Origin of the sequence: Trichocoleus sp. ST-U1, assembly GCF_039961835.1 — a bacterium.
GTDB lineage: Bacteria > Cyanobacteriota > Cyanobacteriia > Cyanobacteriales > FACHB-T130 > FACHB-T130.
This window is the reverse complement of record NZ_JAMPJZ010000002.1, coordinates 1-57,671: the sequence shown is the minus strand read 5'-3', so window position 1 is coordinate 57,671 and position 57,671 is coordinate 1. Positions and strand designations below refer to the sequence as shown.

Annotated in this window: 45 protein-coding genes and 1 tRNA gene (1 of these 46 running past the window's edge); 24 read left to right on the top strand and 22 right to left on the bottom strand. The window is 45.8% G+C overall.

The features are described from left to right. From NDA06_RS01440 to NDA06_RS01420, 5 genes are all read left to right on the top strand, one after another. Positions 1-925, top strand: partial view of a PAS domain S-box protein gene (locus NDA06_RS01440; protein WP_190984613.1) — the end only. 2,819 nt of this gene lie to the left of the window's left edge; the window shows 925 of its 3,744 coding nt (coding positions 2,820-3,744); its start codon lies beyond the left edge, outside the window; the stop codon is at positions 923-925. Between the two features lie 105 nt (positions 926-1,030). After that, positions 1,031-1,633: a DUF1517 domain-containing protein gene (locus NDA06_RS01435; RefSeq protein WP_190525704.1), complete on the top strand. Its 603-nt coding sequence runs from the start codon at positions 1,031-1,033 to the stop codon at positions 1,631-1,633. 50 nt (positions 1,634-1,683) lie between these two features. Continuing rightward, on the top strand, positions 1,684-2,565 hold the full coding sequence (locus NDA06_RS01430) for a hypothetical protein (RefSeq protein WP_190415465.1): 882 nt from the start codon (positions 1,684-1,686) through the stop codon (positions 2,563-2,565). A gap of 1,405 nt (positions 2,566-3,970) precedes the next feature. After that, the gene (locus NDA06_RS01425; protein ID WP_190984612.1) at positions 3,971-4,195 is read left to right on the top strand and encodes a hypothetical protein; all 225 of its coding nucleotides are present in this window, start codon (positions 3,971-3,973) and stop codon (positions 4,193-4,195) included. A gap of 923 nt (positions 4,196-5,118) precedes the next feature. After that, positions 5,119-5,460, top strand: coding sequence for a hypothetical protein (locus NDA06_RS01420; protein WP_190440968.1), 342 nt, complete (start codon positions 5,119-5,121; stop codon positions 5,458-5,460). 72 nt (positions 5,461-5,532) lie between these two features. Here NDA06_RS01420 and nadB read toward each other — a convergent pair whose 3' ends face one another. Continuing rightward, on the bottom strand, positions 5,533-7,305 hold the full coding sequence (gene nadB / locus NDA06_RS01415) for an L-aspartate oxidase (protein ID WP_190984611.1): 1,773 nt from the start codon (positions 7,303-7,305) through the stop codon (positions 5,533-5,535). Positions 7,306-7,505: 200 nt separating this feature from the next. Further along, on the bottom strand, positions 7,506-7,940 hold the full coding sequence (gene psbU, locus NDA06_RS01410; RefSeq protein ID WP_190415476.1) for a photosystem II complex extrinsic protein PsbU: 435 nt from the start codon (positions 7,938-7,940) through the stop codon (positions 7,506-7,508). A gap of 242 nt (positions 7,941-8,182) precedes the next feature. Here psbU and NDA06_RS01405 point away from each other — a divergent pair, with 242 nt between their 5' ends. The 3 genes from NDA06_RS01405 to NDA06_RS01395 all read left to right on the top strand — a co-directional run bounded on the left by NDA06_RS01405 (position 8,183) and on the right by NDA06_RS01395 (position 10,619). Next, complete coding sequence (locus NDA06_RS01405; protein ID WP_190415478.1) at positions 8,183-8,821, top strand: peroxiredoxin; 639 nt, start codon at positions 8,183-8,185, stop codon at positions 8,819-8,821. Positions 8,822-8,995: 174 nt separating this feature from the next. Then, complete coding sequence (locus NDA06_RS01400) at positions 8,996-9,580, top strand: Uma2 family endonuclease (RefSeq protein ID WP_190984610.1); 585 nt, start codon at positions 8,996-8,998, stop codon at positions 9,578-9,580. Positions 9,581-9,644: 64 nt separating this feature from the next. After that, positions 9,645-10,619 carry a cysteine synthase A gene (locus tag NDA06_RS01395; protein ID WP_190984609.1) on the top strand — a complete coding sequence of 325 codons (975 nt, stop codon included), beginning with the start codon at positions 9,645-9,647 and terminating at the stop codon, positions 10,617-10,619. Positions 10,620-10,688: 69 nt separating this feature from the next. Here the strand turns inward: NDA06_RS01395 and NDA06_RS01390 are convergent, their stop codons facing one another. Then, positions 10,689-11,447 carry a 4'-phosphopantetheinyl transferase superfamily protein gene (locus NDA06_RS01390; protein WP_190984608.1) on the bottom strand — a complete coding sequence of 253 codons (759 nt, stop codon included), beginning with the start codon at positions 11,445-11,447 and terminating at the stop codon, positions 10,689-10,691. A 1,174-nt stretch (positions 11,448-12,621) separates the two neighbouring features. On the opposite strand from NDA06_RS01390, the gene NDA06_RS01385 reads away from it, so the two are divergent. The 11 genes from NDA06_RS01385 to NDA06_RS01335 all read left to right on the top strand — a co-directional run bounded on the left by NDA06_RS01385 (position 12,622) and on the right by NDA06_RS01335 (position 28,233). Further along, entirely contained in the window at positions 12,622-14,466 is a 1,845-nt protein-coding gene (locus NDA06_RS01385; protein WP_190984607.1) for a fatty acyl-AMP ligase, read from the top strand. 77 nt (positions 14,467-14,543) lie between these two features. Next, the gene (locus NDA06_RS01380; protein ID WP_190984606.1) at positions 14,544-16,352 is read left to right on the top strand and encodes an acyl-CoA dehydrogenase family protein; all 1,809 of its coding nucleotides are present in this window, start codon (positions 14,544-14,546) and stop codon (positions 16,350-16,352) included. Next, positions 16,321-16,773: an acyl carrier protein gene (locus NDA06_RS01375; RefSeq protein ID WP_190984605.1), complete on the top strand. Its 453-nt coding sequence runs from the start codon at positions 16,321-16,323 to the stop codon at positions 16,771-16,773. The genes NDA06_RS01380 and NDA06_RS01375 overlap by 32 nt, the downstream gene beginning before the upstream one ends. A 187-nt stretch (positions 16,774-16,960) precedes the next feature. After that, positions 16,961-18,424 carry an MBOAT family protein gene (locus tag NDA06_RS01370; protein ID WP_190984604.1) on the top strand — a complete coding sequence of 488 codons (1,464 nt, stop codon included), beginning with the start codon at positions 16,961-16,963 and terminating at the stop codon, positions 18,422-18,424. Further along, the gene (locus tag NDA06_RS01365) at positions 18,424-19,389 is read left to right on the top strand and encodes a hypothetical protein (RefSeq protein WP_190984603.1); all 966 of its coding nucleotides are present in this window, start codon (positions 18,424-18,426) and stop codon (positions 19,387-19,389) included. Before NDA06_RS01370 ends, NDA06_RS01365 begins: the two co-directional genes overlap by 1 nt. Before the next feature lie 61 nt (positions 19,390-19,450). Beyond that, positions 19,451-20,800, top strand: coding sequence for an NAD(P)/FAD-dependent oxidoreductase (locus NDA06_RS01360; RefSeq protein ID WP_190984602.1), 1,350 nt, complete (start codon positions 19,451-19,453; stop codon positions 20,798-20,800). A gap of 68 nt (positions 20,801-20,868) precedes the next feature. Beyond that, positions 20,869-22,704, top strand: a complete 1,836-nt coding sequence (locus NDA06_RS01355) for a DCC1-like thiol-disulfide oxidoreductase family protein (protein ID WP_190984601.1) — start codon at positions 20,869-20,871, stop codon at positions 22,702-22,704. Between the two features lie 174 nt (positions 22,705-22,878). Continuing rightward, positions 22,879-24,438, top strand: coding sequence for a glycosyltransferase family 39 protein (locus NDA06_RS01350; RefSeq protein ID WP_190984600.1), 1,560 nt, complete (start codon positions 22,879-22,881; stop codon positions 24,436-24,438). 56 nt (positions 24,439-24,494) lie between these two features. Beyond that, positions 24,495-26,048, top strand: a complete 1,554-nt coding sequence (locus NDA06_RS01345; RefSeq protein ID WP_190984599.1) for a hypothetical protein — start codon at positions 24,495-24,497, stop codon at positions 26,046-26,048. Positions 26,049-26,108: 60 nt separating this feature from the next. After that, positions 26,109-27,746: a glycosyltransferase family 39 protein gene (locus NDA06_RS01340; protein WP_190532356.1), complete on the top strand. Its 1,638-nt coding sequence runs from the start codon at positions 26,109-26,111 to the stop codon at positions 27,744-27,746. A 199-nt stretch (positions 27,747-27,945) separates the two neighbouring features. Next, positions 27,946-28,233 carry a (2Fe-2S) ferredoxin domain-containing protein gene (locus NDA06_RS01335; RefSeq protein WP_190674673.1) on the top strand — a complete coding sequence of 96 codons (288 nt, stop codon included), beginning with the start codon at positions 27,946-27,948 and terminating at the stop codon, positions 28,231-28,233. A gap of 10 nt (positions 28,234-28,243) precedes the next feature. On the opposite strand, the gene NDA06_RS01330 is transcribed toward NDA06_RS01335, so the two are convergent. The 3 genes from NDA06_RS01330 to NDA06_RS01320 form a co-directional block, all read right to left on the bottom strand. After that, complete coding sequence (locus NDA06_RS01330; RefSeq protein WP_190525726.1) at positions 28,244-29,248, bottom strand: folate-binding protein YgfZ; 1,005 nt, start codon at positions 29,246-29,248, stop codon at positions 28,244-28,246. 158 nt (positions 29,249-29,406) lie between these two features. Beyond that, the gene (locus NDA06_RS01325) at positions 29,407-30,051 is read right to left on the bottom strand and encodes a Uma2 family endonuclease (RefSeq protein ID WP_190674271.1); all 645 of its coding nucleotides are present in this window, start codon (positions 30,049-30,051) and stop codon (positions 29,407-29,409) included. Positions 30,052-30,094: 43 nt separating this feature from the next. Beyond that, the gene (locus tag NDA06_RS01320; RefSeq protein ID WP_190984598.1) at positions 30,095-31,033 is read right to left on the bottom strand and encodes a hypothetical protein; all 939 of its coding nucleotides are present in this window, start codon (positions 31,031-31,033) and stop codon (positions 30,095-30,097) included. Positions 31,034-31,302: 269 nt separating this feature from the next. Between NDA06_RS01320 and NDA06_RS01315 the strand changes: the two genes are divergently transcribed. Further along, positions 31,303-32,106, top strand: a complete 804-nt coding sequence (locus tag NDA06_RS01315) for a phospholipase D-like domain-containing protein (RefSeq protein ID WP_190984597.1) — start codon at positions 31,303-31,305, stop codon at positions 32,104-32,106. A 58-nt stretch (positions 32,107-32,164) separates the two neighbouring features. Here NDA06_RS01315 and NDA06_RS01310 read toward each other — a convergent pair whose 3' ends face one another. Both NDA06_RS01310 and NDA06_RS01305 read right to left on the bottom strand, forming a co-directional pair. Continuing rightward, a complete protein-coding gene (locus tag NDA06_RS01310) occupies positions 32,165-32,671 on the bottom strand; it encodes a hypothetical protein (RefSeq protein WP_190984596.1) in 507 nt (168 codons plus the stop codon). Positions 32,672-32,711: 40 nt separating this feature from the next. Further along, on the bottom strand, positions 32,712-33,737 hold the full coding sequence (locus NDA06_RS01305) for a DUF389 domain-containing protein (RefSeq protein ID WP_347276995.1): 1,026 nt from the start codon (positions 33,735-33,737) through the stop codon (positions 32,712-32,714). Between the two features lie 273 nt (positions 33,738-34,010). Between NDA06_RS01305 and NDA06_RS01300 the strand changes: the two genes are divergently transcribed. Next, entirely contained in the window at positions 34,011-35,864 is a 1,854-nt protein-coding gene (locus NDA06_RS01300) for a serine/threonine protein kinase (protein ID WP_190984595.1), read from the top strand. A 55-nt stretch (positions 35,865-35,919) separates the two neighbouring features. Here NDA06_RS01300 and NDA06_RS01295 read toward each other — a convergent pair whose 3' ends face one another. From NDA06_RS01295 to lpdA, 6 genes are all read right to left on the bottom strand, one after another. Beyond that, complete coding sequence (locus NDA06_RS01295) at positions 35,920-36,456, bottom strand: hypothetical protein (RefSeq protein ID WP_190525738.1); 537 nt, start codon at positions 36,454-36,456, stop codon at positions 35,920-35,922. A 273-nt stretch (positions 36,457-36,729) separates the two neighbouring features. Beyond that, on the bottom strand, positions 36,730-37,884 hold the full coding sequence (locus NDA06_RS01290) for an alanine--glyoxylate aminotransferase family protein (protein WP_190984594.1): 1,155 nt from the start codon (positions 37,882-37,884) through the stop codon (positions 36,730-36,732). 209 nt (positions 37,885-38,093) lie between these two features. Further along, positions 38,094-39,398 carry a hypothetical protein gene (locus tag NDA06_RS01285; RefSeq protein ID WP_190984593.1) on the bottom strand — a complete coding sequence of 435 codons (1,305 nt, stop codon included), beginning with the start codon at positions 39,396-39,398 and terminating at the stop codon, positions 38,094-38,096. A gap of 265 nt (positions 39,399-39,663) precedes the next feature. Next, on the bottom strand, positions 39,664-39,945 hold the full coding sequence (locus tag NDA06_RS01280; RefSeq protein WP_190415523.1) for a DUF5340 domain-containing protein: 282 nt from the start codon (positions 39,943-39,945) through the stop codon (positions 39,664-39,666). A 129-nt stretch (positions 39,946-40,074) separates the two neighbouring features. Continuing rightward, a complete protein-coding gene (gene trpC / locus NDA06_RS01275; protein WP_190984667.1) occupies positions 40,075-40,956 on the bottom strand; it encodes an indole-3-glycerol phosphate synthase TrpC in 882 nt (293 codons plus the stop codon). Positions 40,957-41,078: 122 nt separating this feature from the next. Beyond that, positions 41,079-42,509 carry a dihydrolipoyl dehydrogenase gene (lpdA, locus tag NDA06_RS01270; RefSeq protein ID WP_190415525.1) on the bottom strand — a complete coding sequence of 477 codons (1,431 nt, stop codon included), beginning with the start codon at positions 42,507-42,509 and terminating at the stop codon, positions 41,079-41,081. Between the two features lie 262 nt (positions 42,510-42,771). On the opposite strand from lpdA, the gene NDA06_RS01265 reads away from it, so the two are divergent. Continuing rightward, complete coding sequence (locus tag NDA06_RS01265) at positions 42,772-43,005, top strand: hypothetical protein (RefSeq protein ID WP_190415527.1); 234 nt, start codon at positions 42,772-42,774, stop codon at positions 43,003-43,005. A 74-nt stretch (positions 43,006-43,079) separates the two neighbouring features. Here the strand turns inward: NDA06_RS01265 and NDA06_RS01260 are convergent, their stop codons facing one another. Together NDA06_RS01260 and NDA06_RS01255 are read right to left on the bottom strand one after the other, a co-directional pair. Continuing rightward, entirely contained in the window at positions 43,080-43,865 is a 786-nt protein-coding gene (locus NDA06_RS01260) for an RNA methyltransferase (RefSeq protein WP_190984592.1), read from the bottom strand. A 218-nt stretch (positions 43,866-44,083) separates the two neighbouring features. Beyond that, positions 44,084-44,167: transfer RNA gene (locus tag NDA06_RS01255), tRNA-Leu, on the bottom strand. Positions 44,168-44,370: 203 nt separating this feature from the next. Here NDA06_RS01255 and murA point away from each other — a divergent pair. Continuing rightward, positions 44,371-45,780 carry a UDP-N-acetylglucosamine 1-carboxyvinyltransferase gene (gene murA / locus NDA06_RS01250; protein ID WP_190984591.1) on the top strand — a complete coding sequence of 470 codons (1,410 nt, stop codon included), beginning with the start codon at positions 44,371-44,373 and terminating at the stop codon, positions 45,778-45,780. Between the two features lie 98 nt (positions 45,781-45,878). Here the strand turns inward: murA and NDA06_RS01245 are convergent, their stop codons facing one another. The 5 genes from NDA06_RS01245 to NDA06_RS01225 all read right to left on the bottom strand — a co-directional run bounded on the left by NDA06_RS01245 (position 45,879) and on the right by NDA06_RS01225 (position 50,912). Continuing rightward, entirely contained in the window at positions 45,879-46,802 is a 924-nt protein-coding gene (locus NDA06_RS01245) for a TIGR01777 family oxidoreductase (RefSeq protein ID WP_190532392.1), read from the bottom strand. Then, a complete protein-coding gene (gene psb28, locus NDA06_RS01240) occupies positions 46,799-47,203 on the bottom strand; it encodes a photosystem II reaction center protein Psb28 (RefSeq protein WP_190415533.1) in 405 nt (134 codons plus the stop codon). Before psb28 ends, NDA06_RS01245 begins: the two co-directional genes overlap by 4 nt. 364 nt (positions 47,204-47,567) lie before the next feature. Beyond that, a complete protein-coding gene (locus NDA06_RS01235; RefSeq protein WP_190688807.1) occupies positions 47,568-48,137 on the bottom strand; it encodes a Uma2 family endonuclease in 570 nt (189 codons plus the stop codon). 31 nt (positions 48,138-48,168) lie between these two features. Continuing rightward, positions 48,169-49,530, bottom strand: coding sequence for a (Fe-S)-binding protein (locus NDA06_RS01230; protein ID WP_348251670.1), 1,362 nt, complete (start codon positions 49,528-49,530; stop codon positions 48,169-48,171). Positions 49,531-49,589: 59 nt separating this feature from the next. Then, a complete protein-coding gene (locus tag NDA06_RS01225) occupies positions 49,590-50,912 on the bottom strand; it encodes an FAD-binding oxidoreductase (RefSeq protein WP_190987163.1) in 1,323 nt (440 codons plus the stop codon). Between the two features lie 207 nt (positions 50,913-51,119). On the opposite strand from NDA06_RS01225, the gene NDA06_RS01220 reads away from it, so the two are divergent. Then, positions 51,120-53,891 (top strand): EAL domain-containing protein, encoded by a 2,772-nt coding sequence (locus NDA06_RS01220; RefSeq protein WP_190415541.1) that lies wholly within the window; start codon positions 51,120-51,122, stop codon positions 53,889-53,891. A 70-nt stretch (positions 53,892-53,961) separates the two neighbouring features. Here the strand turns inward: NDA06_RS01220 and NDA06_RS01215 are convergent, their stop codons facing one another. Further along, complete coding sequence (locus NDA06_RS01215; protein WP_190987164.1) at positions 53,962-56,808, bottom strand: diguanylate cyclase; 2,847 nt, start codon at positions 56,806-56,808, stop codon at positions 53,962-53,964. Positions 56,809-57,671: the final 863 nt, after the last annotated feature.

Below are 57,671 nucleotides of genomic sequence, written 5' to 3'. Positions count from 1 at the left end.
AGAGTTTGCCACTACTACAGAAGATCAAGTAATCGAAAAAGAATACCGGATGAAAAACGCCACGGGTGAATGGCGTTGGTTTCATGTCTGTGAGGTTGTCTTTACGAGAACCACTGACGGTAGACCCGAACAGATTCTGGGTACAGGGGTAGACATCACCGAGCTTAAGAAGGCTGAAGAAATTCGGCTGGCGCTAGAAAGGGAAAAAGAACTCAGTCAGCTTCAGATGCGCTTTTTTTCAATGGTTTCCCATGAATTTCGCACTCCAATCAGCACGATTTTACTCTCTTCGCAATCCTTAGAACATTCCTTCGAGCGATGGTCAAAAGAGAAATTATTGAAAAATATTGCTCGGATTCAAGCCAGTGCCAAACACATGGTTCAGCTATTAGAAGATATTCTAATAATCAATAGAGCAGAAGCTGGGAAACTAGAATTTAATCCTGCGTCTATTGATATCAAAAAGCTTTGCTACTACTTAACTGAAGAAATGCGGTTAATTGCAGGTAGTAAGAATTCAATAATATTTGTCAGCCAGGGAGATAGCCCAAACTCAGCAATCGATGAAAAACTTCTGCGCTCGATTGTTACCAATTTACTCTCCAATGCGATTAGATACTCCCCCCAAGGCAGTCATATTCATTTTTCCCTCGTTTGCGATCGCCAAGAGGCAACTCTGCAAATTAGGGATAAAGGCATTGGTATTCCGCCAGAAGACCAACTTCATTTATTTGAGCCGTTCTATCGAGGGGAAAATGTTGGAAATGTTGCTGGTTCGGGATTAGGACTAACCGTGACTAAGAAGTGTGTGGACTTACACGGCGGCACAATTACAGTAAAGAGTGAAGTCGGGGTGGGAACCACTTGCACTGTGACATTGCCTTTATACAACCCTGTAAGGCCAGGAAGTCTCCAGCCCAGCTAGAGCAGTCAAACCATTCTGAGGGTAGACGGCTGCGATCGCACCCACCGAGTAAAGTAAAAAAGTAGCTCAATTGACTAAGATTGGCATTTGGTAGCAAGATAAGTCATGACTTCTTGGCGCGATCGCTTCAATCAAATCAGTGGCAAAAGCCGCTTCGTAGTCTGTCGTTTGTTTGTCCATCTAGCAGGTGCAGAGGTTGCGCCTCTGTTGGGAGTTCTAAATCGTGCTGCTAGAGAAGCCGTCGAAGCTGACGGGGATCTGCAAATTTTGGGCGAAGGACTGGTTGAAATTTGTCAGAACCTCTTACAGTACGATACTTACTGGCAATCCGCGGCGAATGAAGGCGACGTTTTCTGGAATGAAGGTGAAGCTGGGGACTATGTGAATGAATTGTTCACAGACTCTGCTGAGCGCTATTTGAGCGAACCAGACTTCAGCCAACCCTCTCACGGAAATGAACCCTTGTCATTGCCAGTCACTCGCAACTTGATTGTGATGATTACGGTGGCTTATGAGGGGGAACTTCCGGTACTCGAAGGCGATCTCGCCAATCTTAGTGCGCTTAAAGAAGGTCTAAAAGCCTTGGTTAATCTGCACTATCAGGAAAGGCTGCGAGCAATACAAGTTCACTTTTCTCCAGCGCAGTTGGGTGATGAACTCACAAACGATCAATTGTTGCTGAATTTTCCAGAACTGATTCCTCTTTAGATTCCCCTTTAATGGCTAATAGCTTCCTCATCAAAATTATTCATCCGTTTATGTTACGTAGATTGACCATTCTTTTCATGTCCCTGACGTTGTGCTTCACAACGGTAGCTTGTGGTAGTCCCTCAACCACAACCCAAGCCCCATCTCAGAATCGGGACTTTAAGACAACGACCACTCAAAGTCGTTTGCCTGATGGACAATATCCAGTCCAGCAGGCAACCTACAATGATGCCGATGGGGAATACACCCTCATGTTGCTCAATACCCCTCCGGGCACGCCCGCTGTTTATCGCTCTACAGATTTGCAAATGGCACGTCTGACAGATGAAGAAATTAAGTCTGGTCAGAAGGGTTATGTGAAAGCAGCTAACGGTCAGGCATCTCTGCACATTCCAGAAGACTTCAAAATTGAATACGTTCACAACGTCACTGAAACGCGACCCGACCCTCAAACAGGTCAACCCCAGACCGTGGTCGTGCGTCAGCAGTCAAGCTTCTGGGCACCTTTTGCAGGAGCATTGGCAGGTCAAGCCGTAGGCAGTTTGTTGTTTACGCCGCGTTACTATATGCCGCCAGTGTATCAACCGGGCGGAATTATGAGAGGTTACGGCGGATACGGCAACACTTATAGTCAAGCGGTTCAGCAATACCAAACCCGCTACCAAGCACCGCCACCAGCTGTTAGAAATCGTCAAACCTTGCGGACAACTGGGCGCTTAAGATCGCCTTCATCCAGTCAACCGACCAGCATTCGTCGAGTCCCGCAAAGCGGAAACCGTTCTACTGGATCGGGTTATGGTTCCAGCACGCTGCGTCGCTCTAACGGATCAACTCCCAGCCGCGCGAATAGAAGTCCCAGTTTTGGCAGCGGATCGCGATCGCGTCCCAGTCGTAGTCGGGGATCGTTTGGTTCTGGTGGCAGACGCCGCTAATTATCGAGAGCGTGGGTAACGCCTATTCTCCTAGCTAGCTCTGTAAGCGCACATTGCCTTGCGCTTACAGAGTCAAAAGAAATTTTTACAAGCTGTATCTTATTGCTTTTCGCCGTTTGAGAAGACTCTGGGGCTGAACTTCCTGGAACCCCTCCCCGCAAGCGCGGAGGGAAATTAACTTGCGGTTACGAGTATTAAGTCAAACAAAAAACGCCCAACAAAAACTTGAGGGCGTCGATCATCAGGGTGCATCTACTAAATTCAATATACCTCACTGAGGGGTCACACCCCCCACCCCTAATAAAAGATTGTTATAAAACTTCTCAATCGCTCCTCAAAAAGCCAAACGTTCTGGCTGTCGCGCGTTATCCCCCTTCACTTTATTAGCGGCTACATCAGGGCTTCCTCTTTACCCACCTTGGTAGGTAGCGTAGCGGCGCGCCCGTTGCAGGGGTTAAGGAACTGTTGCAGACGATTTGCACAACAAAATGACATTACTACCAGAAGCTGCTTCTACCAGCTTCAAAGAACCGAGTAGCCGCCCATAGCCTGCGCGATCGCTACTCCCCTAAAAACAAAAAACGCCCAACAAAAACTTGAGGGCGTCGATCATCAGGGTGCATCTACTAAATTCAATATACCCCACTGAGGGGTCACACCCCTCACCGCCAAAAAAGTTGTTACAAAACTTTACATTTTGGGGAGCGATTAGCCGAGAGTCCTTATCAAAGGGGTTGAAGGATGCTTGCAGTCAATCCAGATAAAGCAATACCTTGAAACCTACGTACAGCCTAGACGTCAAGAGAGACTTGAGAGACACACTAAGCGATCGCTTCTGTTAGCTTTGTATTTACTTGAGCTGTACTTTGTCTACCCAAATCGCTTATCTCTCAAGCAGTGTGTGCAGATTGAGCTTTCTCGCCTGATTGACTGAAAAAACTCCCCTCCTTCCTATCCCTGCTACCTATAGCAGTCCTCAAGGATTCGTGAAGCCTTGCTCCCCGACTTCTTAGAGAAGTTGAGAAGCTGAAGGACTGGCATTCCACAACTCAAATAGGATTGCTATAGTTAGTTGAATTTCTCCAGCGTAGCTGCTACTTAAACGAAATTCGCCCAAAATAGTATCAGTAGTTTTGGTCGCAACAATGCTATATTTGATAGCCGTTATCGTTCTTATTTAAATTTGTTTTTATAAATTGACGGTGACTTAGGGCGTAAAATTTAAATTCGATCTATACTAATCCCTCAGACGATCCCCTGTATTTTTCCTAAGAAAAGTTTACCCATTAGGGTGATGTGTAAAGGAGGTGAGGAGGGAAACATGGTAATAGCTTGATGGAATGACCCTAAACAGGGCAACTTGACAACAAGTAGCCTGCATATTCGATTTCAAGAGGTTTTGGATATGTCCTTGCTTTTTTTAATCCCTTTAGCAATCTCGATAGCATCAGCCTTCGTCATCTTTGAGAATTCTCACGATGAAGTTGCCATGCTTGCTGCATCAGCAGCATCTGTCAGTTTGATTCTATGTTTGCTCTTTTTGCCTTGGCAAGTCCAGCTTTTGGTGTTGCTGTTTGTCTTAACGATTACTAGACGGGTTTCTGTGCCAAATCAGAGCAAATTTAGGTAAAAAGACGATAATTTATGCTGCGCTTTCCTGTACAGCGAACTCCAATCCAGTCTCGATCTAGGTTGTTAGAGCTGGATTTGGTAACGCTGATACTTAACCTCTAACTGAAACATCTGATGAACTGCTGCCATTTTGAACAGCAGCTATCGTTTACAAGTTCTTCGGATAAACTCATCGACTCTCAAGAGTTTATTTGCTTTAGTAGGTATATCCCAGTTTGCCCTGCCAACCTAAGCGTGAAAAGGCGCGATCGCTGGAACCTCTACACCCAGCGCTGAAACTGCCCTTTCTTAAACACAGTCTTTACCAGTGCTGCCTTGTGCTTTTCGCCTTGATAATTCACTTAATAGAGTTTGGTGTGAATACGCCTACTTTTTTGGGATACGTCATGAGCTGAGGATAGAACCATGTTTGTCCTCTAGTTGTTTGGCGCTCGGCACGCATAGCCGCGCCATTGCTTGTGACAGATGCGTAAGTCCTGACGATTTTACTTCATGTCTGCAATGGATACATCTAGTGCCCCTCTTTAAAAAAAGACCTGGGGATATCTGATATGTCGTCTCCAAAAGTGAAAGGTATAACACCTGTCTTGAAAGCTTCGATCAAACTTTTAGCAATTAATACCCAAGGAAGAGCCTAAATCATTTTTGATTTGATAACGACTTTTTCGAGACAATCAAAATACGAAATATTAAGCTTATGAAAATTTTCCGGATTCATTGCCAGATATACCGTTGAAAATACTGAATACTAAACTTACAAATAAACGTTTAGTTGACCACTACACAGAAGCGCCTGCTATTCCCAGAAAATCACTCGAATAACTTCTACAGCTTTGTTTAGCGTACCTTACTACAGATTCTAACTTTACAAATTCTTTGTAGAAGCTCAAGTTTTTATAAAGAGAACGTAAAGAAAAAGATTTGATAAAGGTACTGGCTACTGAGGTTTTCAGTGGATATACTGATATTACAGGCACTCCCAAAAGTGGCACTCCCAAAAGTCTAGGAACTGTAACGGGTGTTATGAGTAATTACTTTCGATTCACAGGAACAGCAACTTTACTGATTGGGTTGCAACTATTCAGCCCCCAGATGGTGTCTGCCAGAATCGACCCCACTCTTCCCAACAACAGCCCGTCAAACAGCTTCTGGAGTGCTGCTGAGACCCAGAATTTACTAAAATCTGGCGGGGAAGGGAAAGCATTTCAACCGAAAGATAACGGCCCTCCTGCTGGTGATGGAACGGGTGCAGGAACGCGCTGAACCAGGCAAAGGTAAAGGTCAAGTAAAAGTTAAAAGGCAAGGATAAAGAAGTTTGTTCTTTCTTAGAACTGTTTAGTTTTGCAGAGGGGGAGATTTCCACCAATGCTGATGTTGAACTAAGGTGTGAACTTGCCAGCTTGGCGAGGTTTGAGAGAAGTCAGTTCGGTAGTGTCCGCCTCGACTCTCTGTGCGAAAAGCAGCACTTTTGAGAATTAGATACGCTACATCTAGTAAGTTGTGAGTTTCTCCCCAAGTTCGCAGTTGTTGGTCGGCATCGGGTAAGTCGAAACTAGCCCGCTGACCGGGGATTAAATTCATCAGGTACTGACTCAGAGACAGAGCAGCAAATTCTTGTTGCCAAACTTCGATTTGAGCGATCGCATTCTCTAAAACCTCTTGCGAGCGACAAATTCCAGCACTTTGCCACACTAAGCGCGGTAACTCTTGCCGTAAAGCTTCAATTTTGTCCCGTTCGGTCGAATCGCAGGTGAAGGATGAGGGATGAGAAGGAGTCAAAGGGGAATTTTCTCCCCTTCTTCCACTGTCTGGTTTTTCTTGTGTTGTTTCATCCTGTATCGTTGCTGTTTGATCCTTTCGAGTCTTTCCTTCTTGCTTCTGACTGCTTTCTAAATGAGCCAGTTGGGCACCAAACACCAAACATTCCAGGAGGGAATTACTGGCGAGACGATTGGCACCGTGAACGCCAGTACTAGCTGTTTCCCCAATCGCATATAAACCGGGAATCGAGGTACGATTCATTAAATCGCTGGCGATGCCTCCCATCCAGTAATGAGCTGCTGGCGCAACCGGAATTGGCTCCTGAAAGACATCAATCCCCCACCGCTGACACACCTGGATAATGTTAGGGAAACGGTGGCGAATCTTTTCTTCGGGAATTGGGCGCAAATCCAAGAAAACGTGGCCTGTCGCAGGGTCGGCTGCGATTTGCTGCAAGTGGCTGAAAATCGCTCGACTGACAACATCTCTCGGTGCGAGTTCACCCGCTGGATGGTAATCAAAGGCAAATCGTCGTCCTTGGGAATCGACCAGATGAGCGCCTTCCCCCCGGACTGCTTCGCTAATCAAAAAACGAGGCGCACCCGGCTTGGTGAGGGCTGTAGGGTGAAATTGGACAAATTCTAAGTCTCGCAGGATAGCCCCAGCACGCCACGCGATCGCTACCCCATCTCCCGTACTGACCGATGGATTTGTCGTTTGAGCAAATACTTGACCTCCGCCGCCTGTCGCCAGCACCACCGCACCCGCCCTTATCCAGCTAATCTGATTTTGGTAAACCAGGCAAATTCCCTGGCACTCACCAGTTTCAGGATTGAGCCACAGACTTAGGGCAAATGCTTGAGAGATAACCTGGATATTCTGGCGGCGCAGCACTTGTTCGGTTAAGGTACTCACCATTGCGCGACCTGTCGTATCGGCAGCATGAAGCACGCGGGGACGAGAATGAGCCGCCTCTAAGGTCAAAGCGAGATAGGTTCCTTTGCGGTCAAAGGCAACGCCCATATCCACTAGCGAATCAATGCAGGATGCAGCCTCCTCTACAAGAAACTGTACCGCTTCTTTGTCACACAAACCCGCCCCTGCCCGCATTGTGTCCTCAATGTGCAGCAAAGATGAGTCTGTCGGGTCAATTGCAGCTGCGATGCCGCCTTGCGCCCAGTCGCTGGCAGAAAGGGGCAGAGTATCCTTTGTAATCAAACCAACTTGATACGAGTCTGGCAGACAAAGCGCTGCATAAAGTCCTGCTGCACCTGCGCCTACTACCAAGACATCAAACTGGATGGGTATTTCCTGCTGGGGTAAAGATTTTAAGTTTATAGAGTTCAACGATAAGTTCCTTAATACTTCCACTCATAATAAATAACCCACTCCTTAATGGAGTGGGTGATGAAAATCGAGTCGTTAGGGGCGAAGGTTCTTTTGAGGGTCTAGATTCTGAATGCAAGGTTAAGTTGATCTCACCCAGCTTGCAGAATCTTTTCCCGGATAGTCACGACTCACCACGGTTAGTAAATCACTAAAGCGCTTTAGTAGTAGCCGTTGTTATAGCGATCGCCACCTTCCACGAAGCTTGATTCTATTTCTGTCACCGTGAAATTATCCAGGTTCGCTTGAAGCCGTTCTTTTTGACCGTCACTTAGCCCTGGAATTTGCAGGACATCTTCTACTTTCTTGTAAGGTGCATTATCGACAACTTTGCGAGCCAGAGTGGGGTACAGCCCTGGATATTGCCGAAACGCTCGCACATTGGTGTTGTTCAAGTCAATCTTTTTCCCGAACTCGGTGGCTAGCTTATCGTCCGCCCGATTCCGGAGGGGTGCCTCGACTGCTGCCAACACTGATGAAGAGTGCAGTGCTACACCCGTCAAATCGGCTGCAATAGCGCTTTTGGGCAGCCCCATCCATCCTAAGCAGCTCACCAACATAGCCAACACTGTCAGCAGACGAACCAATCGTTTCATAAACTTAAATCCTCCTGACACAGCATGATTGAGGGTACCATGTCCTCAACTATTAGTTTAATTTTTGTTTTCTATCCTCTCATCTTATTACCTCTCGGTACCCACTCCACCTCAACTCTGGAACAATTGGAAGTTGGCTAGTTTTCCCAAATCTTAATAAAGAGCTAAACTCCGACCGGGAAACTGGGGTTTTGTGGCAATATAGAAGATCGTTCCTCAAGGTAGTTCACAGGAAATCCGATATGGTTCTTAGATTAGGCGACCAAGTACCCGACTTCACTCAGGATTCTACACACGGTCAAATCAACTTTTATGAGTGGGCTGGCGATAGCTGGGTAGTGCTATTTTCTCACCCCGCAGACTTTACGCCCGTTTGCACCACAGAACTTGGCGAAGTCGCTCGTCTCAAGCCAGAATTTGACAAGCGCAACGTGAAGGCGATCGCACTTAGCGTCGATGATGTTGACTCCCACAAAGGTTGGGTCGGTGATATCGAAGAAACTCAGAGTGTTGGCCTTAACTACCCAATTCTGGCAGATCCGGATAAGAAGGTCTCTGACCTTTACGACATGATCCACCCCAACGCCGCCAACACCGTAACGGTTAGATCGGTCTTCGTCATCGATCCGCAGAAGAAACTGCGTCTCACCTTCACCTACCCCCCCAGCACCGGACGTAACTTCGATGAATTGCTGCGGGTAATCGATTCGCTGCAACTGACGGATCACTACAGCGTAGCCACTCCAGTTAACTGGAAAGAGGGAGACGATTGTGTAATCGTTCCTTCGCTGAAAGATCCCGAAGTATTAAAAGAGAAATTTCCTAAAGGTTACACGGAAATCAAACCTTACCTGCGGATGACTCCCCAACCGGACAAATAGTTTTGAGTGGGTAAGTGAGCGATCGCTGTGCACGATCGCTTACTAGATAATTAACAATAGCCTGATGGGTCGAAAGCTAATCGTCCGTCAGGCTATTTTTATTGGTTTGAATGAGCCAACAGTAAAATTTTGGAGTAGGCGTTGCCCATTCTAACTAAATCGAGGAAATCCAGAATGCTTTCTTCTCCCCTAGTTGTGCGAATTCCGCCATCAATGCCAATGACAGACGAACAGTTTTTTGAGTTCTGTCAAATTAACCGCAACTTACGCATTGAACGGAATAAAACTGGAGAAATCGTCATCATGCCCCCAACTGGTTCAGAGACAGGAAACCGAGAAGGTAATATATTCGGGCAGCTCTGGTTATGGTCAGAACAAGACGGCACGGGGATAACTTTTTCTTCTAGCACGGGATTTCTTCTATCAACAGGTGCAGAAAGGTCGCCTGATGCTTCATGGATAAAACTGGAACGATGGAATGCTTTATCCCCAGAACAACAGCAAAAGTTTGCCCCTATTTGCCCTGATTTTGTGATTGAACTGAGGTCAGCTTCGGACAACTTAAAGCCTTTGCAAGAAAAAATGCTCGAATACATGAGCGAGGCAGGATTCCAGCTAGGCTGGTTGATTGACCGGAAAAACCGCCAAGTTTATATCTATCGTCCCGGTCAAGAAGTGGAATGTATAGACAATCCCGACACGGTAAGTGGCGATCGCGTTTTGCCTGGATTTTCCCTCAATATGACTAAAGTTTGGTAAAAGTCGAGTCGGACTACCGCGATACGCCAAAATTTTTATAGGGAAGAACTTAGGTAATTTCAGAATGGATATCAAAAAGGGTTTTGTAGAGACAGTTGGCAACACACCGCTCATCCGCTTAAACAACTTCAGCGATGAAACAGGTTGCGAAATTCTGGGAAAAGCAGAATTTCTCAATCCAGGCGGTTCTGTGAAAGATCGGGCAGCACTTTATATGATTGAAGACGCCGAAAAAAAAGGTTTGCTCAAACCTGGCGGTACAGTCGTTGAGGGAACCGCTGGGAACACCGGCATCGGTTTAGCTCATATTTGCAACGCCAAGGGATACAAATGCCTGATTATCATCCCAGATACCCAGTCTCAGGAAAAGATGGATGCTTTGAGGACGATGGGCGCAGAAGTTCGTCCCGTTCCAGCCGTACCTTACAGCAACCCCAACAATTATGTCAGGCTCTCCGGCAAAATTGCGTCTGAGATGGAAAACGCGATTTGGGCGAATCAATTTGATAATTTAGCGAATCGACAAGCGCACTACGAAACTACCGCAAAAGAAATCTGGGAACAAACGGACGGTAAAGTTAATGCTTGGGTTACAGCCACGGGGACTGGCGGCACCTTAGCGGGTGTAGCGATGTACCTGAAAGAAAAAAATCCTGCTATTAAAACCGTCTTAGCAGACCCGATGGGCAGCGCCCTCTATAGTTATATCAAGACGGGTGAAACGAAGAGTGAGGGTAATTCAATCACAGAAGGGATTGGCAATAGCCGCGTCACCGCCAATATGGAAGGCGTACCGATAGACGATGCTATCCAAATTGATGACACCGAAGCGGTACGGGTTGTCTACAGACTTTTAAGAGAGGAAGGGCTGTTTCTGGGTGGCTCCACGGGAATTAATGTGGGAGCAGCCGTAGAACTTGCCAAGCAGATGGGGCCAGGTAATACGATTGTGACCATCCTCTGCGATAGCGGCGCTCGTTATCAGTCGCGGCTGTTTAATCGGGAATGGCTAGCCTCGAAGGGACTTTCACCCGATTAGAAAGGAAGCAAAGGGGAGGTGGGAAGAATTTTCACCGACTACCTACCCTCAGCATTTAGTCGTTTTTATCTAACCATTGCTAGCATCCCATTGCCAGCAGCGGGTGCAAGTGCCAGTTCCTTCCACAGCAAGAGCGGCTACGTAGTCGAGTTCCGGTTTCAGTTCCTGGAGTGACCAGCGATCACATTGAAAGCGATCGCCTTCAATGCTTAGCAGCATCGCTGGTTCCCCTGGAGCCAGCGTTACCTCAATTTGATCCAGAGGTCGAGCCAGCCCTTCTCCAATTGCTTTTAGATAAGCTTCTTTGCGAGTCCAGGCGTTTAAAAATGCTTGCTGCTTCTGATGTGCAGGCAAGGCACGCAAAACGGCATTTTCTCGCGCCGAAAAGAATCGTTTAGCGATCGTTTCAACTTCGACAACCGAACGAATGTATTCAACATCGACACCGATCTGGCGATCGCGTGTTACTGCATACAGGCAGATATCTTGAGAGTGAGATAAATTAAACCGAAGGTTACTTTCTCCGTGCGTTCCAGCTAATGCTGGCTTGCCACGGGAGCCATAGCAAAATTGCACCTCGAGTGGGTTGATTTCTAAATAGCAACCCAAAATTGTCCTGAGCAGACCTCGCCCAATGATGAAACGCTTCCTGTCCCGCTCAAAGTGAAAACGCTCAGCTCTTATTTGCTCATCTTCAGAAAGGATTTGTTGCAGATGCTGAACGTGAAATGCCGATTGGTCGAGGGAAGCACGCCAGACATGAACATCATTGCGCGATAGCGCTAAGTCAGTTGGTGGAGAACGCCACACACAATCAATATCAGTCATCAGTCTGAGCCATCAATCTGAGCCTGTAGTTATCTAAGCTCCAACGTCGCGCCATTTTGAGTCCGGAGAATTACTGAAGGAAGGCTTCTGTTTTAGCGTGTCATCATCACTGAACCCGAACAAGCCGACAAAAACTCTTAAGCATTTTCTCGGACTCGATCTAATACAGTTCGCTTAACTCTGCTTTATGTCTTTCTTGTGCATTTGTCCTGCCCGTGAGTTAGGAGACGCGATTCGCGATCTGCACTGCTAAAGAAGTCTGGCTCTCTTACTGTGCCATCTGCCTCTGCATTATACTTTCTACCCAACAGAACGCACCAAAGCGCTTAGATTGGCATCGCTTGGCTTTACCGGGTACTTCTCCTTGCTCGTGGGGTGGAGAGAAGCCATACGCTAACGGCGCTACTGGTAGATTTTTCGGGAAGTACCCTATCCCTTATTCTTTGAGAAAACTAGGTACTCCGAAATTGCCGTTTCTTCAGTATAGCTGTCTCTCTTTTTTGTAAAAAACAACACTCATACTAAATTAGTTACAAACCTTGACACACATATACAAGAATTTATATAACTGCTTATAGCTAATCCCACACATGGTCAATAAATTTGGCTGAGTATAGATTTCAGAAAATTACTTCAGCATAGCCTTCCGGCTTCTTACTACGAAAGGACTTCAAATCTTTTTGCCATCTTCCAAGCTGTAATGCTTACCAGCAAAGCAATTTAACTTTGCTGGTAGTCGCGTCTTTCGGAAACCAGCTTGTGCAAGAAGTTTTCATATTTGTAATTTAGATGACAGATTAATCGGACTTAACAATGAAATAACTTTACAAAATCTTTATAAAACTTTTTAGGTGCCATATCAAGAAAAGCAATGTAGGATAAGTTATTTGCCGTATTTAGTCGGGAGTTTAAAATATATTTTTTTAGTAAAGATTCGTAGAATTACTAGTCTTAAAGATAGACATCAGACCAAAATTGAAAAACTACCGAAAGGTTGATTTTTTTTTACTCAAGACCACTGTCTGTACCTTGCCGGATTGTTCAAGCTAGAAGCTTTTTTAAAATCTGAACAAAAACAATAAAGAAGATGAATTGTAGTTCTTAACCTTGATATGTCAATTTTCTGGTGCCGCGACCACTTCTCAATAAAGCTAGTAAGTTTCCATTAGTACTTATGAACACCGTTACACCAAGCGATATTGATTCTTCTACAGCTCAAAATTTTTCTACCCTGGTTGAACTGCTGCGGTGGAGGGCACTCCAGCAGCCGGAAAAGGTAGCTTATACTTTTCTGATTGATGGCAAGAAAGAAGGTTCCCAGCTCACTTATGCTCAGCTCGATCGTCAAGCGAGAGCGATCGCTGCCTTGCTACAACAGCATAATGCCAGAGGAGAGCGGGCACTACTGCTTTATCCACAAGGTCTAGAGGTTATTGCCGCTTTTTGCGGTTGCTTATATGCCGGGACAATTGCCATTCCCGTACCCCCACCGGAAGCGGGGCGATTGAAGCGAACCTTGCCCAGACTGCAAGCGATCGCGAAAGATGCCCAAGCTTCATTGGTGCTAACCACCTCTGGCATTCTTTCCCTCGTTGAAGAGTACGACGAGAAAATTCCGGAATTTCAGGCAATGAGCTGGATTGACACCGAGCAGGTAGACCTGTCTCTGGCTGAAACCTGGCAAGATCCAGCCGTAACCAGCGATATGCTGGCCTATCTCCAGTACACCTCAGGCTCCACTTCCACTCCTAAAGGTGTGATGCTCAGCCACAGTAACGTAATGTTCCACTCAGCGAACCTCCAAAAAGCCTGTGGCTACACCCCGGACAGCGTAACTGTGGCGTGGATGCCTTACTTCCACGATTACGGACTGGTTGAAGGACTCATCCAACCCCTCTACAACGGTATCCCCTGCTACGTGATGTCACCCTTCGCCTTTATCAAACGGCCATTCCACTGGCTCCAGGCGATTTCGCGCTACAAAGTGACCCATAGCCAAGGCCCTAACTTTGCCTACGATCAATGCGTGCGTAGGATTACACCAGAACAACGCGCCACCCTGGACTTGAGTAGTTGGCGTGCAGCAGGCAATGCCGCTGAGCCAATCAACCCCCAAGTTATGGAAAGTTTTTACGAAACCTTTGCACCATCCGGGTTTCAGTGGAATGCTTTTTGTCCTGCCTACGGATTGGCTGAGGCAACTTTGTTAGTATCCTTCTCTGCACAAACCGCAACACCCGTTTTGTGCAATCTCGATCCGGCAGCACTAGAAAAAAATCGCATCGTTCCAGCCTCCAAAAATCAAGATATTGTGCGGACAGTTGTTGGATGCGGAACTAAAGTGTGCGACACCAAGATAGCGATCGTGCATCCAGAGAAACTTACCCGATGTGCTGCTGATGAAGTCGGCGAGATTTGGGTATCCGATCCTAGCGTGGCTCACGGCTACTGGCAGCGACCCGAAGAATCAGAACGCACCTTCCGGGCACGCATCGCAGATACAAATGAAGGGCCATTTCTACGTACCGGCGATTTGGGATTCTTAAAAGATGGCGAGCTATTTATCACGGGGCGCATCAAAGATTTAATTATCATCCGAGGCACCAATCACTATCCTCAAGATATTGAATGGACGGTGCAAGAAAGCCATGCAGCGCTTCGACCCGAACATGGCGCAGCCTTTTCAGTGATGGTGAATGGCGAGGAGCGACTGGTAATTGTCCAGGAAGTCGAGCGTCATACCCAGAATCTAGACACCAATGAGGTCATGGGAGCCATCCGTCAGGTGGTATCGGAACAGCACGAGCTACAGGTTTATGCTGTGGTATTGGTGAAGCCGGGAAGTATCCTGAAAACTTCCAGCGGCAAGATTCAACGTCAGGGTTGTCGAGCAGCTTTCTTAGCAGGAAGTCTAGATGTCGTCGCGGATTGGAGCGAAAATCCTCAAGCCACGGCAAAGTTTCAAAGTCTCAAGGGAGAAGTAGAATCCCTGTTGCAGAAAGTGCAAACTCCTAAATAGCGATTGGGAATTGGGAATTGCGAATTGCTTGCGATTACCCACACCGATAAGCCATTACCCATTACACGGAGAATTCAATGCATCAACTAAAACAGTACTGGGTCGCTGAAGCGCTCGAAAAGGACTTAGGCGATCCAACACAGCCGGAAAGCGTGATGTCTTTCAAAAGCGTCATGGAGCTGGACGAGCGCGAAGAATTTCCAGAAAAAGACGTTGAATGGCTTTATAACTGGAATCTTCATCACTACCACATCCCCGTGGAATACGGTGGAGAGCTGAAATCTTATGAAGAATTCGTCGCTTTTGTTAGAGTTTTGTCCAGACGTGACCTAACGACATCGATAACTTTTAGCACGCTTTTCTGGTCTGGTTTAGTTTGGATGGCAGGCACCCACGAACAGAAACAAAAGCTGGCAAAGTTTATTAAAGATAAACATGGTGCCATGTGTCTTGCTTATTCAGAAAGGGCACACGGAAGCGACCTAGTTGCTAGTGATGTGCAGGCAACTAAGGTTCCCGGTGGTTATCTGCTGAATGGGGAAAAATGGCCAATTAACCGAGCGACAATTTCTGGAATTTCAGTTGTGCTTGCCAAAACAGATGACAGTGGCGGGGCACGTAGCTTGTCGCTGTTTGTTGTTGATAAAAGTGAAATTGATCCAGCGGGGTATTCCAATCTTCCTAAGATCAAGACTTTGGGAATTCGCGGTTCTGATATGAGCGGAATCCGTTTTGATAATTGCTTTGTACCTGAAGAAATGCGTCTGGGGCAAGAAGGAGCGGGTTTAGAATTGGGGCTGAAAGGCTTTCATCTAACCCGGACGTTGTGTGCAGCCTTTTCTTTAGGATCGGCGGATACAGCCCTGAGAACGGTGCTGAAGTTTTCTCTAGGACGGAAATTATACGGCAAAACAGTTTTCGATATTCCTCACCCCCGGACTACTTTAGTAGACGCTTTCTTAGATATTTTGGTCTGCGATTGTGTCACGATTGCGGGGGCAAGAAGTTTTCATGTCGCGCCGGAGCAATCTAGCGTTTCGTCTATCTTCGTGAAATATTTTGTGCCTATAACGGTTGAAAAGTTAGTTCAAAACCTTTCCGTAATTCTAGGGGCACGTTTCTATTTGCGCGAAGGTCACGATGAGGGAATTTTTCAAAAAGTTGTCCGAGATAATGCCATTATTAGCGTGTTTGATGGCAGTACGGTTGTTAACTTGCACGCGCTGATTTTACAGCTTCGTCAGATGGCGAAATACCGGGCGAAAAGAAATGCTGCCACTTATGAGGGATTGCGATCGCGTCTGGAAACCCGGTTTTCTCTAGAAGCACCGCTACCACCGTGCGAACGGGCAAAATTTGAGCTGTTCAGTCGGGGATGCGATGACGTTTTACAAGGTCTGGAAATCTCTCTAGAACACTTGTATGACTTAAAGACAGATTCCAGCGTCGATGCTGAAGTGTTGCAGAAGCTGATAACACTGACAAGCGCCGTCCTTGAAGAACTCGACGCACAGGATGAATTCTTGGCAAGCTCAGGTTTTGAATTCGGACACGATCAGTCTCCTGAGTTATTTGAACTAGCTAAGAAGTACTGCACATTGCACGCAGCCGCAGCTTGCGTACATATGTGGATTTACAACCGAAAAGTCTTGGGTGACTTTTTTGCCAAAGGTGAATGGTTGGCAATTTGTCTGAACAGACTCCTGATGACTTTTCGACCTTCATCAGGTATCATTCCTAGCATTTACATCGAGAATGTTGCCCAAGAACTTCTCAAGCTTGACCGAGAAAACAAGATGTTTTCGATTGTCCCCGTCCAACTAGCCCAAGTTCAATCACCAGAGGAGAAAACCCATGCAGCTTCAGAACTCCAGCTCCAAGCCTAGTGAAGATTTAAGCAAAAACAATTTACAAGACGAGAATATGATTGTTGAAAACTCCCCTGCTGAAGCGATTCAATCCTGGCTAGTTACCAAGCTTTCTAAGCAACTTTCACTCAATGCAAAAACTATTGATGTCCGCGAACCTTTGACGCGCTACGGTCTGGATTCCATCGATGCTGTTACCTTAGTGGGCGATTTAGAAGATTGGCTAGGATGCGAGCTTCCTTCTACTCTGCTGTGGGATTATCCAACTATTGAAAAATCTGCTGAATACTTGGTTAAAGAGTTTGATGTCTCAGCGGCAGTGTCTCCAGTTGCGTCTAGCAATGTCAAGGATGCTAGTGACGATAAAACTGAAAAAGTAGAGGCATCTTCCAAGCCTTCTGGCTGGGGCGGTCTGTGGAACCGAATTAGCGGCAGCTAGAGTAAGATATCTGGTTGGTAATTGGGAATTGGGAATTGGTTAAAGATTTTATCGCTGTTGTGGTGACTGTAAATCTTCAACTTCGGACAAGGAAGAATAACCCATTCTTGATGACTAATTACCAATCGTTAAATACTGGATAAGATAATAACTTTTAAACCCTAAAAAATAGGGAGGAAACAGTCAATTGAATTTCTCTGATTTCTCCTTCTGGTGGGTACTTCTTCTGATCGGCGTTCCCTTCTTCACGGTTCGCTATATAGGCAAGTACCTGAACATTTGGCGAGATTACTTGGATAGCATCGGGTTGATGGCGCTGTCGCTGATGCTGTTTGTGAATGCGTCGCGCTCCAGCTTTATCATCTTTGCTTTTGAGATTATCTTTAACTACTTGATGGTGCGCCTGATGTTGCGCCGTCGAGGTTGGGAGTCGCAAGCGATCGCAGCAGTTGTGATCGGAATCGACGTCGCCATCCTTGCCTACTTCAAATACGTGAACTTCTTTGTGGAAGATGTTCTAGGACTATTTGTGGGGGGAGTTGCTGAAAGTTGGCAGCAGAGAGGCGGCATTCCTGGTGCAGGTGCAATTCCTCCAGGGATTTCGTTTTACACCTTCCAGATGGTTGCTTTTGTAGTGGATTCATTCAGAAGCAAAAATAAGCAGCCAATTGGAGTTGTTGATTACATCAACTTTGTTTCCTTCTTCCCGCAAGTCGTCGCTGGCCCGATTGAGCGCCGAGCTGACTTGTTTCCTCAAATTGAATCATTCCGCTTTAAGTTCTCCGCAGAAAACTTTGAGGACGGTCTCAAGTGGCTGTCTTTGGGCTTGTTTATGAAGTTGGTACTGGCGGATAACTTGTCGCCGTACATCAACTTGCAAGAAACAGGAAATGTCTGGCTGGTGTGGCTATCTATCTACTTGTTCACTCTGAGGATTTACTTTGATTTTGCTGGATATAGTTTCATCGCACTAGGTTTAGCTAAATTTGTAGGCGTTCAGCTAACACTCAACTTCATCGCCCCTTACACTTCACCCAGCATCCAAGAATTTTGGCGTCGTTGGCACGTAACGCTAAGTACCTGGTTTAGAGACTACGTTTTCCTTCCCTTGATGGGCGCAAAGAAGCAGTGGGCTGCCTTCTATCTGTTCGTCACGTTTACGCTCTCAGGGTTTTGGCACGGAGCCGCTTGGAATTTCATCATTTGGGGTGCTTATCATGGCTTGTTACTGCTAGTTCTGCGATATGCGGGTCGCCCTTTTTACCGCTTTGTTGGCGAACGTTTATTCATGCCTCAGTTCTTATCGTGGGCGCTAACGTTTGGTTCGGTGATGCTGGGCTGTCTATTCTTCATGGAGTCAGATATGACTCGTCTGGGACAGAAGCTGCAAACACTGGTGACGCCTTGGGCGTACTCGTTCTCAAATTTGGGAGCGGCAATGAGTTCCTTTAGTGCGAATGAGGGTGCGGTCTTAGTTTTGATCCTCTTTCTCACAACGGCGGAATTGTTCTTGGAACACCTCGCAGTTTGGCAAAAACGGACGAATGAATATGATTTGCTGTTATCCCCTTGGGTAACTCGCGTTCTGTTAGGTTTGACCATCTTGCTAGCTGCAAATACCCCTTCTAAATTTATTTACTTCGAGTTCTAATGTGGAAACCTCTAAAGCTTGCTAGTTGGATAGTGATCGCTGGCTTAGCCTGGTCTGTTGGGTACCTTTACAACGTGCGCTACGGTGGAGAACTGAGCTGGCTGCGTGCTATGTACGAACGAAAGGTAGCGCTGGCAAGCCAAATTGAAGCACCCCACCGCCTCCTGATAACGGGTGGTTCTGGAGCGCACTACACGTTGAATACCAAGCTAATGGAGCAAGAACTCGGCATTCCCGTATTCAACATGGGGTTAGATGGCCCAATTGGTTTAGATGTCATCCTTCCGAGCGTTTTGAGTCAAGTTCGCCGGGGCGACATTGTGCTTCTGATTCCAGAGTACCTGCTGCTGTTGGATGAGGATGGGTTGGGCGATCGCTCTGGTTCGTTTGGGATGGCAATTGGACAGCCCGGTTTGGGAGGAATCCCTCCCAAACAGTTGGCTCTAGACGCAATGATGCTAGGGGTTCCGACTCTTAGAGGAATTACTAAGTCGAGCTTGGAGGTGATTGAAAAAGGAAAAATGACTGGCTACTACTCCGATCCGGTTGACGAACGTGGCGACCCTACCGTAACGAAAGAACGCGCTGGGAACTGGTGGCAGATGACATTTCAAGAACCCGTATCCAAACACGCGCTTCAGCGAATCGCTAAATTCCGTGAAGAAGTCGAGGCAAAGGGAGCAACTTTAGTTCTGTCATTGCCGTGGGTCTATGCGAACAGCAGTGACGAGAAGACGATTCGTAACGTTAAAAAGACGGCTGAGGAACTGAGCAAAATCGCTCCTTTGATCTACGAAAAAGACTCGTTGAACCTGAAGAGTGACTCTAACTTGTTCGCTGATACCCACTATCACCTGAAGCCGGAAGCCAGAACAATCCGGGCAATGGAGCTGGTTCAACAGCTAAAACCAGCGATCGCTCAGCAACTGACAGCGCCCAACTCCACGACCAAAGTGCCGCAATAGCGAATCGCTTTAGCTATTCGCGTTTGATATCAAGCTTATTTACCAAAACCCTGTCAATGATATGGACGGCAAGCTAGACGGTACAAAGCATCAAAGAAAGGTCAGTTCTACTCCCTCTGAATCTGGGAGCGCTACTCCCACCCGGATTTGCATTCTCGGTGGGGGCTTTGGTGGTCTTTACACTGCTTTGTACCTGCGCCGTTTTCCCTTACTCAAATCAAGTCGATGCGAAATTACCCTGGTTGAGCAAAAAGATCGCTTTCTCTTTACCCCCTTGCTATACGAACTGGTGACAGACGAACTGCAAGCGTGGGAAATCGCTCCTTCTTATCAAAAGCTATTAAGAAACACTAATATTCGGTTTTGTCAAGAGACGATTCAGGAGGTTAATTTACAAACGCGCCAGGTAAAGCTTGAATCCGGTGAGGCTCTCGCTTACGACTACCTAGTTTTAGCAGTCGGGGGAGAAACGCGCTTAGAGGGCGTTCCTGGAGCTGGCACTTATGCCCAAACCTTTCGCAGTTTGGCGGATGTAGAGCTTCTGAAACAACAGCTATACGAGTTTGAGCTTTCTGAGCAGGAACAAATGCGGATTGCGATCGCGGGCGCTGGTCCTAATGGCGTAGAACTCGCTTGCAAAATCGCTGACCGGCTACAGAAACGAGGGCAGGTACTGCTGATTGACCGGGGCAATCAAATTCTAAAAACCTTTTCCGCTCATACTCAAGCTGCGGCTCACCGTGCTTTATCAAGTCGTGGTGTGCGGGTAAAACTAGAAACGAGCATCCACCGCATTGAACCTGACCAAATTACCCTAGTTCGGGATGGTCAGATTGACACTTTGCCTGTAGATTTGGTATTTTGGACGGCTGGAACCCGGCAGATTGATTGGGTGCGCGAACTTGATTGCCAGCATAATAACCAGGGACAACTGATTTCTTGCCCTACCTTACAATTAGTTGACTATCCAGAAGTGTTTGCTTTGGGGGATTTGGCAGAAATTTACAATCCCCGTGGCGCACGGGTGCCAGCAACCGCTCAAGCCGCTTTTCAACAGGCAGATTGTGCTGCTCGCAACATTTGGGCAGCGATCGCGGGCAAACGCTTACGGCGCTTCCGCTATTTGCACTTAGGAGAGATGGTGACTTTGGGAAAGGGTGCGGCTGCGGTTTCTAGCTTTGGTCTGAATTTAGAAGGGCGCTTGGCATCGATTACTAGACAAGTCGTTTACCTCCAGCGCCTGCCAACCGTGCCTCACCGCCTCCGAGTAGTGAGAAACTGGATTTATCAAGCGATTCGGCGGGTTGTTTTAACAGTCTGGAAGTGGCTGGCAGCAATCCGGCGGTTAGGGTCCAATAGTTTGGGAAAGCGGCGATTGGCGGCGAATTACTCCAGGCGATCTAAGTATTAAATTTAACAAACGGCAATTGCTTACTGCCGTTAACCATGAAAAAATTTTCCATCAAGGTCTAATGTTTTATGGCTTCTACTCAGCAAAAATCTAAAGCCATTTTTACTTCCAAGCTTGAGCACCTGTTTGGGTTAGACCTGCGATCGCTAGCCCTGTTTCGGATTGGTTTGGCGCTGGTTGTTCTTGCCGATTTAATCATTCGGGCGGGGGATCTGACAGCACATTATACAGATGCTGGAGTGATGCCGCGATCGCTACTAACTACTATCTTAAAACCTTGGTATTGGTCAGTTCATGCGCTGGGCGGTCAAACCTGGTTTCAAGCCATTCTGTTTTTGCTAGCTGGATTTGTGGCTTTAGCGCTATTGGTGGGATACCGAACCCGGTTAGCAGCGATCGCAACTTGGGCGCTGATGGTATCTCTCCACAACCGAAACCCAGCTTTGATTTTCGCGGCGGATGATGTAATTCGCGCGCTGCTTTTCTGGGCAATGTTTTTGCCCTTGGGCGCTTATTACTCGATTGACAGTGCCCTAAATACATCTACCCAAAAATTACCCAAGCGCATCCTCTCCGGTGCCACCCTAGCACTTACGCTACAGCAATGCTTTATCTACATCTTTTCGGCGGCTTTTAAAGCGAAGAGTCCACTTTGGTGGCCTGATGGCAGTGCGGTTTACTATGCTTTGAGTTTCGACCAATACGCTACACCCTTTGGTCAATTCCTACTTAGCCTGCCTTCTGCACTTTTAGTCTTGCTCACCTTTAGCGCCCTGTGGTTAGAAACCCTTGGCCCCTTGTTCCTCTTCGTTCCCTTCCGTACCAGTTTTTTCCGCTGCTGTGCAGTTATCTCGTTTATCCTCTTACATATCGGGTTTGGCTTGTCGTTTGTGCTGGGAATTTTTCCGTTTCTCAGCACAGCCAGTTGGCTAGCTTTCATCCCGACTGAAGTTTGGGACTCGGTATCTAAGCGGCTGTATACCCCAGAACGAGCCGGACTCCAGATTTACTATGATGCCGACTGTGGCTTCTGCAAGAAGGTTGTCCACCTGATTCGCACTTTCTTGATATTGCCTGCACAGACGCCACTGCTCTTAGCTCAGGACGATCCCTCGATTTTTGCAGATATGCAAGCGAAAAATTCTTGGGTAGTAGTGGATTGGCAAGGAAACAGGCATTTTAAGTGGGAAGCGATCGCTTACGTTTGTAGTTTATCCCCAATATTTAAGCCACTGGTTCCCCTTCTCAAATGGGGGCCTGTGATGTCTGTAGGAACGAAATTTTACGAGACAATTGCATCTAACCGTAGGGCTGCTGGTAACTTTACAAAACCCTTCAAGTTCCGTCCCCTTGAAGTACGTTCTTCGCGACCGATGAATATAGTGACGTTACTCTTGCTAGCTTATGTCACTATCTGGAACTTCAGAAGTTTTGCTCCTGAGAAATTTAATCGAAAAGCCTTAAATTCGATTGACTGGATTAGCCGAATTTTGAGGGTAGATCAATCTTGGAGTATTTTTGCCCCCGCTCCCCCCAGAGATGATGGTTGGCACGTAATCCCAGGCAAGTTGAAAGATGGAACTGAAGTTAATGTTTTGAGAGATGGGGAGCCTGTAAGTTGGGAAAAGCCGAGTCGGAAGAGTCGAAACGCCCTCTATCAAAATATGCAATGGCGCACCTATTTCATAAACCTCAATCGCGCCATCGGCAAACAGCTTTATCCCTACTATGGACAATACCTCTGCCGCGACTGGAACGCTCGGTACCAAGGTTCAAAACAACTAGATAACTTTGAAATTGACTTTATGAACGAGAGAACCGTGCCACCCGGTCAACCTCAGAATGTCGAGAAGAAGCCCGCTTGGCAGCAATCCTGCTCACAGAATCCCGAACAAAACAAGTAAGAGGCATCAAAGAAAAAGTTTGCTTTGACAAGCGTAAAACACTTATCATTCAAATTTTTTCCAGTCGGTTGACCGGATAAAACTTACTATTTAAAGTTTGCGTTTTGCCAGTCACATCGGCTCTGTCTTTCTTCGTCCTAACTTGATATCTAGCGCTATTGTTAAACATTTAAAATGCTTAAATTCAAATTTTGGGATCTTGATAGCAAGAATAAGCAAAAACTTAAAGCTTATTTAAGTATATTTATTTTTTTTTGGACGCTCTTTATATTGAGTAATTGCGGATTTGATTATGCCGAAGGCTCCTTCCACTACAAACTTGCAGAACATATTGTTAGCACTGGGCAATTAGGTTTTGATACTCCACAAGAGGGAATTTTTTCAATAGCACCCAATGGGAGAACTTATGCTTCCCAAGAAATCGGTAATACAATATTTTTTCTACCTACCGCCTTTATTAATGTAATTTTAGAAAGGATTTTAGCTCCTTTCACTACGGTAAAAGTTATATCTATAACGAAGGAATTTATACGTTCATTTCAGCCCGGGTTTTATTCTGCACTCACAGTCACTGCTTTTTTCGGTATCTTGCGGTTTCAGTTTGGTCAAGCTATCTTACCCAGCTTTATCGCAACCTTATGCCTAGCCGTCAGCACTTATTTTTGGACTTATACCAGAGAATCCTTTGATGGAGTTCTCTGTTCTACATTATTGACTACATCTTTTCTGCTGTTATTAAATTTTAGAAACAACAAAAAAAATCAGTATTTAATACTAGCTTTTATTTGTTTGGGTTTTTCTTTAATTACTAGAATTTCCATGATTTTAGCTATAGTAGCTTCACTTGGTTATCTAGTACTTATTAGCAGACTATCTTTGCTCAGGCGAGCAAAGAATGTTGCCACTGCATTACTGATAATCTTCCCTTTTTTAGTATGGCAATCATGGTACAACCATCTAAGAACTGGATTTTTCTACCTTTCCCCGGTTCAAACAGACGCCAAATATTTGGGTAACAATGCGTTGGATGGAAATATCTTTATAGGATTGACAGGTCTTTTGCTGAGTCCTGGAAAAAGCATATTTATATATGCCCCTTTATTAATCCTATCTGTTGTTCTATTTAGAAAATTCTTTAAGGAGCATAAAAAAGAAGCTTTGTATATATTGGTACTGACAATAGCTTGGTTTCTACTGCATGCAAGATTAAGGAGTTGGTATGGTGGCGGAGGATGGGGACCCCGTTATCTAGTGACCATCCTGCCCATTCTCTTTTTGCCCTTTGCAACCAATATGGAATATGTTTTACAAAGAACCTCGTTGAAGCTCTCAGCAATTTTTCTAGCTGGTTTTGGTTTCATTCTCTCATTTTCATCAATTCTTTCACATTGGTACTGGAGACTAGAATTCGCTAGAAAAGATGAAGTAGCCTATGTCTGGAAGTTCTCAAATAGCCAGTCATTGGATATGTTGAAGAGTGCAGCGAGAAATCTTCTCAATTCCTTTAAAATTGCTACTCATTCTCCAGGAATTCAAAACCAAAATTTATGGTATTTAAATTCAGGCATAGAAGCTTACGGTAGTCATACTGTAAATCTCTGGCCTAACTCTCTTGTGTTTATCGGTGTTCCTTGGTATTTAGTAGCGACTTCAGTCGCCTTTTTATTGTTGATGATGTACTTATCTATTCGGAACATTTTTAATCTGGAAGATACTAGCAAAATGGCAGATTAAATTAATTTAAGTGACAAAAAGAAAGAATAACTTTTTTAAGGAATAGGGTTAAACCAGTGTTCAATCTTAAGAAGAATCCAGCCAACATTACTGCATATACTTTAATCGTATTATCCTTAGTTTTTGGATTTTTTATACGCCTATTCAGTGTTCTCAGATATACCACTTTTTTTTATTACGATCAGGCCAGAGATGCTGAAATCTACATGAAGATGTGGCAAGGAAATTGGCCTATATTAGGCCCTTCTGCCTCTGTCGGAGGATATCATCTACCGCCTCTTTATTATTATCTAGTTTTTCCTTTTACTATATTTGGCTCAGATCCAGTTTTTACAGCTGTACCTAATGCATTATTCTCTTTTTTCTCTATTCCGCTTTTAATTTATTTAGTTTATGAACTATTAGAAAATGTTGAATTTTCCAAACGCCTTCTTCTGGCAGGCTTAGCAGGTTTTTGGTACAGTCTAATCTTCGGAGAAATTTTTATAAGTACGTTCCAGTGGAACCCCAGCCCTATTATATTTTTTCTGCTTTGTTTTACTTTACTCTATAAATACCAGTTGGAAGCTAGATTTTCTCTAGTTCCTCAATGCTTCTCCTGGATACTTTATGGGATTGTTTTAGCCATATTAATTAGCTTGCATTCCACAACTCTTTTTGTAATGCCAGTAGTTTTTATTGCCAGCTCTATTTTATTCATCTCAAAAAACCGCAGAACTCCTATTAGGTTTTTACTGCCTATCTTGTCCGTTTTAGCAGCATTTGTAGCTTTGTTTCCTTATTGGAAAGGAGAACTTAGTCGCGGTTGGTTGAATACCAAACAAATTATCGCTACTTTAACCAGCTCTAATCAAGAAGCTAATTCTAATATCTTAAGTAAGATTGGTAGGCTGGTATTTAATTATGTTGAACTAGGACAACAAGCCTATTTTACTGGAGAAGGTTGGTTTTATATTTTAACCTCTATTATTTTCTTAACAGTGGTTTTAACGGTAGCAATAGCCAAGTTTAAAGGGAACAAAACTATTTTTGCTTTTTTAGCATTTACTTGGTCTATTTATCTATATGCTGCTTCAAATTATCAAGGAATTTATTACATTCATTACAAACTTTTAATTTTAATCTCTCCAATGGTTTTGGCTGTCTTGAGTTTAGCTTACTTAGATTTATCTAAGAAAGCAGATAAATCTTTAAGTGCTTTTTTAATTGCAGGTATAGCTCTATCAATCTTGATTAATGCGAGTTATGACTATCAGTATTTAACCAGCAAATATAGCCAAAATAGACTGGTATCTACTTCGGACATTACTCAAATTTTAAGTCAATTACCTGCAAACTCAACAATCTGTACATTTGATCCGAAACCTGTCGGTTGGATGTCAATGTACCAGCCCTATAAATATATCGATCAATATATCACTAAAAAGAATTTCAATATTGTTAAAACTTTTTGTCAAGCAGGGAACTACCTAATTTATCCAAAGTCCTATATGGTACAACGTACTGATAACCTTTTTCCAGTTTTTAATGTTTATAGAAATCCAGATTTAACACAAGCTCATAGTACAGTTTTAGAAACTCAAGTTGCTGAGGTTCATCTTCTCCAGTAAAAGAGACCTTATTTTTGGGTAGGTTAAATATTTAGGGACTGAAATGGACGGACTAACCTCATGATGAAAATACAGGAATCGAGCCACAGGTTTTATTCAAAAGAGGTACGATTTTTTATCGCAATTTTATTAATCATAGGTCTTTTCTTTCGATTCGCTAACCTTGAAAAAAAAGTTTATTGGGGCGATGAAAGTAGCACTTCACGTCGGATTTCAGGTTATACCTTAGAAGAAGTTAAGCAGGAAGCTTCTAGCACTGGTGCAATCCCTGTAAAGGATTTGCAGAAATATCAGCGCCCTAATACTGAAAAAGATTTAACTGATATGATTAATTCTTTAGCAGCAACTGCTGAACATCCACCACTCTATTTTTTGTTAGCTCGGTTTTGGGCACAGTTGTGGGGAAACTCGGTGGCAGTGATGAGAAGCCTACCTGCTTTGATTAGTCTGCTTGCGTTTCCTTGTATTTATTGGCTATGTGTAGAATTATTTGAATTGCCTCTGGTGGGATGGATGGCAACCGGGCTGGTAGCTATTTCACCATTTCATATCTTATATGCTCAGGAAGCTCGTCAGTATAGCCTGTGGACTGTAGCAATTTTAATATCTAGTGCATCGCTTCTAAGAGCGATGCGAGTAAAAACAAAATCCGCTTGGGCTATGTATGCAGCAACCTTAATTTTAGGTCTTTATTCTCATTTATTTTTCCTGTTGACTGCCATTAGTCATGGAGTCTATGTATTTTCGCTAGAAAAGTTTCGAGCAAGTAAAACATTCATCTCCTATCTGCTAGCATCTTTAACAGCTATCTTACTTTTTATACCTTGGCTTCTGATTGCTCTTGCTAATTTGTCAACAGTCGATGAAGCAACCGAGTGGATGCGATCGACTTTTCCGATACAATCTTTAGTAAGAACGTGGATTTTAAATCTTAGTCGTATTTTTGTGGATTTTAATTACAGTTTTAAATATAGAAATTTTGGATTATATATTGCAATTTTTCTCTCGTTGATTTTAGTAATTTATGCAATTTACTTTCTTTGCCGCCGGACTGAAAAGCACGTTTGGTTGTTTATCTTGACGATGCTTGGAGTTACTGCAATCGCATTGACACTACCAGATTTAATCTCTGGAGGAAGACGCTCTGCTGTTGCTCGTTATCTTATCCCTTGTTACTTAGCAATAGAAATCGCAATTGCCTACCTACTTGCTGCTAAAATATCCTCATTTTCTGCTAAAAACTGGCAGCGGTGGCTATGGCAAATTGCTACAGTCGTCATCATTTCGGGAGGAGTTTTATCCAGCGCAGTCAGTTCTCAAGCACAAGAATGGTGGAATAAATATAACAGTTGTCACTATAAAGAAATCGCTCAGATTGTTAACCAGGCTAATTATCCACTTTATATCTGGTACAACTTACCTCCTTTTTCCTTGACTTACCTACTCGATCCCAAAGTTAAACTTCAGTCAGTTTCTAATCAACCTGTTCTTAAACCAGGTGAAGAGATTGACAGCAAGTTACCTATAAATTCTATTGCTAATGATTTCAGTGATGTATTTGTGGATTCTAAAAAGGCTTTGAAGGCTGTTCTCGATCGAGAACCAAGCTACCAGATAAAGAAAGTATATGAGTGGGAACAGCAGATAGATCCTGTTTACATTACGAAGACTACTCTCTGGCATTTAGCAAAACAGTAATGATTAGAAAAGTTGATTTTTTAAAATTGTCTGTTTAGCAAATTACAGCGCGATCACTCACCATACCAAAATTGCCGCTAACCTAGCATCGTTGTCTCGTGCAATTGCCTTGCCCTGGGTGGGAATCTGCCTGAGCTACCCTAGAATTGTAGGCTTCGGCTTCTTACCCAAAGGAGCAGAAATTTTTCTAACCTTTACCTTGTCTTGCTCTAAAAGTATTTTGATTTGCCAAAACCGCAGCTGCCGCAAGCAGGGTGCAGCTAAAGTTTTGGCAGCTTTCCAGGCGTCTGAAGTTCCCGACGTCACTGTAACAGGTAGCCAATGCTTAGGACAATGTGGCAACGGTCCTATGGTATTGGTGATGCCAGAAGAGGTTTGGTACAACCACGTCCATCCCGATGAAGTGCCAACAGTGATAGAACGACATTTGCGGGGCGGAAAACCTGTTGCAGCAATGCTTTATGGCAAATTTCACCAGCGTTCGTAGCGTATTGCCCCTAAACGTAGTCGTGTGTCACGAATGGCACCGCGACGAGTTCACCCTCGCTTTCCCCTACTTGTACTTTCAGCCCTTCACCACCGGCTTTGGTGCGGACGTAGCCGAGTCCAAAGGAACCTTGGTCGGTTTCGGTATAGCTGGTAAGTTTGCCGACTTTTTCCTCTCCAACGCTAATTACACTTCCTGGTTGGGCGGGTGTGTTGAGTCGGACGCCCCAAAGGTGTTGTTTGACCCCTTTATAAGTGTTTAAACGGGCAATTGTCTCCTGTCCGATGTAGCAGCCTTTTTCAAAGGAGATGGTTTGCCACAACCCTGCCTCTAGAGGATTGTAATCTTCAGTGAGTTCAAGGTCAGGTGCGGGGCGTCCTTGTTCAATTCGCAGATGTTCCCAGACGCGATCGCTCATCGGCACTGCCCCAGCTTGCGCTAAAGTATTCCACAGCGTTTCCTTATCAGCAGCAGAGAGAATCAGCGTGTATCCCGGCGTTGCCAAACCGCTGCCCACAGCTACCCGCACCTCGATATCCCCCACTGTCAATTGCTGATGAGAACCATCAGGTTGACCAATCATGGCACCCGCACCCAACTGTTCTAAGAGGGCATCACTCCCTGGCCCAATCAAGCTGAAGCTTGCAGTATTATCAGTTACATCGGTTAACTGCACCTTGTCGGCGAAAAAAATGTATTGGTCTAGCCATTTGAGCAGCTTCTCGCGCCGATTGGGTGAAACCAGCAGCAGGACTGCATCTTCCATCACATAGGCGGTGGTTAAGTCAATCGTTCGCGCTGTTGATGTGACAAAAACCGTATCGCAGCCTTGTCCTGGCTTGAGTCGCTGGAAATCGTTTGTACTCTGGTTGTGCAAAAATCGGATGCGATCGCCTTCGGAAACTTGAATCCGTCCCCAATGAGAGCGATCGCATACAGCAACCCCCTCCCGCGCCGCTTGGATAGCTGCTGCACTCTTGTCGTCAAAATTGCCGTCAATTGCAGATGTAGGCATGGTGATTGTTGCTAATCGTTTCAATTTTTACCTAGCATTTCTGCTAGTTTCTCTGACTTGAAAATCTTATCAAATAAGACTAATCAGCTTCAATCCGGTATTCAATATGAAGCTAACATACTGTGCAAATCGCTCTGAGTAAGGATATCAGGCAATAGTTACTGCTGAAATTGGGATAATAACCAAGCACCCACTAAGCTTTGATTTTCTTGGCGACTGCGCTGCAAAGCTTCTACTAGCACCGAAATCGCTAATCCCGGCAATACCTGAGACTCAGTAATTCTTTGACTTCCCCCAGCAGAGGTGATGGTAAAAGCAATAATTCTGATGTTCGCAACATCTACCACCCAATATTCCGCCACTCCTAAATCTTCGTATAGTAGCCGTTTTTGCCCGATATCATCAGATAGTGAAGTATTAGCAATTTCAATTACTAAATCTGGCGCTGGATATTGGTCTAAGTCAATGATTGAGGTTCCCCAAGGGATTACATCAGCATTTTCACCAATATAATAAGACACATCTGGTTGACTTTCTTGAACGCCTGTTTTTCTGAATGTACAGTTATCCCGTCCATTTATAGGAATGCCTTTGAGGGTAGCAAACAGGTTAGCAGCAAAGATAATAATAGTGTGATCGCTGGCGTGGTCAGAGCCGATAGGTGACATTTCTATCCTCAATTGTCCATTGTGGTAATAGCCTTTCGCTTGTTCTAGTTGCGGGTCTTCAATCGCATGGATATATTCATCCCAACTGGCTACAACCCAAGTATTTGTCGATATTTTTGTTTGTAATCCACTCATAGTTAAGGTTTTTTATAACGTGATTTAATGGGTATCTTTTTTTCTAAAAAGGCATTTGATCCCAAGCAGCATTTATCAAAAGCTTACCAAAATAAATTATAACTTCTTGTAAAACTTCACTTGAACGAATACACATCTGCCATGTGTAGGGAAAAAGTTTATTTTCATTAAGTATTAGATAAGTGTCGCTATTACTCAGGTTTTCCGGGCAAAACTCATCTAAAATAATGCTCGGTAAAACTTTATCGTAATGGTCATCACCATAGAGCCAAGTTTCGACTTCATTCAGATAAAAAGTACCTATTGTATGACCTTCCACTTCTAAAAGGTTCCAATAGTTAGGGTGTAATAACTCTAAAAAAACATCCTTTTTAGAAGGCAAGACCAAAAACTTTCCTGCTATAACCTCCTCAGCTTCTTCTAAAACTTTACTATCTATCCAATATTTTAGTATTAGTAAATATGGTTCTAATATGTAATGAGGAATACAAAGACTTAAACTATCTTCGTGTTGGAATAAAATTAGTTGATGGCGTTTATCTCCGTCATAAGGAGCATGGAATCGATAGCCTCTGTTTTGCAATGAACCAGTCATCTTAAACAATTTATTGAAACCCAGTTTTTCTAGCATACTGGTAGCCAACAACATTAGAGTCTCCCCTGTTTCATTCTCCTTCATGCTTGATGAGATTAAGTTAGGTACATCATTTTGCTTTACTTGTTCCAAGTCGTCATCATCTAGTTGCATGCTGAAAGCACTAAAGAGACAGCGAATAGACTCCTTATCAACTCCTTTTTCACCTTTCAATATTTTCCTAATAGTGCCAGTGTCTAAACCATCCTCTTTAAAAGTACGGGTCAGGTCTCGTATTTTTTCCTGAGTACACCGCTCACCATGCTGAGTTTCCCGCTCTCGCTTCGCCTCATTGAGCTTTTTCGCTCCTTTAGGAGTGAGGATGTAACCACGATTACGTTTTGGCATTTGTAGAGGCAATAGTTGACGTAGCTTAAATTCCCGATGCGGATGTTTAGGTTAACTTTCGGGAAGATAAGGGATTTCTCCTGATCTTAAGCCAGTTAGCCTATTTCAGCAATTGAAGTGTCTAGAGATTGGAAAGATTGTCATTACTGACTTTGCCAAAGGGTAGCAGAAAACTTTAAATTCACGGTTTAACTGCTTGGACTTCGCTGGATTAGCCTTGATCGAACCTGCATACTGTACTCAGTTATTTAGTAGAGAGATCAATCAAGATGACCCCAGAAGCTATTAAAAACATTACCTTTTTTCCTGCTAGCTTCGATATCATCAGCCTATTAACATTGCAGAAACAGCAGGCACATTGCCAAAAATGCCTTGCTGTCTTGCCTAGAATGCGGCGGAACCAGAAGCGGCAGATTTACTGCCCAGTGTGCCAAGTTCAGTATGTCACTTACAGCAATTTCCAAATCGAGCAATTTCAGTCTTATTTCCGGAAGCAATGTCTTTATATTGAGATAAAAGACCCAATCGAACACTGCAAGCAGCTGGCAATGATAGCGAGTAATGTAATGCACAGTCCAGACTATCCACCGCTTCAAGGCTTGTTACAAGCATTTAACCAAGCACAGTGTTTTGTCCATGTCACCAGTTGGGGGATTAGCCATCAATTTTTGGGCTTTCTGAAAATGGCAGCACAGCGGGTTAAAGTACGAGGAATTGTCTCTTTACCTCCCGATCAAGCTTGGCTATTACCTGAATTAGAGTGCTATAAAAACGAAGCACCAAATCTGGAAATAAAAGCTGTTTGCGCCTCAAGTCACAGATGGGATGAACTACCTCATCAAAAATTAGTCGTGATTGATGGCTTACTGGCTTTTAAAGGTAGCGCTAATCTCACCCAAACTGCGTGGCGGAAAGCTGAAAAAGGTCTTGACGAGTTAGAAGTTATCACCGATGTTGAAAAGGTTATCAACCTGCACAACCGCTACTTTTCACCTGTTTGGGCTGACTTGAGCGAATACGGCGACGCGATCGCAATCAGCATAAATAATCTGTCTGACGAGACTGCCGCTTGAAGAAAAAGCGATCGCGTTCTTTCCTAACCTTTCAACTTGCGGTCAACTTGCGGACTTTTTAACTAGCTGGTAAGTCCGCAAACACCTTCTCTACTAGCTGTCGCGCTTTAGCGTCCAAGAGGTTCCAATCTACATCGCCAGTGTCCTCTTCAATTAAGCTAGTATCAATCTCAATTTCCTGATTTTCTGGGTGAGCGATCGCTTGCGTGTAATTGCGAAAACAGACTTGATAACAAAGTTCCCACAAATCAACAGTAACTTGCTGGTCTTGATGCTTCAAACAAAGTAGATAACCAGGATAGGGATTAGGCATTGCTACCAATGCTTGTTCTATCTCCGCAGCTTCCTCTGGAGAAGCAGATGCAAGCTGTTCTCTTAATAACGTAAAAGTGGTTTTAGTTTCCTCCGGCGTCCCCTCAGGCCAAATCAACACATCTTGGTAAGTTCCCTTCCAGTTTGATTGGTCTAGCTGTTTGCGAATCTGGTCGATGATTCGGATAAAAGCTGGTTGCATGAGCAATTCAGCTTGCTCCCAACTGGTAATATTTGTGAACTTTGGCATCATTTTTATCTTATAAAATTGAAAAAAATGTGATAGAAAAAACTTAAGGTTGAGGTGAAGATGGTGACGAGACTGGAGCTTCTCGCTGTACCGTTTCGACTTGACTAACTTGAAAAATCAAGGTAAAAGGTTGACCCATCTTTTTGGCAACAAATTCTTCCAACAATCGCACTTGTTTAGGAGTTAAAACTTGCTCAGCGCGAACAGTAAGATAAACTTTAGGGGGGTTTGTTAACCAGTTGGACTCAGTTTTAACCAGTTCTACTCGCTGAAAAGTAATCGTATTCTTCAGTAGCGCCTGCTTCAAACTCGCTTCTAGTCGGGCTTGCCGGAGTAATTCTACAAAACTGATCCCTAAAGGAATCAAAAGAATCGCCGTCAAGGCAAGCGTCCAACTTAGGGCTTTCCTTGCTTTCGCTAGAGGGGTGTAGCCGGACAATAAAAAAGTCAGCATACAGGCAAGGGTAATCCCCAGCAAGTTCGTCATGTACAGCAGCGCTGCACCCAGACTCAGCGACCAATTCGCTTGGGCAAGCCCCAAACCAATGACACAAACCGGAGGCATCAGCGCCACAGCGATCGCAGTTCCCGCCAAAGTCCCAGAAATTTTGGGCTGCACTTTCGCAAAGCCACTAATGCCTCCAGCGACCACAGCAATTCCCAAATCGAGTAGAGTCGGTCTAGAGCGAGACAGCACTTCGCTGCCAAATTCTGGGAGTCCGACAAAGGAACCCAGAAGCATCGCTAAAACAATCGCCAGACACGTCCCCACGACGACCGCAACCAACCCTTTGCGAAACAGAATTACGTCGCCTTCTAAAGCGGCAAAGGCTAATCCGCGAATAGGGAACATCAACGGGGCAACGATCATCGCACCAATAATGACAGCCGCACTGTTAGTCAACAATCCCAAAGTAGCGATCGCGCAGGAACCAATAATCAACACGATGTAGTTCAAATCCATCGTAGATTCTTCCAACAGCCCCTCTCGCTGCACGCCTAACTCCTGCTGTGCCTTTCGTCGCCATCGCCGATATTTCGACCACTTCCAATGAATATTTTTTAGCAAATGAAAATAATACCCTAAAATTCTATCTGAAGCCTGATAAAAGCTCCGCTTGAGGCTCAATATTCACAATGATCGCAATCCCTCCGCAAAATTTAGCTACTTCTCTGGGTGGAAATCAGCAGTGAATTATCGGTGTTTACAGGCACGCTTCCCGAACGCTTCACACTCCAATCTGAAAAAATAGTGAAATCTTTGACAAACTCTGCGGATTCGTTGGGTTTATCCGAGTGGTATTAATATTGAGCGTACATTCTTTTTTCGGCAGGTCGCACCATGATCGGGCGTTTATTAGACCAGCGTTACCAAGTTGTCCAAGCCTTAGGTGCCGGTGGATTCGGAAAAACCTACATCGCCAAAGACACCCGCCGTCCTGGTGCCCCAACTTGTGTTGTCAAGCACCTCAAGCCTGCTAGTAGCGACCCTCATTTTTTGGAAACGGCTAGACGGTTATTCACTAGCGAAGCCGAAACTCTAGAACAACTGGGAAATCACGACCAAATTCCTAGATTATTAGCCAACTTTGAAGAAAACCAAGAATTTTACTTAGTCCAAGAGTTCATCGATGGGCATCCCCTTAGCGCCGAACTCTCACCCAGTTATCGTTGGGAAGAAGGTCAAGTCATCCAGATGCTGCAACAAGTCTTGAGCGTTTTGGAATTTGTCCACTACAACGGCGTCATCCACCGCGACATCAAACCAGATAACATAATCCGACGCAACTCAGATAGCAAGCTAGTTTTAGTTGACTTTGGCGCAGTCAAGCTACTGCGAACTCAAACACTCATCAATCAAGCACAAGCCAGTGCCACCGTTGCTATTGGCACTCCCGGCTATATGCCAACCGAACAAGCGCAAGGCAGACCCCGCCCCAATAGCGATATTTATGCTTTGGGTATGATTGGCATCCAGGCACTGACGGGATTGATGCCGCTACAATTGCACGAAGATCCCCAGACAGGCGAGATTCTCTGGCAGCATCTAGTGGCGGTCAGTCCAGGGTTAGCAGGTTTTTTAACAAAAATGACCCGCTACCACTTCAAAGACCGCTATCAGTCAGCGACGGAAGCACTACAGGAATTGCAACAGCTAGCCTATGGGGGTGGACAGCAAGCTGTGGGGGTTGGATATCCACCCATCGGGTACACACCCGCTCCCCCACCGCCGCCAACCCCACCGTCTGAACAGAAAACTCTTCCAGTCGTTCCTCCCCAACCCACGCCACAACCTACTCGACAACCAATTAGTCAAGAGTACAATCCGCCTGTTGTTGCTCCCTCGTCTAATAAATTTCCCCTCGTGATGGGGGTCGGTGTAACTGCTTTGGTGTTTTTGCTAGGAGGATTTTTCTTATTTGATCAACTGCAATCTAGTAATGATAGAAAGTCTAATAGTAATAACAATGAAGTGGTAGAAAAACCACAAGACACTTGCAAAGTTTCAGAGGGTCCCTTAAATGTACGTTCTAGACCTAACGCTACGGTAGTAGGCAGCGTCAAACAAGGGACAATTTTATCTGTTACCGGGACTGAAAAAAATGGGTGGGTGCCGATTAGTTCGCCCGTAAAGGGATGGGTCTTTAGCAAATTTATCGATTGTGGCTCATCTGCCTCAGCAACTCCCAAGCCTTCTCCCACAACAACTCCCAAACCTTCTCCAGAAACGCCGAAACCTGTCGTCGATCGAGGACGGGAGATTATTGCACAGGCAACAGAAAAATTTCAGGCAGGAGATTTAGGCGGTGCGATCGCTCTTGTTAGATCCATTCCTGCTAACAGTCCTGCTTTCGGACAAGCGAGGGAAGCGCTGCAAGAGTGGCCCCTGAATTGGTCAGTTGCAGAAGGGATATATAAGGATGCCCAAAGAGCTTTCGAGCAAGGTCGTTGGCAAGACGTCATTTCTGCTGCAAAAGATCCTGGACTTCCGCAGATTAAATTTTGGCAAGATCAGTTACGCCAATTAGCGGCACAAGCCGAGCAAAAACAGAACGAACAAACACCGTCTCCCAGCCCCAGCGAAAGCCCCGCCGAGAGTCCCAGCCCTACTGAAAGTCCTAGTCCAACTGAGAGTCCCAGTCCCAGCGAAAGCCCTAGCCCCACGGAGAGTCCGGCAACTGAGCCTTCCTTGTGACGACACTCAGATAAGTGCTAAGCGATCGCTTTCCGCTCAAATCGGGCACATTTCCCTACTTGCTCTCATCGGGAGGTGGAGGGAAAGGCACCAGCGCCGCTTGGAAGAAATAAACGCGACCGCAATATTGCGACCTGTTAGAACAGATCGTTTCTATCGCCACATTATTGACATTAGTAACATCAAATGACATGGAATCTTTCTGCCCAGGAGCAATCGTGCGAGAATGCTTACGCTGTCCATCTAAATAAATATTGACCGTGGTGGGAGGACTACCGCTGTCGTTATCCCGCATTCCATATTCCAAATTCAGAGTTTGGAAGTAAGTGTCATAACCCTCCGGCATGATTCTACAGGTCATCGACACAAAAGCATTGCCTGGAGCCAGACTGAGACGGCTGGTGTAGACGGCTCTACCCACAGCAACATCTGACTTATAAGGACGCCAACGACCAGGGCCAGTACTCACACATTTAGTCTCTGGTAGAGAGACCGTACGCCGTGCCTGTACAGCTTGATTGCCCAGAGTCGCCAAGACAAAGGACAGCAGCCCGCCAACAAGAAGTTGACTGATCAACTTGGTTTTTTGCATGGAGAGATCGCCAAGTTAAGAGGTAACAATCTTTACTAATGATACCGAATCCCCAGCCCCTGAATTGGCACCAACTCCAATAATAATCAGAATGCGAGCGTTTGGGTTAGAGAAAGCGCGATCGCAATGGGCTGACTGACAAATCAGATCGGACTAAAGGCGAGATCCCGGAATTCTTAGAGAAGTCCGGGATCTAAACCGCTGGCATCTCACCACTCAAATAAGACTGCAATATAAAATGCCTGCAACGCTCCAAACCCCTAAGAGATAGCGCTAGTGGGTGCTAAATACCCTAGCGGCAGCAGCAACACCGGCACCAGGAGTAAAGCCTTCGTATCCGACTTCTCGCAGTGTCGCTTCCAAAGCGGCAACGGCAGCGAGAATATCGCGATCGCTCACAAAACCCAAGTGACCAATCCGGAAGATTTTGCCTTTGAGATGGTCTTGTCCGCCAGCCAGGACGATGTCGAACCGCTTTTTCATCACGCTACGGATTTGCTCCGAATCCACCCCAGTCGGTGCCACAGCGGTAATCGCCGGACTACCTGCACCTTCAGGCGCAAACAGCGGCAACGAGAGCGCATTCATCGCCTCGCGGGTCGCCGTCATCAGCCGTTGGTGACGGGCAAAAATCGACTCCAAACCCTCGGCTTTCATCATTTTGAGGGCAACGTGCAGCCCCACAAATAAGTTCACCGGAGGGGTAAAGGGAGTCGTGTTTTTGGCGGCATCTTTGCGGTACTTGCCCAAATCCAAGTAGTAGCGGGGCAACTTAGCCGTTTTGTAAGCTTCCCAAGCTTTCGGGCTCACAGAGACAAACGCGAGTCCTGGGGGAATCATGTAACCTTTTTGGGAGCCAGACCCCACCACATCAATGCCCCATTCATCAATCGGCAGATTCACCGCTCCCAAGCTGGTAACAGCGTCAACGATCATTAAAGCTTCACCGTGGCCTTTGACGTGACGATTGATCGTTTCCAGGTCGTTGAGAACGCCGGTAGATGTCTCGCTATGGGTGACAATGACCGCTTTGATTTGTTTATCTGTATCGGCTTCGAGTTTTTCCCGGAATTGTTCTGGGTCGAGGGCTTGACCCCACTCAGCTTTTACCGTATCAACATTCAGACCAAAAGCTTGGCTAAGTTCTGCCCAGCGATCGCCAAATTTGCCATTACAGCCAACCAAAACGCGATCGCCTGGACTCAGGAAGTTAATGATGCCAGCTTCCATCGCCCCCGTGCCACTGGCAGTTAACATCAGCACGTCATTCTCGGTTTGGTGCAACCATTTCAGGTTTTGCGTCACCTCAGCCATCAGTTTGCTAAATTCACTGCTGCGGTGCCCAAATGGATGCTTGGCTAAGGCGAGTAATACCTGTTCCGGCACTGGTGTTGGGCCGGGAATCATCAACATTAACTTATCGTCCATCGATCTGTCCTTAAACTTGAAGAGCGCATACTCCAGAATCGCATATCTTTTCCAATCCATTCACCAATTAGCAATCAGCTTTTTAGCTTTTCGGAGTAATTGAGTAATCGATAGTCAGTAGTGGGTAATCGGTTTACAGTCTCTTTACGAGCTAGTACTGACAAGTAAGGAGTTAATAACTACTAAAAGATTGACAAAAAGCCAAATCTTTACTCTAATGTCTCCGGTGGAATTTTTCTTAAAAAAGCGGGAAGGTCTACCTGTAAATGTTTGTTGGGTTGAGGAGATGATAAAGGAGTTCGGTTGATTGGCTGAGGAATCTCAGCCACAGTTGGGGGTTCTATTGCCATCAGCAGTTCTTCGAGATCCTCAGGGCTATCTGCTAGCACTCGTTGCAAGAAATCCTTTAGTTTTTGAGCGCTACGAAGGCTAGCATTGCAACGGTCTTTCCAGTACTGGATGGCGGCTTCGTACTCATTTGCTTGCTGGGCTTGCATGAGAATTTGCTCTTGCAGCGTCGCAGTGTGGGTTTCTAATTCACTTGTCTGGGCTTGATAGCGATCGCGCGACTCTGCTAAGTCGTGGCAAGCTTGTTGTAATCGAGCCTGAATTTTAGCTTGCTTGTCTAGCTGGTTTTCTAGGTCTTTAATCTGTCCGTGGAGAGCTTGAATGGTTGCATCCTGTTCAGCAACCAAGTCTTCAGTCTCGGAAAGGTTTGCCAGCAGTTGTTGCTGTTCTTCCAAAGTTTCGTTGGCTTCTTGGAGTTGATCTTCTAGCTGATTGATAACTGTAGCGCGATCGCTACATCGACGATAAAGCGCCTGCATTTGCTGCTCTTGCTCTAGCGCCTGCACCTCCAAACGCCTCACTACAGTTCGAGCTTCCAGAATTTGAAATTCTAGCTCCTGCACTCGTTGTTGCTGGGCTTCTAAGACTGTTTGCCGGTTCGCTAGCTCTTGTTCCAGCAGCGTTTGACTGTTTTGGCTAGTCTGACGGCTCTGAGCTAGCTGCCTTCGCAAACGTCCTAATTCCCCTTGCTGCGCCTCAGCTAAAGTTTCAATCGTCGCTAACAATTCTTGAACCGTTTCCTCTTTGAGAACCGCTTGCGATTGATGATTCTCTAGCGCTTGCTGCTGCTCGAAAAGCTGTTGCTTGAATTGATCGAGCGCCCGCTGTTGAAGATTTGCGGCTTCCTCTGTCGATGCTAGCTGAGTTTCTAAAAGATGTTGCTCGCTTAGTTGGAGCCTCAACTCACTGACACAAGCCTGGGATTCCTCCAACGCCTGCTCTAACTGATGAATGCGAGCTAACTGCTGCTGTTCTTGCGAAGGCGATCGCGCCAATTCCAGCGGTTCTGGAGGCTCCAGTTCACAGCATTGCCCTTGTGAGTCTTCTAACGAGGGTAATTCGCTGGGATGAGGCTGTGGAGTAGCAAGAGCATCCTTTGCCTCTGCGTCTGCTGAAGCTTCCTTTGCATTTAACCAAAAACGATCGGCTGAATCTGGTTCAGTCACTCCGAACCTCCCAGAAGTCAATAACGGTCTTGGAGCATCCAACAGCCATCTCGCATTTCCGAGTGATGAGTTAGCAGTTAGCAGTTCTCGGAGCGTTTATCACTGTTTATCACTTAAGTAAGTAGAAAGCATTGACCCTAATTTTAGGGCTTTCCGGCGATTTTTCTGTATTGAGGACGAAGCATCAGTGCCAGCATCTAGGCACAGAATTCAGGTATTTAACAATTCTGGCTTCGCCCCACACCCTTTCTAATCTCAATACCTTTTATACCTTGGGTTCTCGGTGTCCGGTGACAATATCTGGCGAAGGTGGTTGATCGAAGGCAATGTTATTCAGAGACCAACGGTAATCAATTGGTAAATTTGCTCGTTCGCAAGTTTGTTCGAGTTGCTTCTGTTGAGCCATTGCTTTGCGGAGAGTACCGATCAGCTGGTGAACTTGCTCCCGCACTGCCGGTTTTTGACTAACGGCGAACGAGGTGTGGCGTTCCAACACTTGCAGGAGTAATTCGTAGTGGATACGAGAGGGAAGAGGAATTGGCTCCATGAAACCTAATTTACCTATAGGGGTCAAGATATTGGGCAAGGATGAAGGCGGAAGGGGGAATGAAAAAGTTCTTTATTCAATCTTTCATCCTTCCTCCTCCCTCCTTTATCCTGCAAAAGGGTTTTCATTCTAGGAAAACAGCTTGGCGATGCCAACAGCAGGGTCGGACTGTTTCACCAAGGACTCACCAATCAGCACCGCATCAGCACCCGCTTGCACAACCAAGCGAAGGTCAGATGGCGTGTGCAGACCCGATTCGCTAACGACAGCGATCGCCCGATCGCGCAACTCGCTACCTCGCGCCGCTAAAATCTGGCAGGTTGTTTGTAAGTCTACGGAAAAATCTTCCAGATTGCGATTATTTATACCAACTAGCCTAACGCCTTCTAAGGATAATACCCGGTCTAATTCTGCTAGAGTATGCACTTCAATCAGCGGTGTCATACCCAAAGCATTGGTAATTTTGACAAAGTATTGGAGGTCTTGATCGCTCAGAATTGCTGCAATCAAGAGAACGGCATCGGCTCCGTGGCGTCGGGCGAGATAAATTTGGTAAGGATAGATTAGGAAATCCTTACATAAAACGGGCAAGTCTACGGCAGCGCGAACAGCCGTCAGATTTTCAAAACTCCCTTGAAAAAATTTTCGATCGGTCAAGACTGATAAACAGCTGGCTCCTCCTTGCTGGTAAGCAGTCGCGATCGCCACTGGGTCGAAATCTTCCCGAATCACACCTTTACTGGGAGAAGCCTTTTTGACTTCTGCAATCAAGGCAGGTTTTGTCTTCCCTTGCCGCAAAGCACCGATAAAATCACGAGGTGCAGGTGCAGACTGCACTTGACGCCGCAACTCCACTAAGGGCATGCGTTCTCGCATCTGGTCAACTTCCGTTTCTTTTTGCCAGACAATTTCCTCCAGAATGTGGCGGGGTTTGGCATCAGGTACGGCAACCTGATAGCGTAAAGTGCTGATGGCAATCGATGGATTTGGGGGACGGCGGCGAATTTGCATATTTCCTAGTTTGGCACAATTATTCATGGGGAATGGGGACTTGGTAGGGGTCATTTGTCAACGGTGATTCGTCATTCGTCGATTGCTGGTGACGAATGACAAATCACGAATGACTCTTCTCCCTAATGAGAACCTACAGCCCGTTTGTAAGCTTCATCCAATACTTCTGAGAGGGTAGGATGTGCGTGGACAAAATATGCCAGAGTCTGGACAGAATTGCGTTGAGCGATCGCGTTTGCGGCTTCGTGAATCAAATCCGCTGCATGCATTCCGATGATGTGGACGCCCAGCACTTCGCCTGTATCTTTGCGGTAGATGACTTTTGCCATCCCGTCGGCTTCCCCTTCTGCAATTGCTTTCGAGTTTCCTTTGAAATAACTCTTCGCCACTGCAACTTCAAATCCCTCCTCTTTCCCCATTTCTTTCGCCGCCAGTTCCGTCTTGCCGACAAAGCTAATTTCTGGGTGAGTAAAGGCGGCGGCGGGGATGCTGTGATAATCGATCAAACGGTGACGCCCGCAGATATTCTCTACCGCCACAACGCCTTGAGCCGACGCCGCATGAGCCAGCTGCATCTTGCCCGTCGCATCTCCAATTGCCCACAGGTGGGGCACGGGTTCGCCACTTGACAAGACTGCCATCCGGTCATCGACGGGGATAAAGCCTCTATTTGTCTCAACGCCGATAGCATCCAGCCCCAAGTCCTTAGTATCCGGAATGCGACCTGTAGCAACCAAGCAAGCGTCTACTTCTAGCACGTCCACAACTTCTTTCGTTTTGGCGTCGGCTAGCTCAATGACCACGGGAGAACCCGGTTTAACACTCTTCGCCAACGTGCCTACTTTCGTTTCAATGTCACGCGGCTTAATCAGCACTCTTTCGGCAATCGTGGCAATGTCCCGGTCAAACCCAGGCATCAGCTGGGGTAACGCTTCAATCATGGTGACTTCAGCGCCTAATGCGGTGTAAACATCTGAAAATTCTAGACCAATGTAACCGCTGCCAATAATCGCAATCCAGGAAGGTAGCGACTCCAATCTCACGCCGTCATCGCTGGTAAAAACAGTTTTGCCATCAATTTCAATTCCTGGTGGAACCCAAGGAATTGACCCAGATGCAATGATAATGTCTTTTGCCGTAACGGTTTTTTCACCCGATCCCGTGCTGATGGTGACTTTTTGCGGTCCCGCAATTTTCCCCCGACCTTGGAGAATTTCAACGTCCAGCCGTTTCAAACTGTTTGTCAAATCGCCGCGAAGCTTGGAGACAAGGTTGTTCGCATGGTCTGCGATCGCTTGTCGGTCAAACTCAACGCCTGCAACTTGAATCCCCAGTGATTTCAGATGGTGGGCATTGCGTAACTCTCGCACTCGACCGGATGCTGCCAACAAAGCTTTAGAAGGAATGCAGCCCCGATTCACGCAGGTGCCGCCCATATCGGCTGCTTCCACAATGGCGGTTTTGAGACCGCAGGAAACGGCGTGTAGGGCAGCGCCATGTCCGCCGACACCGGCTCCAATAATCACTAAATCGTAATCAAATCCTTGAGTCACGTTACTCTCCCCTAGACGACGATGCCCTCCTCATTTTCAGCTTGACCAACGGTGAGCGCAAGTCCCCAATCGGTTGTGGAGTGAAAGAGTGCAAGTTGTTCTCCTTACAATTTTCTCTAAAAAAATTACGAATGAGTCATCCCTTCAGCGGCGTGTTATATCTTAGAAACTAAAAGAAATCCAGCGATCGCTCAATTCGAGCGATCGCTGTCAATTACTAGGGTGCCCTGCCATCAAAAGCAGTGTTTGTGGAACCAGCGTAATGAATCAGAGTGACCAAGACCATCGTCGCGCCGCTGATCAAGCGTTTAGCGAATCGCTTGAGCAATTGCAGGATTTATTGGAATTGCCGGACAATCAGACGGCTCGATCCCAGTCAGAGTCGGACAGCGGTAATCATCAAAAAGAATTGACTGAAGCAGATGAGCTGGAACAAGCCGCTGCTGACATTGAGGAATATATGCAGAAAAAGACTAAATCATCGGGGAACGGATAGCGAGTAATTGGTTGGGAAAAGCGAAAAAAACCCTAACCATTGTTGACCCATAACTACTGATTAGCGGCTACTTCCTAACTTCTGCCATTCTGACGCTTTACTTCGTACAACATCAAAGCAGCTGCTACAGCCACGTTTAGCGACTCGACTCCTGGACTCAGGGGGATGGTCACTTGCACCTGTGCCAGTGAAACTAACTCTGAAGACAATCCAGCACCTTCATTGCCCATCAAAATCAGCGTGGGACGGCGTAAGTCTACCTCCCAGTAGGTTAAAGTCGCACTAGGCACAGTTGCCACGACTTGCATTCCTCGTTCCCGACACTGAGAGATATCTGCGATCAAATCGGAACTGATCCGCATCGGTAGCCGAAACCATTGTCCAGCAGAGGCTCGCAGCACCTTTGGATTGTCCAGATCCACACTATCTTCACTGACACACAACCAATCCGCACCCGCAGCGGCGGCAGTACGAATCATCGTGCCGAGGTTGCCCGGATCTTGCACGGTTTCCAAAATTAGCCCCAAACCCGTAACTGGCAATGGGGACACCTGGCGGCTCATCCGGGGTGCCGTAGCGATGACACCATCGGGTTGAATCGTGGTAGCGATCGCTTTCAGAACTTCCTCGCTTACCACTTCCGCCCTTTGGCACCGATTACAAGCTTCTTCCCACAGTTGCTGGTGACGTTCTTGCCATTGGGGCGTACAGCATACGGTTTCTAAGGGATAATCAGCCGCACAAGCTTCCTCCAGCAAATGCGTCCCTTCCAACAAAAATATTCGCTGCTCCCGCCGTTCCTTGGAGCGATGTAACTTGCGAATTTGCTTGACCAGAGGATTCTGGAGACTCGTCAACATCAACAAGAATTAGGACTGAGGACTGAGGACTGTAGGACTGAGAAAGTGTCAAAAGGCAAGAAAGAACTTTTTCCCAATCTGGCAAAGGATTGAGTTCTGAGTGTTACTAAGTGACGAAATTCTTTATTAGCGTCTGACTACATTAGCGTCTGACTACCCTATCTCGATCGCCACTTTTTTCCACTCAGTCCTCAGTCCTGATACCTCAGTCCTAAAAATGCGGAACCCGGGACTTGAACCCGGAAGTCCTTGCGAACACTAGAACCTGAATCTAGCGCGTCTGCCAATTCCGCCAGTTCCGCTGACGTCTGGATTTATACCACCGATTTACTATCTTGCAACAAACCCTAGAATTTGTCAATACCTTTTATCCGGAAAAGTGAACCGATACAAGGTACAATGCTTCATCGACTGACAATGAAGCGGGATTGCTAATCTAGACATTTAAAATCTTTCCTGTAGAATCAAAACCAAATTTAAAAAAAGCCACCCTATTCCGTGAAATTTGGAGGACAGACCTATTAACTCCCCTCTCAGCCTGACCGATACTTACTCTCTGCCCGAAGAAGACAAGTCAGTTTTGCACATTTGGGGTAGAGCTTCCTTGCAAGGGCACGTCAAGATTAGCGGCGCAAAGAACGCGGCACTAGCGATCATGGCAGGAGCCTTGCTGTGTCCTGAAGATTGCCGAATCCGTAACGTTCCCTCGCTTGTCGATGTCAAGCGCATGGGTCAAATTCTGTCGTCCCTAGACCTGAAGCTGGAATGGAATGGCGACATTCTCGACATCAACGCTAGCCACATTGGGCAATCAAAAGCTCCCTACGAGTTAGTTTCTCAGCTACGAGCTAGTTTCTTCATCGTTGGACCGATGCTGGCGCGACTGGGTGTAGCAAAAGTGCCACTACCTGGCGGTTGTGCTATCGGTGCCAGACCCGTCGATCTTCACGTCCGAGGTTTGCGGGACATGGGGGCAGATGTCCAAATTGATCATGGGATGGTCAATGCCCATGTAACTGGCAGCAATCGAAGATTAAAGGGAGCCAAAATTTATCTGGACTATCCCAGTGTTGGTGCGACAGAGACACTGATGATGGCGGCAACCCTAGCAGAGGGAGAAACAATCCTAGAAAACGCCGCCCAAGAACCAGAAGTCGTGGATCTCGCTAATTTCTGCATTGCAATGGGAGCCAAGATTCGCGGTGCAGGTACCAATACAATTGTGATTTCTGGTGTTCCCAGCTTACATTCTGTAGATTACAGCATCATTCCCGACCGGATTGAGGCGGGGACATTGCTCGTTGCAGGAGCAATTACCCATTCAGAACTAAGTCTGTCCCCAATTATTCCAGACCATCTCACGGCTGTGATTGCCAAGCTGCGAGAAATTGGAGCGACGGTACTCGAAGAAGCGCCCGACTGCCTGCGGATTATCGGAGGACAAACACACACGGCAACAGATATTGAAACATTGCCATATCCTGGATTCCCCACGGATATGCAGGCACAATTTATGGCATTGCTGACCCTCAGTGAAGGGGACAGCGTGATTAGCGAAACGGTTTTTGAAAACCGATTGCGTCATGTGGCAGAGTTGAATCGCATGGGTGCAGATATTCGCGTGAAAGGCAATCATGCAATTGTGCGGGGTGTGCCAATGTTATCGGGGGCACCTGTACTAGCTACTGATTTGCGTGCTTCGGCGGCGTTGGTTTTGGCATCGCTGGCGGCAGAAGGAAAAACAATCATTCGAGGATTGCAGCATCTAGATCGGGGTTACGAAAAACTGGAGGATAAACTACGGCAGCTGGGAGCTAAACTACAGCGGGTGCAGGATGATGACAGTTTGCCAGTTGAAAATTTAAAGGTTGAAGGTGACAGCCTGCCGGTTGAAGGTTTAACGGTTGAAAGTTGAAGGAAGGGTAATCGGTAATGGGTAGAGTGATGAGTGATGAGGTATTCATTCAAAACTCATAACTCAACACTCATAACAATTACCTTTTACCGAATTGTCTATTCCTTCACAATTTCTGTCAGCGCTGGTTTTAGGGTTGAATACTGATATTCAAATCTTTGGGACAAGGTGCGTTTTGGAAGAACTTGTTGCCCTTCCAAAACGACTTGGGCACCATCTCCTAAGAGACCTTCTAAAACAAAGCTGGGAACTGGTAGCCAGGAGGGTCGATTTAAAACTTCTCCCAAAGTTTGAGCCAATTCGTTCATCCGGACTGGATTCGGAGCTGTACCGTTTAGGACACCTTCAATTTCCGGATGGCTGAGTACAAATAGAATTAGATTCACTAAATCGTCTCGGTGAATCCAGGAGAACCACTGACGCCCTGAACCAATGGGGCCACCAGCAAACATTTTGAAGGGGGGAAGCATTTTGGCAAGTGCCCCTCCCATTCCTAAGACAATTCCAGTTCGCACAATTACTAGTCGCGTGCCGCTGTCTTTGACTTTTTGCGCTTCTGTTTCCCATTCTTTACAGACAGTGCTGAGAAAATCATTACCGGCTGAACTAGTTTCATCAAAGGCAGCCGTTTCGCTGGTGCCGTAGTAGCCGATTGCAGAAGAATTAACTAAGACAGCGGGCTTACGATTCGCTTGATTAATTGCTTCTACAATTTTTTGCGTCCCTAGCTTTCGGCTATTTAGGATCGTCTGCTTTTGTTCTGGAGTCCAGCGTTTTTCCGCAATCGGTTCTCCCGATAGATTCACCACAGCATCGCATCCAGCAATGGACTGTTGCCAGGAGCCTGATTCAGTGGGTGTATATGCAATGATTTCGAGATTGGGATAGGTGTTGGCAGGAAAGACTTGCTTCGCTTTCGCAGGGTTACGACTGAAAACCAAGATTTGATTTCCTTGAGCGTGTAGTCGTTCTACCAGACGAGAGCCGACAAATCCAGTTGCTCCTGTAATGGCTACTTTCATGCTTCTCTGGTTGCCTCGCTATCGGGGGTTTTTTTCGTGTCGCTGTAAGCCATACCATTGACCTCAGCATAGCGATTCATAAACCGCATAAATCTCTCCCAGTGGTCTTCTCGCTGAATTTCAAATTCGCAGTCCAACCGCTGAAAATCATCCCCTTCTGGTCCGCTGAAAACAAATTTTACAGAAGAAGGCTCAACGCTTATTTCACCTTCTTCATCCGTTAATCGCAGCCCATTAGAAAACTTATTTTTAAAGCTGTTGAATTTTTCTATGGCTTTCAGCTCGTTAAATGTCATCAATACCGTGCGGACTCCAGAACTGCGATTCCGCCGTAAGCTGACGTTACCGATTTCTTCAGGAATCCCTTCAAAAAATTGAATTAAGGGTGTATTAGAAGTCATGCACAAAATTAATGAAACTCATAAAGTAGTATACAAAAGTCAAATGCCCTCCGAGCGCTGACTCGGTGAGCTAGAGAGTTTAGAGGCGATCGCCTAAAATATTTTTGACAAGTTGTCGGTAAATGCGTCCTAAAACCGACATCCAAGGTAGGGAGATTTTTAACTCAACTTTTCCCTAACCAGATTCTGAGCAAGTAGCTTTAAATTTATTAATTACAGGGGTTGACTCCCGAAACTCGTCTTAGAAGCCCGAAGGAGCCTTGAAGATGGCTCTCCTTCACTCTATAGGGAAGGGGCTGGAGGTTGGGTCTGTATTGGACTCAACTGCAAACCGTTATCGTTGCTCAATCTTCGTCTTTCCTGTTCATCCTCCCATTCTTAACCATCCAAACACATCCCCTACTGTTAGCCGCAGTTCTGTTAACAAGTCTGGAACAGGTAGCACGTCGAATGCTTCCTGCAACAATCCCGGTTGCTGTCCGGGAGGATAAACTAGCACGGAGCGTTCGTCTGGATCGAGTAGCCAGCCTAATTTGCTACCGTGTTTGAGGCAGTGCAGGATATTTCCGGTTACTTTGGTTTGACTTTGTTCTGGAGAGAGAACTTCAATTGTCCAATCTGGAGCAGCCTGAAATACATTGGCAATATCTCCATTTTCATCAAGAGGGATTCTATCCCAAGCAAACACCGCCACATCTGGCACGATTGACCGTCCGCCGAAGGTACACCGCAATTCCGGAAAAGCTAGGGCAATTCGCTTAGCCTCGACCACCTCATTAATAACAGTGACTAGCTTTCCCTGTAACTTGCTGTGCTTCCCTTGCGGCATTGGCTTTTGGATGCTTTGACCCTTGATGTATTCGCTGGCTGGCTTAGTTTCTGGCAGCTTCAGAAACTCCTCTAGAGTCAAGGTTTTAGGAGGTGTATGTACCATAAGCGCTCGCATAAATGCCGCTACTATTACCCTACTCGTGCAGTTTCACTCCCCGAATTGACAAATCCAACAACTCTACCGGATGCATGATGGGAATTGCCTTTTCTTGCAGTTCTAAATGCTTGCTAATTTGGATCGTACAACCGGGATTTGCCGAAGCAATTAATTCAGCACCCGTATTCAGAAGATTTTCAACTTTTTGCTTACCCAATTCTCCAGCAACTTCAGGTTGCAGCATATTGTAAACCCCAGCACTGCCACAACATAACGCTGCATCCATCGGTTCTCGAAGTTGAACGCCTGGAATTTGGCGCAATAATTGGCGCGGTTGGACGCTAATTTTTTGCCCGTGCAATAAATGACAGGCATCTTGATAAACCAAAGTCAATGGTTGAGCGGAAAGTGGGGAAAGTTTCGCCGTTATTCCGGCTTCGTATAGAAACTCTTGAGCGTCTTTTACTTTAGCAGCAAATTTTACGGCTTTCTCTTGATAATCGAGGTCATCTTGTAGCAGGTGTCCGTATTCTTTTAAAGTATGACCGCAACCAGCAGCATTGATAATGATGGCATCAACGTTTGTACCTTCAAAACTATCAATCATTTGGCGCGCGATCGCTTTTGCTTGTTCTTCCTGTCCTTGGTGATGCGGCAATGCAGCACAACACCCCTGAGCCTTTGGAATCACGACTTCACAGCCATTGGCAGTTAATACCCGTACCGTTGCTTCATTGACCTTTGAGAAGAATAGACGTTGCACGCAGCCCAAAATAACGCCCACTCGATAGCGTTTCTCACCCTCAGCCGAAATCACCTCTGGTAGGGTATCTACAAAGGTTCTGGGAGTAATTTCTTGCAGATTTGATTCCATCGCTGCTAAGCGGGGAGAAAGGCGTTGGAGTAATCCAGTCGAACGAACTAATTTTTGCAAGCCTAATTTCTGATAAACCATCAGAGGCGCTAGCAAAACTCGCAGCCGATTAGGATACGGAAATAAGGAAAAAATTAGTTTTCGATACAACTTGTCTGGCAAACTGCGCGAATAATTGCGTTCAATTTGGGGACGCATGGCAGTAATTAGCTTGTCATACTGCACGCCAGAAGGACAGGTTGTGACACAGGCAAGACATCCTAAACAAGAGTCAAAATGCTGTACTGTTGCAGTATTTAGAGAAATCTCACCTTTATTGATAGCATCCATGAGATAAATTCTGCCTCTAGGAGAATCCATCTCTTTGCCAATCACCCGATAGCTGGGACAAGTAGATAGACAAAAACCGCAGTGAACGCAGCTATCAATTAACTTGGGATTGGGGGGATGATCGTTATCAAATCCGTTAATATTAATCGGGTTTGAGTCATCTAAATTTGTTAAAGAATTTTCTGATGTTTGCATGGATGAGTGTAATCTTCCCTACTTTTTGGACGGTGTTTTCTGCGATGAAAGCGCTTTGTTCACATTCCACCAATAAACCGACTTGGACTTAAAATATTTTCTGGATCAAATTGCGTTTTGATTTTCTGCATTAAATCCAGGGCGTTGCCGGTATAACCCCAGACATCTAGTTGCTGCTTCAAGAAAATCGGCGCTTCTAGAATTGTCAGAAACCCGCCGTGAGATTCACAGAGCGATCGCATCTGTTGTAAAAATGCGATCGCGGTTGTTTCAACAACGTCACCATTGCACCGCAATAGTCCCAACCCACTTCCAGCATGGATCAGACACATCACCGATGGGACATGGATTTGTAGATGAGTCAAAATGGTCGCGGCGGCAGTTGGTAATACTCCTATTTTGCAAGCGATCGCTGCCTCTGTGTGGGATGCCCACATTTGTTCTTGTAACTTCTGCCATAACTCAGCCTCATCGGCATCTGAATACAAGACACCCTGTAAACCGAGATGTTGCCCCACTTCCAACCATCGAGCGCACTGTTCCTTCACGCTCGGCGATACACTTTGAAAGCGAGCGATCGCACCAATGCCCTCCCCTAACCCTAAACTAGCCACAATTTGAGTGGATAGCAGGTCAACAGCCGTGGGCGTTAAGGCTGAAGCGAGCAACGTTTTGGTGGCTGCGGCAATTTTTTCGGCTGTACCAGTCAGCACTACGGTTGCAGATGCCTCCGGCAGAGGATAAACCCGAAACGTCACTTGACTGATAATCCCTAGGGTTCCAAAAGAGCCGGTAAATAGCTTCATCATGTCGTAACCGGCAACATTTTTTACCACCCGACCCCCGGCTTTGGCAATCTGACCATCGCTGCGGACGAAAGAAAGACCCAGTAGCATATCCCTCACCCCACCATAGCGTTGCCGGAAGGAACCGCCCCCAGCAGTCGCAACAATACCACCAACTGTGGCGTCTTTTGGATAGGCTGGATCGAGGGCGAAAAATTGACCTTGTTGCGCTAGAATCTTTTGCAGTTCGGCAAATTTCATGCCTGCTTCGACCGTAACGGTTAAATCGCCAACCGCATGAGCGATTAAGCGATTCAGACGTTCGGTACTGACAACCAAATTGACTCCATCTACCAATCCACCCCAACCTAGTTTGCTAGCGCTGCCACAGGGTAAGATGCCCCACCGATGCTGGTAGGCATAAGCCATAACCTGAGCGAGTTCTTCCTCGGTGCGGGGAGAAACAATGCAATCAAAGGTCGTTCCTGGTGCAATTGCTTGAGAGATTTGTGCTTTTCGAGTGGCTTCTATCTGTTCCCACGGCACAATCCCAGAGCTGGGGAGGAGACTTTCAAGTTTTTGGGCTACGCTATTCATTGCTTAAAAAAACATCTGTGCGATCGCACTCAGGTGGACATGAACACTAGCAAAACATAAGCACGGTACGCAAGTAACACTCAGTTCTCGACGTAACATCATTTAATTATTTAGTTATAAATTTATTTCTTTATATCTCAAGATAGATGCAGCACTTCATACTGGTATTTGTGGGGTCTATTTCTCTCTTTAGACAGGTTTAATTGAATGGTTCGACGAAAGAATATACCGGCATTACAGCAAGCAAGAAGGGCAGGGACAACCCGATCTTACGATAGGGAAAGCTTGCTAAATCGAATTACAACCCGAATTCGCCAATCTTTGGAGCTACAAGAGATTTTGGCGACAACAGCGCGGGAAATTCGCTCATTTTTAGACATGGATCGGGTCAAAATTTACCGATTTCACCCAGATGCCAGTGGAGAAGTAATTGCCGAATCTATAAATGGCGATTGTTTACCCTCTATGATGGGGCTGCGGTTTCCAGCGGAGGACATTCCGCCCAATGCTCGTGAGTTGTTTGTCAAAGTCCGCCAGCGAGTCATTGTCGATGTCATTTCTAGGCAGAAAACTCAAGAACAGTTAGATTGTCTATCAACCGGCAAAAATTTAGTAACTAGAGACATCCGCTATTCCCCAGTCGATCCTTGCCACGTCGAATATCTGACGACGATGGGGGTGAGTGCTTCTCTCGCCGTGCCAATCCTACATCAAAACAGCTTGTGGGGGTTGTTGGTGTGTCACCACGCATCCCGGCGCAAATTTAGCGAACAAGAATTACAAATTGTTCAACTGCTCGTGGATCAGGTGTCGATTGCGATCGCTCAGTCCAATCTTCTTCAAACCGCACGCGAACAAGCTCAGCATGAATCAACAATCAACCAAATTAGTAGTCTACTCCACTCTCCGCTAAAAATTTCAGAAATTCGGCAGACCGTTTTAGAAGAAACCGTTAGCGCCTTACACGGTGCTGCTGGCAGATTGTACATTACAGCAGATACAACAGGTCAGCCTGCTCAACTTTATACGACTGGCGAGCAGCCACTCCAAGCTTGGATTGAAGAAACTCCTTTTTGGCAACAAATTATCTCCGGGAAACCGAACAGCGTCGGTATCCCAGACAGTCCTTCTGAAAACAAATCCAAAGATAACCATCAAGATTTCAGTCATCAGAATCTCATTAATCACGCTTCTGACTCTTGGTTTTTACAGTCGGAATTTAATCCTCAAAATCATTTCCTTGAGTCTTCGCATAACAGCTACGGAGTAGCTAGGGAAATATCAAATTTTAAAAGTCAAAATTTTCTCTACACCATCCCCGATTTATATCAAGAACCACAACTAAAATATGCAGTCCCTGCTTTTGAGACAACGCCTATTCGCTCTATTCTGATCGTGCCTCTCAGTTATCATCAGCAATGCGTGGGGTGTCTCACCATCTTCCGGCATGAGATGAATACAGAAACCCTATGGGCAGGTCGTCAGAATCCCGACGAACGGAATGTCCGCCCCCGCCAGTCATTTGAAGCATGGCGAGAAATCACCCAAGGACAGGCTAAAGAGTGGACACAAGAAGAACTCAAGCTGGCTCAATCGGTGGGAATCCACCTCTACATGGCAGTGATGCAAAGGCGAGTAGAGGATACAATCCGACATCAGGCGTCTCATGACCTCTTAACGGGTTTGCCCAACCGGCTGTTATTCAATGACCGACTCTCTCTAGCGCTGGCAAGCACTCATCTGAATTGCGGCGATATGCTGGCAGTGGTGTTTCTCGACCTGGATGGTTTCAAAACGATTAACGACACGCTCGGTCATGCCGTAGGCGATCTACTGCTGCAATGTGCGGCTCGACGCCTCACAGATTGCCTGCGAGAAACCGACATTGTTGCCCGTTGGGGTGGGGATGAATTCACCATTATGCTCTCCCCAATCACTTGTTTGGACGATGTTACCAAGATTGCGAAAAGAATTCTGGGTGCCCTAAACGTTCCTTTTCATTTTGAAGATGTAGAGACTTATCACGATACCTCTTTACACATCAAAGCGAGTTTGGGGATTGCTTTAGCTCCTTATGATGGGGAAGACGCAGAAACGCTGTTAAAAAACGCCGATGCTGCGATGTACAGAGCCAAGCAACAAGGGCGCAATAATTATCAGCTATATACACCAGCCCTAGGGGCAAAAGCACTGGAACGGCTGAAATTAGAAAACCGACTTTACAAAGCCTTAGAACGTGAGGAATTTCTGTTGCACTACCAGCCGCAGGTAGACTTAAAAACAGGTCAAATCGTGGGCATGGAAGCGCTGATTCGCTGGCAATCTCCCGAACTAGGCTTAATTCCTCCTTATCAATTTATTCCTCTGGCAGAAGAAACGGGTTTGATCTCTCCGATTGGAGAATGGGTTTTGCGAACAGCTTGCAGGCAAAATCGTCTTTGGCAATCACTTGGAGTGCCGCCAATCCGGATTGCCGTGAATCTTTCAGGGCGTCAAGTTCAGCAACCCACTTTAGTAAAAGTTGTTGAGCAAATTCTAGCTGAAACTGAGTTGGAACCTCGTTATCTGGAACTCGAAATTACTGAGAGTATTGCAATGCAAGATGTGGAATGGACAATTTCTGTGTTGCAGAAGTTGCAGGAACTGGAAATTCACATTTCAATGGATGATTTTGGGACTGGTTATTCTTCACTGAGCTATCTAAAACACTTTCCGCTCAATACGCTAAAAATTGACCGCTCATTTATTCGCGATCTCATGACGAATACTCATGATGCTGCGATTATTAAGGCAGTTATGGCACTGGGTCACGGACTCAATTTAAAAGTGATTGCTGAGGGTGTTGAAACAGTAGAACAATTGGATTTTTTGTACTCAGTTCAGTGTGATGGTTTGCAGGGTTATCTGTTTAGTCCCCCGGTTCCGGCGGAAGCGGCAACAGAGATCCTGAAATCTAAAAGGTTAAAAAATCAAAGTTAGAGATTCTCAGTTTGTAGGACAGGGCGATGTTATCAATGATTCTGGTGTACTCTAACGCGAAGAGCTGCGTCTAGCAGTATCCCTTGACGCGATCGCGTCCCTCTTTTTTCGCTTGATATAGTGCTTCATCGGCTGCTGCAATCAGCGCTGCCGGTGAAGAGGTTAAACTGGGAACTATGCTGGCGACACCCAGACTCAGCGTGACGTAGGGGCTAACTGGGGAGTGGACGTGGACAATCTCTAAGCTTTTGACCATTGAACGGATCGACTCGGCGATGTAATTGGCACCCGCAGAGGGAGTGTTGGGCAAAATTAAGGCAAACTCCTCGCCTCCATAACGGGCAACTAAATCGGTTGAGCGCTTTAGCATCAACCGAATCGCACCAGCAACCTGTCGCAAACAGCTATCTCCAGCTTGATGACCGTAGGTATCGTTGTAAATTTTAAAACAGTCAATATCGCAGAAAATCAGCGATATTGGCGCTTGTTCTCGTCCCAGCCGCCGCCACTCTTGGGCAAGATATTCGTCAAACCTGCGCCGATTTGCCACCTGAGTTAAGCCATCCAGAGAAGCGATACACTGCAACTCCCGGTTGGCTTCCTCCAGCTGTTTAAAGAGGGAAGACTGCTGAATTGCGATCGCTAACCCGACGGACAATTGTTGCAACAACTTAATTTCATAAGGCTCCCAGTGACGAGATCCAGAGCATTGATGGACGCAGAGTATCCCCCACAAATGAATTTTGGCGGCTGGATTGGATAAAGAGGGACGGAGTGGGGCGGGATTGTTGCTATTCGATTCATTATTCGCTTCTCGGTTGCTTCCTCCCTGTTCCCGAATCAAGATTGGCACCATCAAATTTGCCCGAATTCCTGCCCCTGCGAGTAACTTCACGTAACTCGCAGGCAGATCCGCTTGGTAAATATCATCCACCGCTGACACATACCCGGTGGTTTGAAATTTTTGGATATATTCCGTCTCAAAGCAGGGGTCATACAGCGAGACATCCAGAATCGATTCACAACCGGGTGCAACAGATTCGACGACAAAGCAGGCACCGCGAGCATCGAGCCGATAGAGAGCAACTCGTTCGGCTGGCAGAAAGTTTCGCACCTCTGCAACCGCTGTGTTGAGGATTTCGTTTAAATGCAACGATTGGCGGATGCGCCCTTGTATTCTTCCCAGCAAGCGCTCTCGCTCAATAGAAGAGCGTAATGCCTCCTCAGTTCGCGTCCGTTCTGTAATGTCAAGAAAACTCCAAACCCTGCCAATGATTTGTTCGCCGAGTCGGTACGGTGTGGAGTAGCGCTCAAAGATTTTCCCGTTTTTTAATTCCAGAATGTCGTATGCCTTAGTTTCTGGTTGCCTGGAAAGTTCCCAAACCTGCTTTAGAAAGGCTTCTGGCTCTTTTAACTGGTCTTTAAGAAAGACGATTTGTTCGTTAGCGCGAGGCGAGCCGATTAGGTCTTCGGGAACCTCCCACATCTGAAGAAACTTCTGATTGTAGCTGACAATATCTCCTTCTAGGCTGACTGCAACGATGCCGTCAGCAGTTGATTCAAGCGTGGCGCGCAGCAGAGAAAGCGATTTCTCAACTTTTTCCTCTGCGGTTTTACGCTCTGTAATCTCAATGTAAGCGATCGCAACGCCATAATCTTTGAGAGGAATGGGAATCGCAGTGACGTTAAGCCAGGTGATTTCATCCTGGTCATTTACAATCCCGATTTCTCGATTTTCAATCACCTTATTTTCTTTTAACGCCCGAACGCTAGCAAATTCTTCCGGTGGCATCGAGCTACCATCCGGTCGAACGATTCGCCATTCTTTGCTGTCGCACCTTCTATTTTTATGGTTTTCAATAGATAACTTTAGAATTCTTTCTGAAGCTTGGTTGGCTTCAACAATATTGCCGTTATTATCGGTAATGGAAATGCCAATTGGGAAGCATTGAAAAAGAATTTTATATTTTTCTTGACTTTCTCTTAACTCAGCTTCTGCTTGCTGGCGTTGGCTAATATCGCACGAAACAGCGATAATTTCTTGCACTGCTCCTGTATCCGGATGGCGGATAGTTCGGAGCGTAGTTTTAAACCAAATGTAATAACCTTGCCGATGACGAATTCGGTAGCTAATTGTGTTGATTTCTTGAAAATTTAGTTGAGTTGGATGTTCTCTTAAAGCAACCGGATCATTCTGAGCAAATTGCTCTATCAGGACTAAATCTTGCGGATGGCAAAATTCAAGCACCGAGCGTCCCAGAAGTTCATCCGGCTTATATCCCAGTAAAATACTGCATACAGGTGAAACGTAGAGGTAAACACCTTCCGGAGTATGAGTGGAAATCATGTCGGTGCAGTCTGATGCCAGCAATCGGTCACGAGTTTCCCGCTTAGACAATTCTAAGTTTGAATAGCCGAACAAGTTTTCCGGTTTTGGGTTATGGCGATCGCTAACGACTGGCATCAGACTGGTTGGCGTCATGATTCCGACCAGTTGACCGGATTCATCCTCTACAATCAACAGATGGCGAATCTGATGGTGGTAAAATAGTCGGCTGATGGTTTGAATATCTTGTACTTGGGATTCGTTCAGGGTAATCAGCGGCTGGTTCATTAGTGCAGCGATCGCTACACCTTTAATGTCTCTACCTAGAGCCGTGACTCGAACCAAATCCCGTTCTGTAAAAATCCCGATGGGGGTTTGTTTCGCTAGTTGTGTTGGTTTTTCCGCTGTTACCTGCTCATTTACCACGATGACACAGCTAGCCCGCGCCCGACTCATCAATGCGATCGCTTCTGTGGCTAGCGTGTCAGGAGTTACCGTCAGAGGGTTGCGATCAATTGCTTGATGGAGCGGTAAAGCGTAAGGGTGGAGCATAGAGAACATATCATTAGTTTCTTTAATAGAATTAACCATTCTTATTAATTATTTTAATTTTTAATTGAACGAAGCGGAACCGTTTGCTGGGTAATGTGGTAGGCAGTAAGCATAGATGTGGCGATTGAATCGCATCTGAGTAAACGACTATGGCTTTACAGATAGCTTTTTAAGCAATGAAACAATTGTATTTTGTAATAAAAAAACCAGCTAGCTAAAAATTCTCACCAAATAAAGGGCTGAAGGCATTAACATTCTTTATCAACTTTCCTGCCAAACCCGGACAAGACAGCAATTAACTTATAAAAAAAATCTGAAATCTGCTGCCAAGGGTGCCTTAAAACAGAATGGTATTTCCTCAAAGGTTAACCCGATCCGTCGCATTGCCAACGCTAGTTAGTCAAAAATCTTCGCTCTATCACTGAAAAGCTAGCTATGTTCGTGCCTACGAACCCCTTTGGCTCATGTCTCTTAGAGAATGAATTCCAGCAGCCAGCACAAAAAATCAACCGATCTAGAACAATCCTATTTGAGTTGTGAGATGCTAGCGGTTCAAACCCCCAGCTTCTCCCTCAAACTCAGGAATCTCGCCTTTCTCGAATCCTTGAGGACTGCTTTAATTAAGTTTAGATATTTCTTTCTTGAAACAGGTCGAAAAGTATTCGCTGGCTTTTATCCTCAACAATCAAAAATTTTATCAAATCTCCCTTTTGACCTTATTTTTTCGCCTTAGCATAATTTTCAAAAAACTTTGTATTTATTGGAACAAAATACTCGTTAATGCTAAACGCCTATAACCTTTCACGAAGTAAACCATAAAAACTTATAAGTGCTTATGTAAAATAAATTACACATAATAAAAAGTAGAATAAGCTAAAACAAAAGTCAAGAAAACAAGAGAC

Excerpts from the sequence above, each read along its gene's own strand:
- NDA06_RS01435 (WP_190525704.1), top strand. The coding sequence starts at position 1,031 with ATGACTTCTTGGCGCGATCGCTTCAATCAAATCAGTGGCAAAAGCCGC.
- NDA06_RS01430 (WP_190415465.1), top strand. The coding sequence starts at position 1,684 with ATGTTACGTAGATTGACCATTCTTTTCATGTCCCTGACGTTGTGCTTC.
- NDA06_RS01425 (WP_190984612.1), top strand. The coding sequence starts at position 3,971 with ATGTCCTTGCTTTTTTTAATCCCTTTAGCAATCTCGATAGCATCAGCC.
- psbU (WP_190415476.1), bottom strand. The coding sequence starts at position 7,940 with ATGAAACGATTGGTTCGTCTGCTGACAGTGTTGGCTATGTTGGTGAGC.
- NDA06_RS01405 (WP_190415478.1), top strand. The coding sequence starts at position 8,183 with ATGGTTCTTAGATTAGGCGACCAAGTACCCGACTTCACTCAGGATTCT.
- NDA06_RS01400 (WP_190984610.1), top strand. The coding sequence starts at position 8,996 with ATGCTTTCTTCTCCCCTAGTTGTGCGAATTCCGCCATCAATGCCAATG.
- NDA06_RS01395 (WP_190984609.1), top strand. The coding sequence starts at position 9,645 with ATGGATATCAAAAAGGGTTTTGTAGAGACAGTTGGCAACACACCGCTC.
- NDA06_RS01390 (WP_190984608.1), bottom strand. The coding sequence starts at position 11,447 with ATGACTGATATTGATTGTGTGTGGCGTTCTCCACCAACTGACTTAGCG.
- NDA06_RS01385 (WP_190984607.1), top strand. The coding sequence starts at position 12,622 with ATGAACACCGTTACACCAAGCGATATTGATTCTTCTACAGCTCAAAAT.
- NDA06_RS01380 (WP_190984606.1), top strand. The coding sequence starts at position 14,544 with ATGCATCAACTAAAACAGTACTGGGTCGCTGAAGCGCTCGAAAAGGAC.
- NDA06_RS01375 (WP_190984605.1), top strand. The coding sequence starts at position 16,321 with ATGCAGCTTCAGAACTCCAGCTCCAAGCCTAGTGAAGATTTAAGCAAA.
- NDA06_RS01365 (WP_190984603.1), top strand. The coding sequence starts at position 18,424 with ATGTGGAAACCTCTAAAGCTTGCTAGTTGGATAGTGATCGCTGGCTTA.
- NDA06_RS01360 (WP_190984602.1), top strand. The coding sequence starts at position 19,451 with ATGGACGGCAAGCTAGACGGTACAAAGCATCAAAGAAAGGTCAGTTCT.
- NDA06_RS01355 (WP_190984601.1), top strand. The coding sequence starts at position 20,869 with ATGGCTTCTACTCAGCAAAAATCTAAAGCCATTTTTACTTCCAAGCTT.
- NDA06_RS01350 (WP_190984600.1), top strand. The coding sequence starts at position 22,879 with ATGCTTAAATTCAAATTTTGGGATCTTGATAGCAAGAATAAGCAAAAA.
- NDA06_RS01340 (WP_190532356.1), top strand. The coding sequence starts at position 26,109 with ATGATGAAAATACAGGAATCGAGCCACAGGTTTTATTCAAAAGAGGTA.
- NDA06_RS01330 (WP_190525726.1), bottom strand. The coding sequence starts at position 29,248 with ATGCCTACATCTGCAATTGACGGCAATTTTGACGACAAGAGTGCAGCA.
- NDA06_RS01325 (WP_190674271.1), bottom strand. The coding sequence starts at position 30,051 with ATGAGTGGATTACAAACAAAAATATCGACAAATACTTGGGTTGTAGCC.
- NDA06_RS01320 (WP_190984598.1), bottom strand. The coding sequence starts at position 31,033 with ATGCCAAAACGTAATCGTGGTTACATCCTCACTCCTAAAGGAGCGAAA.
- NDA06_RS01315 (WP_190984597.1), top strand. The coding sequence starts at position 31,303 with ATGACCCCAGAAGCTATTAAAAACATTACCTTTTTTCCTGCTAGCTTC.
- NDA06_RS01310 (WP_190984596.1), bottom strand. The coding sequence starts at position 32,671 with ATGATGCCAAAGTTCACAAATATTACCAGTTGGGAGCAAGCTGAATTG.
- NDA06_RS01300 (WP_190984595.1), top strand. The coding sequence starts at position 34,011 with ATGATCGGGCGTTTATTAGACCAGCGTTACCAAGTTGTCCAAGCCTTA.
- NDA06_RS01295 (WP_190525738.1), bottom strand. The coding sequence starts at position 36,456 with ATGCAAAAAACCAAGTTGATCAGTCAACTTCTTGTTGGCGGGCTGCTG.
- NDA06_RS01290 (WP_190984594.1), bottom strand. The coding sequence starts at position 37,884 with ATGGACGATAAGTTAATGTTGATGATTCCCGGCCCAACACCAGTGCCG.
- NDA06_RS01280 (WP_190415523.1), bottom strand. The coding sequence starts at position 39,945 with ATGGAGCCAATTCCTCTTCCCTCTCGTATCCACTACGAATTACTCCTG.
- trpC (WP_190984667.1), bottom strand. The coding sequence starts at position 40,956 with ATGCAAATTCGCCGCCGTCCCCCAAATCCATCGATTGCCATCAGCACT.
- NDA06_RS01265 (WP_190415527.1), top strand. The coding sequence starts at position 42,772 with ATGAATCAGAGTGACCAAGACCATCGTCGCGCCGCTGATCAAGCGTTT.
- NDA06_RS01260 (WP_190984592.1), bottom strand. The coding sequence starts at position 43,865 with ATGTTGACGAGTCTCCAGAATCCTCTGGTCAAGCAAATTCGCAAGTTA.
- NDA06_RS01245 (WP_190532392.1), bottom strand. The coding sequence starts at position 46,802 with ATGAAAGTAGCCATTACAGGAGCAACTGGATTTGTCGGCTCTCGTCTG.
- psb28 (WP_190415533.1), bottom strand. The coding sequence starts at position 47,203 with ATGACTTCTAATACACCCTTAATTCAATTTTTTGAAGGGATTCCTGAA.
- NDA06_RS01235 (WP_190688807.1), bottom strand. The coding sequence starts at position 48,137 with ATGGTACATACACCTCCTAAAACCTTGACTCTAGAGGAGTTTCTGAAG.
- NDA06_RS01230 (WP_348251670.1), bottom strand. The coding sequence starts at position 49,530 with ATGCAAACATCAGAAAATTCTTTAACAAATTTAGATGACTCAAACCCG.
- NDA06_RS01225 (WP_190987163.1), bottom strand. The coding sequence starts at position 50,912 with ATGAATAGCGTAGCCCAAAAACTTGAAAGTCTCCTCCCCAGCTCTGGG.
- NDA06_RS01220 (WP_190415541.1), top strand. The coding sequence starts at position 51,120 with ATGGTTCGACGAAAGAATATACCGGCATTACAGCAAGCAAGAAGGGCA.
- NDA06_RS01215 (WP_190987164.1), bottom strand. The coding sequence starts at position 56,808 with ATGGTTAATTCTATTAAAGAAACTAATGATATGTTCTCTATGCTCCAC.